The 56372-nt window shown below is 73.5% G+C and carries 53 protein-coding genes and 1 pseudogene (1 of these 54 only partly in view); 24 read left to right on the plus strand and 30 right to left on the minus strand.

Annotated elements, in window-relative coordinates; translation table 11 throughout:
- Together BLU82_RS01375 and BLU82_RS01380 are read left to right on the plus strand one after the other, a co-directional pair.
- Positions 1–463 carry the end of a hypothetical protein gene (locus BLU82_RS01375; protein ID WP_197682667.1) on the plus strand. It extends 896 nt beyond the left edge of the window, so only the last 463 of its 1359 coding nucleotides appear in the window; its start codon lies beyond the left edge, outside the window; its stop codon occupies positions 461–463.
- Positions 460–1344: a phosphotransferase family protein gene (locus BLU82_RS01380; RefSeq protein WP_092614578.1), complete on the plus strand. Its 885-nt coding sequence runs from the start codon at positions 460–462 to the stop codon at positions 1342–1344. The genes BLU82_RS01375 and BLU82_RS01380 overlap by 4 nt, the downstream gene beginning before the upstream one ends.
- Positions 1345–1352: 8 nt before the next feature.
- On the opposite strand, the gene BLU82_RS01385 is transcribed toward BLU82_RS01380, so the two are convergent.
- Entirely contained in the window at positions 1353–2000 is a 648-nt protein-coding gene (locus tag BLU82_RS01385; protein ID WP_092614581.1) for an ATP-dependent Clp protease proteolytic subunit, read from the minus strand.
- A gap of 86 nt (positions 2001–2086) precedes the next feature.
- On the opposite strand from BLU82_RS01385, the gene BLU82_RS01390 reads away from it, so the two are divergent.
- Positions 2087–2827 carry a DinB family protein gene (locus BLU82_RS01390; RefSeq protein ID WP_092625286.1) on the plus strand — a complete coding sequence of 247 codons (741 nt, stop codon included), beginning with the start codon at positions 2087–2089 and terminating at the stop codon, positions 2825–2827.
- Between the two features lie 19 nt (positions 2828–2846).
- Here the strand turns inward: BLU82_RS01390 and BLU82_RS01395 are convergent, their stop codons facing one another.
- The gene (locus BLU82_RS01395) at positions 2847–4703 is read right to left on the minus strand and encodes a hypothetical protein (RefSeq protein WP_092614584.1); all 1857 of its coding nucleotides are present in this window, start codon (positions 4701–4703) and stop codon (positions 2847–2849) included.
- A gap of 197 nt (positions 4704–4900) precedes the next feature.
- Here BLU82_RS01395 and BLU82_RS01400 point away from each other — a divergent pair, with 197 nt between their 5' ends.
- Entirely contained in the window at positions 4901–6151 is a 1251-nt protein-coding gene (locus tag BLU82_RS01400; RefSeq protein ID WP_092614588.1) for a hypothetical protein, read from the plus strand.
- On the opposite strand, the gene BLU82_RS01405 is transcribed toward BLU82_RS01400, so the two are convergent.
- From BLU82_RS01405 to BLU82_RS01415, 3 genes are all read right to left on the minus strand, one after another.
- A complete protein-coding gene (locus BLU82_RS01405) occupies positions 6148–7011 on the minus strand; it encodes a hypothetical protein (protein ID WP_092614592.1) in 864 nt (287 codons plus the stop codon). The genes BLU82_RS01400 and BLU82_RS01405 overlap by 4 nt on opposite strands.
- Positions 7011–7409, minus strand: coding sequence for a peptidase inhibitor family I36 protein (locus BLU82_RS01410; protein ID WP_092614595.1), 399 nt, complete (start codon positions 7407–7409; stop codon positions 7011–7013). The genes BLU82_RS01405 and BLU82_RS01410 overlap by 1 nt, the downstream gene beginning before the upstream one ends.
- A gap of 88 nt (positions 7410–7497) precedes the next feature.
- Positions 7498–8646, minus strand: coding sequence for an acetate/propionate family kinase (locus BLU82_RS01415; protein ID WP_092614599.1), 1149 nt, complete (start codon positions 8644–8646; stop codon positions 7498–7500).
- Between the two features lie 44 nt (positions 8647–8690).
- On the opposite strand from BLU82_RS01415, the gene BLU82_RS01420 reads away from it, so the two are divergent.
- Positions 8691–9656, plus strand: a complete 966-nt coding sequence (locus BLU82_RS01420; RefSeq protein ID WP_197682668.1) for an LLM class flavin-dependent oxidoreductase — start codon at positions 8691–8693, stop codon at positions 9654–9656.
- A 413-nt stretch (positions 9657–10069) separates the two neighbouring features.
- Here BLU82_RS01420 and pta read toward each other — a convergent pair whose 3' ends face one another.
- From pta to BLU82_RS01435, 3 genes are read right to left on the minus strand one after another with little or no spacing between them, the layout of a single operon-like run.
- Entirely contained in the window at positions 10070–12220 is a 2151-nt protein-coding gene (gene pta, locus BLU82_RS01425) for a phosphate acetyltransferase (RefSeq protein ID WP_092614603.1), read from the minus strand.
- Positions 12221–12273: 53 nt separating this feature from the next.
- Entirely contained in the window at positions 12274–12762 is a 489-nt protein-coding gene (locus tag BLU82_RS01430; protein ID WP_092614607.1) for a DUF421 domain-containing protein, read from the minus strand.
- Positions 12762–13283: a hypothetical protein gene (locus BLU82_RS01435; protein WP_092614610.1), complete on the minus strand. Its 522-nt coding sequence runs from the start codon at positions 13281–13283 to the stop codon at positions 12762–12764. Before BLU82_RS01435 ends, BLU82_RS01430 begins: the two co-directional genes overlap by 1 nt.
- A 63-nt stretch (positions 13284–13346) precedes the next feature.
- Between BLU82_RS01435 and BLU82_RS01440 the strand changes: the two genes are divergently transcribed.
- On the plus strand, positions 13347–14477 hold the full coding sequence (locus BLU82_RS01440; RefSeq protein ID WP_092614613.1) for an adenosine deaminase: 1131 nt from the start codon (positions 13347–13349) through the stop codon (positions 14475–14477).
- Here BLU82_RS01440 and BLU82_RS01445 read toward each other — a convergent pair.
- From BLU82_RS01445 to BLU82_RS01460, 4 genes are all read right to left on the minus strand, one after another.
- Positions 14458–14670, minus strand: coding sequence for a PspC domain-containing protein (locus BLU82_RS01445; protein WP_092614616.1), 213 nt, complete (start codon positions 14668–14670; stop codon positions 14458–14460). The two genes, BLU82_RS01440 and BLU82_RS01445, sit on opposite strands and share 20 nt — an antisense overlap.
- Before the next feature lie 71 nt (positions 14671–14741).
- Positions 14742–15344 carry a uridine kinase gene (locus BLU82_RS01450; RefSeq protein ID WP_092614620.1) on the minus strand — a complete coding sequence of 201 codons (603 nt, stop codon included), beginning with the start codon at positions 15342–15344 and terminating at the stop codon, positions 14742–14744.
- A gap of 25 nt (positions 15345–15369) precedes the next feature.
- Positions 15370–15945 (minus strand): dihydrofolate reductase family protein, encoded by a 576-nt coding sequence (locus tag BLU82_RS01455; RefSeq protein WP_092614623.1) that lies wholly within the window; start codon positions 15943–15945, stop codon positions 15370–15372.
- A 72-nt stretch (positions 15946–16017) separates the two neighbouring features.
- Complete coding sequence (locus tag BLU82_RS01460) at positions 16018–16626, minus strand: dihydrofolate reductase family protein (RefSeq protein WP_092614627.1); 609 nt, start codon at positions 16624–16626, stop codon at positions 16018–16020.
- Positions 16627–16834: 208 nt separating this feature from the next.
- On the opposite strand from BLU82_RS01460, the gene BLU82_RS01465 reads away from it, so the two are divergent.
- From BLU82_RS01465 to BLU82_RS01490, 6 genes are all read left to right on the plus strand, one after another.
- A complete protein-coding gene (locus BLU82_RS01465; RefSeq protein WP_092614630.1) occupies positions 16835–17146 on the plus strand; it encodes a metal-sensitive transcriptional regulator in 312 nt (103 codons plus the stop codon).
- Between the two features lie 42 nt (positions 17147–17188).
- Positions 17189–17398 (plus strand): heavy-metal-associated domain-containing protein, encoded by a 210-nt coding sequence (locus tag BLU82_RS01470; RefSeq protein WP_092614633.1) that lies wholly within the window; start codon positions 17189–17191, stop codon positions 17396–17398.
- Positions 17399–17422: 24 nt separating this feature from the next.
- Positions 17423–18346: a hypothetical protein gene (locus BLU82_RS01475; RefSeq protein WP_092614636.1), complete on the plus strand. Its 924-nt coding sequence runs from the start codon at positions 17423–17425 to the stop codon at positions 18344–18346.
- Positions 18343–20559: a cation-translocating P-type ATPase gene (locus BLU82_RS01480; protein ID WP_092614639.1), complete on the plus strand. Its 2217-nt coding sequence runs from the start codon at positions 18343–18345 to the stop codon at positions 20557–20559. Before BLU82_RS01475 ends, BLU82_RS01480 begins: the two co-directional genes overlap by 4 nt.
- A 149-nt stretch (positions 20560–20708) precedes the next feature.
- On the plus strand, positions 20709–21044 hold the full coding sequence (locus BLU82_RS01485) for a PadR family transcriptional regulator (protein ID WP_092614642.1): 336 nt from the start codon (positions 20709–20711) through the stop codon (positions 21042–21044).
- Positions 21041–22222 carry a hypothetical protein gene (locus BLU82_RS01490; protein ID WP_092614645.1) on the plus strand — a complete coding sequence of 394 codons (1182 nt, stop codon included), beginning with the start codon at positions 21041–21043 and terminating at the stop codon, positions 22220–22222. The genes BLU82_RS01485 and BLU82_RS01490 overlap by 4 nt, the downstream gene beginning before the upstream one ends.
- A gap of 4 nt (positions 22223–22226) precedes the next feature.
- Here the strand turns inward: BLU82_RS01490 and BLU82_RS01495 are convergent, their stop codons facing one another.
- Both BLU82_RS01495 and BLU82_RS01500 read right to left on the minus strand, forming a co-directional pair.
- Complete coding sequence (locus BLU82_RS01495) at positions 22227–23099, minus strand: aldehyde dehydrogenase family protein (protein WP_092614648.1); 873 nt, start codon at positions 23097–23099, stop codon at positions 22227–22229.
- On the minus strand, positions 23099–24541 hold the full coding sequence (locus tag BLU82_RS01500; protein WP_092614651.1) for an aldehyde dehydrogenase family protein: 1443 nt from the start codon (positions 24539–24541) through the stop codon (positions 23099–23101). The genes BLU82_RS01495 and BLU82_RS01500 overlap by 1 nt, the downstream gene beginning before the upstream one ends.
- Positions 24542–24692: 151 nt before the next feature.
- Between BLU82_RS01500 and BLU82_RS01505 the strand changes: the two genes are divergently transcribed.
- The gene (locus tag BLU82_RS01505; RefSeq protein ID WP_197682669.1) at positions 24693–26216 is read left to right on the plus strand and encodes a sialidase family protein; all 1524 of its coding nucleotides are present in this window, start codon (positions 24693–24695) and stop codon (positions 26214–26216) included.
- A gap of 7 nt (positions 26217–26223) precedes the next feature.
- On the opposite strand, the gene deoC is transcribed toward BLU82_RS01505, so the two are convergent.
- On the minus strand, positions 26224–27180 hold the full coding sequence (deoC, locus tag BLU82_RS01510) for a deoxyribose-phosphate aldolase (RefSeq protein ID WP_231947674.1): 957 nt from the start codon (positions 27178–27180) through the stop codon (positions 26224–26226).
- A gap of 85 nt (positions 27181–27265) precedes the next feature.
- Between deoC and hisD the strand changes: the two genes are divergently transcribed.
- Positions 27266–28585: a histidinol dehydrogenase gene (hisD, locus tag BLU82_RS01515; protein WP_092614658.1), complete on the plus strand. Its 1320-nt coding sequence runs from the start codon at positions 27266–27268 to the stop codon at positions 28583–28585.
- Between the two features lie 5 nt (positions 28586–28590).
- On the plus strand, positions 28591–29571 hold the full coding sequence (locus BLU82_RS01520) for a LacI family DNA-binding transcriptional regulator (protein ID WP_092614661.1): 981 nt from the start codon (positions 28591–28593) through the stop codon (positions 29569–29571).
- Positions 29572–29574: 3 nt separating this feature from the next.
- Here the strand turns inward: BLU82_RS01520 and BLU82_RS01525 are convergent, their stop codons facing one another.
- The 3 genes from BLU82_RS01525 to BLU82_RS01540 form a co-directional block, all read right to left on the minus strand.
- Positions 29575–30315, minus strand: coding sequence for a phosphotransferase family protein (locus BLU82_RS01525; protein WP_092625292.1), 741 nt, complete (start codon positions 30313–30315; stop codon positions 29575–29577).
- A 287-nt stretch (positions 30316–30602) separates the two neighbouring features.
- Entirely contained in the window at positions 30603–31196 is a 594-nt protein-coding gene (locus BLU82_RS01535) for a DUF1707 domain-containing protein (protein ID WP_092614669.1), read from the minus strand.
- Entirely contained in the window at positions 31193–32872 is a 1680-nt protein-coding gene (locus tag BLU82_RS01540) for a phospho-sugar mutase (RefSeq protein ID WP_092614672.1), read from the minus strand. The genes BLU82_RS01535 and BLU82_RS01540 overlap by 4 nt, the downstream gene beginning before the upstream one ends.
- A 65-nt stretch (positions 32873–32937) precedes the next feature.
- Here BLU82_RS01540 and BLU82_RS01545 point away from each other — a divergent pair, with 65 nt between their 5' ends.
- A complete protein-coding gene (locus BLU82_RS01545; protein WP_092614675.1) occupies positions 32938–36150 on the plus strand; it encodes a BTAD domain-containing putative transcriptional regulator in 3213 nt (1070 codons plus the stop codon).
- 3 nt (positions 36151–36153) lie between these two features.
- Here BLU82_RS01545 and BLU82_RS01550 read toward each other — a convergent pair whose 3' ends face one another.
- The 5 genes and pseudogenes from BLU82_RS01550 to lspA all read right to left on the minus strand — a co-directional run bounded on the left by BLU82_RS01550 (position 36154) and on the right by lspA (position 40052).
- Entirely contained in the window at positions 36154–36987 is an 834-nt protein-coding gene (locus tag BLU82_RS01550; protein ID WP_092614678.1) for an ABC transporter permease, read from the minus strand.
- Positions 36984–37949 carry an ATP-binding cassette domain-containing protein gene (locus tag BLU82_RS01555; protein WP_092614681.1) on the minus strand — a complete coding sequence of 322 codons (966 nt, stop codon included), beginning with the start codon at positions 37947–37949 and terminating at the stop codon, positions 36984–36986. The genes BLU82_RS01550 and BLU82_RS01555 overlap by 4 nt, the downstream gene beginning before the upstream one ends.
- A gap of 83 nt (positions 37950–38032) precedes the next feature.
- Complete coding sequence (locus BLU82_RS01560) at positions 38033–38845, minus strand: purine-nucleoside phosphorylase (protein ID WP_092614684.1); 813 nt, start codon at positions 38843–38845, stop codon at positions 38033–38035.
- A 66-nt stretch (positions 38846–38911) separates the two neighbouring features.
- Positions 38912–39316: pseudogene (locus BLU82_RS01565) on the minus strand (carbohydrate ABC transporter permease); the annotation flags it as partial.
- Between the two features lie 106 nt (positions 39317–39422).
- Positions 39423–40052, minus strand: coding sequence for a signal peptidase II (lspA, locus tag BLU82_RS01570; protein WP_092625294.1), 630 nt, complete (start codon positions 40050–40052; stop codon positions 39423–39425).
- Positions 40053–40134: 82 nt separating this feature from the next.
- On the opposite strand from lspA, the gene BLU82_RS01575 reads away from it, so the two are divergent.
- On the plus strand, positions 40135–41502 hold the full coding sequence (locus BLU82_RS01575; RefSeq protein WP_092614690.1) for an NAD(P)H-quinone dehydrogenase: 1368 nt from the start codon (positions 40135–40137) through the stop codon (positions 41500–41502).
- Here BLU82_RS01575 and BLU82_RS01580 read toward each other — a convergent pair.
- Entirely contained in the window at positions 41499–41972 is a 474-nt protein-coding gene (locus BLU82_RS01580) for an NUDIX domain-containing protein (RefSeq protein WP_092614693.1), read from the minus strand. The two genes, BLU82_RS01575 and BLU82_RS01580, sit on opposite strands and share 4 nt — an antisense overlap.
- Before the next feature lie 3 nt (positions 41973–41975).
- On the minus strand, positions 41976–43214 hold the full coding sequence (locus BLU82_RS34620; RefSeq protein ID WP_172885504.1) for a hypothetical protein: 1239 nt from the start codon (positions 43212–43214) through the stop codon (positions 41976–41978).
- A 100-nt stretch (positions 43215–43314) separates the two neighbouring features.
- On the opposite strand from BLU82_RS34620, the gene BLU82_RS01590 reads away from it, so the two are divergent.
- Positions 43315–44448, plus strand: a complete 1134-nt coding sequence (locus tag BLU82_RS01590) for a winged helix DNA-binding domain-containing protein (RefSeq protein WP_157740458.1) — start codon at positions 43315–43317, stop codon at positions 44446–44448.
- 4 nt (positions 44449–44452) lie between these two features.
- Here the strand turns inward: BLU82_RS01590 and BLU82_RS01595 are convergent, their stop codons facing one another.
- Both BLU82_RS01595 and BLU82_RS01600 read right to left on the minus strand, forming a co-directional pair.
- Complete coding sequence (locus tag BLU82_RS01595) at positions 44453–44848, minus strand: PPOX class F420-dependent oxidoreductase (protein WP_092614702.1); 396 nt, start codon at positions 44846–44848, stop codon at positions 44453–44455.
- Positions 44849–44932: 84 nt separating this feature from the next.
- Positions 44933–46699: a biotin carboxylase N-terminal domain-containing protein gene (locus BLU82_RS01600; protein ID WP_092625296.1), complete on the minus strand. Its 1767-nt coding sequence runs from the start codon at positions 46697–46699 to the stop codon at positions 44933–44935.
- Positions 46700–46883: 184 nt separating this feature from the next.
- Between BLU82_RS01600 and BLU82_RS01605 the strand changes: the two genes are divergently transcribed.
- The 4 genes from BLU82_RS01605 to BLU82_RS01620 all read left to right on the plus strand — a co-directional run bounded on the left by BLU82_RS01605 (position 46884) and on the right by BLU82_RS01620 (position 50786).
- Entirely contained in the window at positions 46884–47396 is a 513-nt protein-coding gene (locus BLU82_RS01605; protein WP_370246356.1) for a SigE family RNA polymerase sigma factor, read from the plus strand.
- A complete protein-coding gene (locus BLU82_RS01610; RefSeq protein WP_092614704.1) occupies positions 47393–48733 on the plus strand; it encodes a hypothetical protein in 1341 nt (446 codons plus the stop codon). Before BLU82_RS01605 ends, BLU82_RS01610 begins: the two co-directional genes overlap by 4 nt.
- Positions 48734–48804: 71 nt before the next feature.
- Positions 48805–49368, plus strand: coding sequence for a SigE family RNA polymerase sigma factor (locus BLU82_RS01615; protein WP_092614707.1), 564 nt, complete (start codon positions 48805–48807; stop codon positions 49366–49368).
- Positions 49365–50786, plus strand: a complete 1422-nt coding sequence (locus tag BLU82_RS01620) for a hypothetical protein (RefSeq protein WP_092614710.1) — start codon at positions 49365–49367, stop codon at positions 50784–50786. Before BLU82_RS01615 ends, BLU82_RS01620 begins: the two co-directional genes overlap by 4 nt.
- A 3-nt stretch (positions 50787–50789) precedes the next feature.
- Here BLU82_RS01620 and BLU82_RS01625 read toward each other — a convergent pair whose 3' ends face one another.
- Entirely contained in the window at positions 50790–51176 is a 387-nt protein-coding gene (locus BLU82_RS01625; RefSeq protein WP_197682671.1) for a MerR family DNA-binding transcriptional regulator, read from the minus strand.
- A gap of 76 nt (positions 51177–51252) precedes the next feature.
- On the opposite strand from BLU82_RS01625, the gene BLU82_RS01630 reads away from it, so the two are divergent.
- A complete protein-coding gene (locus tag BLU82_RS01630) occupies positions 51253–52419 on the plus strand; it encodes an acyl-CoA dehydrogenase family protein (RefSeq protein WP_092614713.1) in 1167 nt (388 codons plus the stop codon).
- A 19-nt stretch (positions 52420–52438) separates the two neighbouring features.
- Positions 52439–53968, plus strand: coding sequence for an acyl-CoA carboxylase subunit beta (locus tag BLU82_RS01635; RefSeq protein ID WP_092614717.1), 1530 nt, complete (start codon positions 52439–52441; stop codon positions 53966–53968).
- A 6-nt stretch (positions 53969–53974) separates the two neighbouring features.
- Here the strand turns inward: BLU82_RS01635 and BLU82_RS01640 are convergent, their stop codons facing one another.
- A complete protein-coding gene (locus BLU82_RS01640; RefSeq protein ID WP_231947676.1) occupies positions 53975–54661 on the minus strand; it encodes a nucleoside triphosphate pyrophosphatase in 687 nt (228 codons plus the stop codon).
- Between the two features lie 128 nt (positions 54662–54789).
- Positions 54790–56178 (minus strand): dicarboxylate/amino acid:cation symporter, encoded by a 1389-nt coding sequence (locus tag BLU82_RS01645; RefSeq protein ID WP_092614723.1) that lies wholly within the window; start codon positions 56176–56178, stop codon positions 54790–54792.
- Between the last annotated feature and the right edge of the window lie 194 nt (positions 56179–56372).

Raw genomic sequence — 56372 nt, forward strand, 5'->3', positions numbered from 1 at the left:
CGCGCTCGCCAAGCTCGGCCGCTACCAGGACACCCTGCGCGCCGTCGGGCAGGCCGACGAGGCGTTCGCCGGCACGGCGCCGGACGGCGACCCGCCGTGGATGGGCTACTACGACGCCGCGCAGCACGCCGGCGACACCGGGCACGCGCTGTTCGACCTGACGGTGCAGGGTCACGACACCGAGGCGGCGCCGCGCCTGCTGGCCGCCGTCGACGGCCACACCGCCGGCTACGTCCGCTCCCGGGCGATGTCGCAGACCAAGCTCGCGTCGCTGACGATGGCCGTCGGCGACCCCGGCGAGGCCGCCCGCATCGGGCTGGCCGCCGTCGACGACGCAGGGCGGCTGCACTCGCGCCGGGCCGCGATGGACCTCGCCGAACTGCGCACCTACGCCGCGCGGCACGCCGGCGTCCCCGAGGTGGCCGAGCTGCGACACCGGGTCACCACCGCTCTGGCGTCGTGACGGCCGACGACACCCACCGCGTTCTGCACCACGCCTGCCTCCGCGCCGGACTCGACCCGGCGCCGGCCGAGCTGATCCGGCGCGCCGAGAACGCCGTCTACCGGCTGCCCGGCGAGGTCGTCGCCCGCGTCGGACGGTCCGGCCAGGCCGCCGCGGCGGGCAAGGAGGTCCGCGTCGCGCACTGGCTGGAGGACGCGGGACTGGCCGCCGTCCGCGCCCTCCCCGGCGTCGACCAGCCGGTCGACGTCGACGGAGTGCCGGTGACGTTCTGGCGGGCGCTCCCGCCGCACCAGGAGGCCGCGGACCCGCAGCTGGCCGCCGTCCTGCGCCGGTTGCACGCGCTTGACCCGCCGGACGAGTTCGCGCTGCCGGAGCTGGCGCCGTTCGTGCGGATCCGGGACCGGATCGAGGCGGCGCCGACGGTGCCGGCGGCGGACCGCGCGTGGCTGCTCGGGTACCTCGCCGACCTCGAGGACCGACTGGCCGAGCTGCCCGAGGGCCTCGCCGCCGCCGTCGTCCACGGCGACGCGTGGACGGGGAACGTGGTGGCCGACGACGACGGCACCGTCTGGCTGCTGGACCTCGAGCGGTTCGCCGTCGGCCCGCCGGAGTGGGACCTGGTGTCGACGGCGGTCCGCCTGACGTCGTTCGGGACGCTCGACGCCGCCGGGTACGCGCGGTTCTGCGCCGCCTACGGCCACGACGTCACCGGCTGGGCCGGGTACGAGACGCTGCGCGACATCCGCGAGCTGCGCGCCTGCTCGTACATGCTGCAGCACGCATGGCGCGGCGACGCCGCCCGCGCCGAGGCCGAACGCCGGGTCGGCTGCCTGCGCGGACGGTGCGGCGACCGGCCGTGGCTGTGGCGGCGGGTGTTCTGAACCCGCGATCATAGCAGCCGGGTCAGCAGACCGTGGGCGAACGCGTCCTCGGCCGAGAGCACGCGCCCGGCGCGCAGGGCCGCACGGACGGCGTCGGTGTCGCGGCCGGTCGTGGCGGCGATCAGGTCGCACACGCGCTCGACCTGCCGTTCGTACTGGTCAGCCTCGACGGCGAGCTGCGCGGCGGTGCCCGCCGCCTCGGCGCGCGGCAGCGACAGCACCAGCGTGGCGCCGCGGTGCGCGGCACGGTCCTGGGCGGCGCAGAGGACCGCGACGACCGGTCCGCGCAGCGTCCCGTGGACCACCGCGTGCACCGGCGCGGCGAGCATGCTCACGGTGCCGGCCAGCGCGAGTGACGCGTCCAGCTCGCTGTCGCGGCAGGACAGGTGCAGTTCGACGGGTCGCGGGTCGCGCCGTCCGAGCAGCAGGAGTTGCGCCGCCGTGTGGTTGGCGAGCGCCGAGTCCAGCCGCCCGCCGGCGTGCACGATGCGCTCGTCCAACAGCCGGTCGACGATGTCGCGCTCGTACGGGGCCAGGTGCCACTCCTCCCAGCCAGGGAGGACCGGCTGCGCCGGCTGCCATGGCGTGCCGGGCCGGAACGGCGGCGGCACCTCGGGCGGAACGGGCGGCCAGACAGCCGCGGGGGTGCGGGACATGAGAACTCCTCCCACGAGGTGGTGCTCCTGCCAGCATGCACCTTTCCGGACCCGGATCGTCCGGAACCGGGGCTACGGTGCTGCGCATGGCCGAGTTCGAGGACGAGGACCTGAGCGGCGCCCGGTTCCAGCGGGTGACGCTCGCCGACGCGCGGTTGCGTGACGTCAACCTGTACCGGGCGGTGATGCGTGGCGTGGAGCTGGTCGATGCCGACATCAGCGGCGACATCACCGGTCTCAGGATCAACGGCGTCGAGGTCGCGCCGTTGGTCGAGGCCGAGCTGGACCGGCGCGATCCCGAGCGCGTCAAGATGCGGCCCACCGACCCGGACGGCTTCCGGGCGGCCCATGACCTGCTGGAGCGGCTCTGGGGCGAGACCGTAGCGCGGGCCCGGCGGCTGGATCCGGCGCTGCTGCACGAGTCGGTGGACGACGAGTGGTCGTTCATCCAGACGCTGCGGCACCTGGTGTTCGTCACGGACTCGTGGGTACGGCGGGCGATCCTCGGCGAGCCGGCGCCGTGGCATCCGCTGGCGCTGCCGTGGGACACGATGCCCGACTACCCAGGCGTCCCCTGGGACCGCGCCGCGCGCCCGTCGCTGGACGAGGTCCTGGACCTGGTCCGCGACCGGCGGGCGATCGTCCGCACGGTGCTCGCGGAGCTGACGGAGGGCCAGCTGGCCACGGACACGACGCCGGCCGACGGGCCGGGCTGGCCGCCGTCGCGCTCCTACCCCGTGCGCGACTGCCTGCTGACCCTGCTCAACGAGGAGTGGCAGCATCGCCTCTACGCCGAGCGCGACCTCGCGGTGCTGGAGACGCGCTGACGGCCGGCCGGGGACGGCGTCACGTGTCGTCGCTGAAGCTCCCTCCGAAGATGTCGGAGTTGCCGAACGTCGGCGGGCACTGGGTGTTCGGGCCCGGCCGCAGCGCGTCGGAATGGGCGTTGGGCAACTCCGCGGCCGCCGCCCGATCGGCCGGCCGGTCGCCGACGATGGGCTCGGTCCCGCCGCCCAGGACGTCCTCCACGAAGGCCTGCCGGTAGACGTTGATGGCCGCGCACACCGCGCCGTCGCGCATGTCGTTCCAGACCAGTGAGCCGTAGTCGCGAGTCGCCACGGCGTAGTTGTAGTCGCCGAGGAACTCCGACGTCAGAGCGTTCGCCGACGACGCGCGACCGTCGCCGACGGCGCCCCGCAGCAACGTCGTCCAGGCTCCGACAGCCCCGGTCGCCGGGTTGACGTCGGCGTGCCGCACGACTCCGAGCACACGCCGCGGCGACGTGGTGTCGGTACGCCACGGATCGAGCCAGGCGTTGTACACCAGCCAGGCGTCCGTCCCGTCCGGCGAGATCGCGATGGCCGGGAAGTTCGCCCGGTCGGCGCCGTCGTTCGCGTTCATCGGCGCGGAGTAGCTGTCGCCGCCGTTGGTGCTGCTGACGACGAAGGCGCGCTCCTGGTTCACGCCGACGCGGTCGTCGGACCAGGTGATGAGGATCTGGTCGGTGGCGTCGGCTCCGGACGGCGCGCCGTTGGCGATGTCGATGCTCGGGAACGTGTTCGTCCGCGCACCCGCGATCCCGTCGATGGTGAAGCGCCCCTGCGCCGGGTCGAACTGGCCGATGCCGGCCAGCGGCCGCACGATCGCGCGCGGCCGCTCGAAACTGGCACCGCCGTCGAAGGAGCGGGCCTGGAAGAACACGCCCTCCCGGGTCCGGACGTCCGTCCCGATCCAGACCACGTGGACCACGCCGGTGCTGTCGGTCCGGATCGCGCAACCCTGGCGCCCGCCGGTCTGCGGGTTGTTCGTGGCCGGGCTCAGCTGCCGGGTGCGCCACGTGTCGCCGCCGTCGGTCGAGCGGGCGAACAGCACGGGCTCCGCGCCACCCGCGCCGCGGAAGCCGACGTTGCAGACGTAGGCGTTGCCGAAGTGCGGGCTCGATTCCGCGTTGTCGGCCCAGACCTGCTCCTTGTCGCTGAACAGCGCCGAGTTCTGCCGGGTGACGACGACGGGATCCATCCAGGCGTCGTTGTCGCCCGCGATCGCGCCGGCGAGGTCGTCGGTGCGCGAGACGGCGATGGCGGCGGCGCCGCGGAAGCCCGGGTCGCCCGGGAACGGCGTGGCGATGTTCGTGTAGTACAGTCGCTGGCCGTTCGCCCAGGAGAAGTCGCCGTCAGCGCCGGGCACCGGGCCGAACGCCAGCTCCGGGTCGCCGTTGGAGACCATCCCGTTCTCGGCGTAGTTCGGCAGCGTGCCGATCGGCCCGTCGGGGTCGGGCACGCATCCCGTGTCGGTGGGCGGCGGCACGCCCGGAGCGAGGTCCGGCAGGCCGAGGCAGCTCGGCGTGACGCGGGCGGAGAAGCCGGTGTACGTCGGCTGCACCCAGGTACGGCCGGCGTCCGTGGAGAACTGGACGCCGGACAGGCCGACGCCGGGCGTGAACGGGCACGTGCGGTCGTCGCCGGCGTTGCACGCCTCCATGTCGATGTTGTCGTTCGCGCCGGCCGCCAGGATGTTCGGCTGGACCGGGTTGACGGCGAGGCCGGGCTCGTTCTGCTTGTTCTGCGAGAACAGCTGGTCGTTGCTTCCCACGGTGACTTCGGTGGAACCACCGGGTGTCAGCGGGGCCGCTGCGGCGATCCCTGCGACGAGGACGGTGCTGAGGGCCGCGGTGATCACCGCGGCGGGTCGCCTGATGCGCATGACGTCTCCTCGTGTGGCGGAAAGTCTGCGCGGCGCGCCGCATCAGGTGACCAGGCCCCCGAGGCGTCCGGTACCCCGGACGCGGTGGTCGCATCTGCACACTTCACCCGGCGGGCGACGGTGGCAAGAGGTGGTCGGAACCGGCGCCCGGGCCCATGGCACCATGACGGGGTGTCGTCGCGCCCGGAGGAGTGGCCATGGCCTCGAAGCTGACCGAGCAGGTGTCGACGGCGGCGGTGCTGGGCGGGCTGGCGGGCGCCGCGCTGGGGGCCGGACGAGGACGGCGGACGGCCGGGCTCGGCGCGCTGGCCGGCGCGGCCGTGCTCGCGGCGTCGGAGTACGTGGCCCGGCGGCGGCAGCGGCCGGACGAGATCCCCGCGCTGCCGCACCGCATCCTCGCCAGCGGCGCGGTCGCCGCGCCGCTGGGCTGGGCGGCCGGCGCCCTGACCCGGCAACCGGCCGCCCGGGTGGCGCTGGCGGCCGGCGGCGTGGCCGGTGGACTGGGCGTCCGGCCGCAGAAGGTCGCGCTCGGCCCGGCCGTCGGGCTGGCGGTGCGCCCCGTCGTCGCGAACCGCACGCCCGCGCAGGCCGCCGCCGTCACCGTCGTCGCGTACCGGCTGGCCGCGGCCGCGCTGTTCCGCGACCCGCAGGTGACGCTGCTGGCCGAGCGGGCCGCACCCGACGACCTGCCGTTCGTGGTGCCGCTGGCCGCGCAGGGCCGCTACGTCGGCACCGACTTCGTCCGCACCCTCGCCACCGAGCTGGACGGCGACTACACCCGCGACGCCGCGGACGTCGGCATCGTCGCGTCGCTGGACGAGCTGGTCGGCGGCGACTTCTATCCCACCGCGGTCGACCCGCTGGTGCGCGAGTTCTACGAGCACACGACCCGGTTCGCGCTCGACATCGAGCCCGAGTGGCGGTCCTGGGTGCGCCCGGGCTACCTGCTGTACCGGACGGCGCTCGCGCGGCCGCTCGGCCAGGCCAACGTGCCGATGAACCAGCGCCAGGCGCAACGCGGCGTCGTCAGCCGCATCGACACCGTCGACCAGCCCGACGGCACCCGGGTGCGCGGCTGGATCCGCTCCTACGCCGACGACGACGAACCGATCTACGTCGGCATCTACACGACCTACCGGCGCGGCGGGCGCGGCTACGTCAGCGTCGGCTTCCCGCTGCCCGGCGGCAGCTTCACCGCGACGCTGGAGCCGCGGCTGCGCCCGGGCGGCGGGCTGACGCTGTCCAGCCACGGCGCCCATGTCGACGCCGGGCACTATCTCACCGTCGTCGACCCCGACACCGGTGAGTTGACGACGCTCACGGTGCCGGGGTTCGGCGAGGAGCTGCAGGTGTGGTCCGACGCCGGCGACCTCCGCGCCGACCACGCGTTCTCGCTGTTCGGGCTGCCGTTCCTGGTGCTGCGCTACCGCATCCGCCGCAAGTCCTAGGGTCGAGCCGCCAGCACCGCTCGGGCACGGTCGAGCCGGTCGGCCCGCTCGGCGGCGACCCCGGCGAACACGTCCGGCTCGGCGTCGATCAGGACGGTCTGCAGCGCGGCGTCGACGGCGTGCCAGACTCCGACGACGTTCGTCTCCGCCTTGCAGGCGACGTCGTCGACGGCCACCGCGGCCTCGTCGGCGCCCGGCGCCGGGCCGGTGAACCGGGGGTCGTTCGGCGGGTCCCAGGGGGTGGTGTAATCGTGACCGCGATCGGCCATGCACGCGGACCAGTCGGCGAACGCCGTCCGCACCCGCGGGTCCTTCATGGCCAGCGTGACGCTGCGGACGTCGACGCGCTGGGCGGCCTCGGGGTTGCCGAGGTCGCCGCCGACGGCGGCCACCGCCTCGCCCGAGCAGCCGCCGTCCGCGGCCGGAGTGCCGTCGGCCTGCGGCGGTCCGAACAGCACGCGCTCCTGCTCCGCCGTCAGCTCCAGCTCCGGCTTCGCGCCGTCGTCGTCGCTCAGGTGGTAGCCGCTGGCCGCCGCGAGCTCCGGATCGGCCAGCCCGTAGCGCCGTTCGGTGTGCGTGACCGGCACGGACGGGACCAGGCTGGGCAGCTCCGGCGGCACGACGCCGGCCCGTGCGAAGCACCGGCCGAGCGCGGCGGTGTGCGCCTCGTCCAGCAGCCGCAGGTCGTCGTCGGACAACAGGTACTCCGTCACCGGCAGAGTGAGGCCGGTGGTGCCGGTGACGGCGGCGACCGTGACGTCCGGCGCCACCGGCGGTGCGCCGGCCAGCTTCACGGACGGCCCGCCCGGCGTCATCGCCAGGGCGAGCGGGACGAGCGCGGCCGCCGCCTGACGCAGCATCAGGGGAGGAACCGGAAGCTCGCGTTGTCGTTCCAGGTGTGGTACAGGTTGCGCCGGCCGCGCGGCGGCACGTCGTCGTACGGGCCGGTCCAGTTCTCGTTGTAGTACACGCGGGCTGTGACGTAGTCCCAGTTGATGGCGGAGGCTGCGTTGTTCTTCACCCGCTCGCCCGCGCCGCCCCCGGGCACACCGTAGTGGGGGTAGCGGATGTTCCCGAAGTCGCGGACGTTCCAGTAGAAGTCCTTGTACAGGCCGCTGTAGTTGCTGCCCCAGAAGAGGCAGAGCTCCTTCGACTGGCAGAGGTTGTCCTGGTCGGCGGCGGACGCGGGGGCGGCGACGGCGACGGTCGCGGCGGTGGCCGCGACGGCCGCCAGCGCGAGCATCTTGAGCTTCTTCAACGTGGATCCCTTTCCGAATTCATGGACAGGTCGTTCGACCGTCCACGAGCGTGCGGGGACGTTGCTTCATCGACGCTTCAGGACTGCTTCAGGACGCGGGCGCGGCCACCAGACCGGACGCCTGACGGGCGATCTCCAGCTCCTCGTCGGTGGGGACGACGAGGACGGTGACGTCGGCCTCGTCGGGCGAGATGACCTGGGCGCGGCTGCCGGTGAAGGAGTTGCGGACGTGGTCGACCTCGACGCCGAGGTGGCGCAGGCCGGCCAGCGAGTGCGACCGCACCCACGAGTCGTTCTCGCCGACACCGGCGGTGAAGACGATCGCGTGCGCCCGGCCCAGGACGGCGAGGTACGCGCCCACGTAGTGCCGGATGCGGTAGCAGTACAGCTCGCGCGCCAGCTGCGCCGCGGCGTCGCCGGCCTTGGCCTGCCGGTGCACCTCGCGCAGGTCGTTCGCGCCGGCGAGGCCGAGCAGCCCGCTGGACCGGTTGGCCAGCCGGTCGAGGTCGTCGACGGACAGGCCGGCCTCACGGTGCAGGTAGAACAGCGCTCCGGGGTCGATGTCGCCGGTGCGGGTGCCCATGACCAGGCCCTCCAGCGGCGTCAGCCCCATCGAGGTGTCGACGGAGCGGCCGCCGCGCACCGCCGTCGCCGACGCGCCGTTGCCGAGGTGCAGGACGACGAGGTTGGTGTCGTCGGGGTCGCGGTCCAGCAGCCGGGCCGCCGCGCGGCTGACGTAGGAGACGGACGTGCCGTGGAAGCCGTACCGGCGCACGCCGTACCGGGCGGCGAGCTCGCGCTCGAGGGCGTACGTGTAGGCGACCGGCGGCAGCGTCTGGTGGAACGCGGTGTCGAAGACGGCGACGTGCGGGACGTCGGGCAGCTCGCGCCGGGCCAGCCGCAGCGCCGTCAGCCCGGGCGGGTTGTGCAGCGGCGCCAGCGGCGACAGCTCGTCGATGACGCTTTCGACGTCGTCGTCGACGAGGGTGGGCTCGGCGAAGCGGTCGCCGCCGTGCACGATGCGGTGACCGACGGCGGCCAGGCCGAGCTCGGCCAGCGGCCCGCAGTCGCGCTCGAGCTCGGCGACGACCTGGCGCAGAGCGGCGGCGTGATCGGGCACGCCGTCGTCCTCGCCGATGCGCTCGACGATCCCTTTCGCCAGGCGCGCCGGTCCGTCCGGATCGATCAGCTGGTACTTGATGGACGACGATCCGCAGTTGAGCACGAGGACGGTCATCGGGGGAATCCGTTCCTGTCGGAGGGTGCCGTTATGGTGCGGCCATGACCAACCGCCTGCAGGTCGGAATGAGCTTCGACCGTACGTTCCCGCCCGCCTTCGTCACCGAGGCCGCCCGCGCGCTCGACGCCGGCGGCGCCCAGCAGCTCTGGGTCATCGAGGACTGCTTCTACACCGCCGGTCCCAGCCTGGCGGCCGCCGCGCTGACGGTCACCGAGCAGCTCACGGTGGGGGTGGGCATCCTGCCGGCGGTCGCGCGCACAGCGCCGATCACGGCCATGGAGATCGCGACGCTGTGCGGGCTGGGCCCCGGCCGGGTGCTGCCCGGCATCGGCCACGGGGTGCAGGAGTGGATGGCGCAGATGGGCGTGCGGCCGGTGTCGCCGCTCACCGCGCTGGAAGAGGTGCTCGTCGCGGTGCGGCGGCTGCTCGCGGGCGACGAGGTCACCAGCCACGGCCACTACGTCGACCTCGACGCCGTCCGGCTCGAGCATCCGCCGGCCGACCCGCCGCCGGTGCTGGCCGGGGTGTTCGGGCCCAAGTCGCTGGCGCTGGCCGGACGGGTCGCCGGCGGGCTGGTGCTGGCCGAGCCGGCCAGTCCGTCGTACGTGCGCTGGGCCATGGAGCAGGCCGGCCGCACGCCCGGCGACCCCGACTTCCACCTCGCGACGTTCGGCGTGCTGTGCGTCAAGAAGGACCGCGTCGAGGCCTACCGCACCATGGCGCCGTGGCTCGCGGGGCAGCTGCAGGAGCCGCGCACGCCGTACACGTCGCTGCCGTTCTTCGACGACCTCGCCGCCCGCTTCGCCGACAAGGGCGTCGACGGCCTGGCCACCATGCCGTCCGAGTGGTGGACCGAGCTGGCGCCGGTCGGCACCATGGACGACGCCGCCGAGCACCTGCGGGGCCTCGAAGAGGCCGGCGTCCAGAGCGTCGGCCTCTTCCCCCTCCGCGACGTCGAGGCGGCGCGCACCCAGCTGGCGGAGGTGGTCGAGCTGGCGCGGCGATGACGACGCAGCGGTCATGACATCCCCGCCCCGGACGCCGGTCGGGACTGTGGACCGGAGCGCGGTGGCGGCCTGGACTGTGGCAGCGGCTCGGGACTCGGCCCGGAGTGTGCCAGCGGTCCCGACCTGGCCTGTGGTGGCGGCTTTGGCAGCGGCTTCGGCCCGGAGCACGGCGGCGGCCCAGACCTCCGTCCGGCCTGCGGTGCCGGCCTCGGCCCGGACGGCGGCCTGGACTGCGGTGGCGGCCTCGGCCCGGACGGCGGCCTGGACTGCGGCGGCGGCTTGGGCCTCGGCCCGGAGCACGGCGGCGGCTCGGGCAGCGGCCGCGGCCCGGTCTGTGGTGGTGGCCTCGGCCTGGTCTGTGGCAGCGGCCTCGGCCCGTGTGGCAGCGGCCCGGACTGCGGCCGCGGCCATGGTCACGAGGCTGCCGCCTCTGGCTTCGGCCCCGTCTCTGGCTCCGGCTCCGCGGGCGGAACCGACTGCGCCTGGATCGCGGTGATCGCGATCGTGTTGACGATGTCGCGGACCAGTGCGCCGCGCGAGAGGTCGTTCACCGGCTTGCGCAAGCCTTGCAGCACCGGCCCGACGGCTACGGCGCCGGCGCTGCGCTGCACCGCCTTGTAGGTGTTGTTGCCGGTGTTGAGGTCGGGGAAGACGAACACCGTCGCCCGGCCGGCCACCTCGCTGCCGGGCAGCTTGGCACGGGCGACGCTGGCGTCGACGGCGGCGTCGTACTGGATCGGGCCCTCGACCTCGAGGTCGGGGCGGCGCTCGCGCACCAGCGACGTCGCCGTGCGGACCTTGTCGACGTCGGAGCCCGAGCCGGAGGAGCCGGTCGAGTACGAGAGCATCGCGACCCGCGGCGCCACGCCGAACTGCGCCGCCGTCTCGGCCGACGAGATCGCGATGTCGGCCAGCTGCTCGGCCGTGGGGTCGGGGTTGACGGCGCAGTCGCCGTAGACCAGCACGCGGTCGCGCAGGCACATGAAGAACACGCTCGACACGATCGACGTGCCGGGGAGCGTCTTGATGACCTCGAACGCCGGCCTGATGGTGTGCGCCGTGGTGTGCGCGGCGCCGGACACCATGCCGTCGGCGAGGCCGAGCTGCACCATCATCGTGCCGAAGTAGGAGACGTCGGCGACCTGGTCCCAGGCCGCCTCCTGGGTGACGCCGCGGTGCGCGCGCAGCCGCGAGTACTCGTGCGCGAACCGGCCGCGCAGCTCGCTCTCGCGCGGGTCGACGATGTCGGCGGCGCCGATGTCGACACCGACGCGGTCGGCCGCCGCCGCGACGTCGGCCGGCGGGCCGAGCAGCGTGAGGTCGGCGATGCCGCGGCGCAGGACGGTGTCGGCGGCGCGCAGGATGCGCTCCTCGGTGCCCTCGGGCAGCACGATGTGCCGCCGGCGGCCGAGCCGCGCAACTCCTGCGACGCCGGAAATCGGCTTGCCGCGGGCTCGATCGATCAGATCGTGCTCGAACATCAGCGGCGTGACGACGTCGCTGCGGGTGACGTCGAGGCGGTCGAGCAGGTCGCCGGCGTCGACGTGGCGATCGAAGAGGGCCAGCGCTGTCTGCACCTTGCGGGTGGCGTCGTAGGTCAACCGGCCGCGCACCGCCGCCAGCGCCGTCGCCGTCCCGAACGTGTCGCCCGGCGCGGTGACGATCGGCAGCCCGACGTCGAGGCCGTCCATCAGCCGGACGATCTGCGGCGGCAGCTCGAAGCCGCCGTTCAGCACGATGCCGGCCAGCGTCGGGAACGTCTTCGCCGCGTGCGCCGCCACCACGCCGAGCAGCACGTCGGTGCGGTCGGCGGGGGTGATGACGACGGCGTCGTCGAACAGGCGGTCGAGCACGTGCGGCAGCGTCATGCCGGCGACGACCAGCCCGCCGACCTCGCGGCCCAGCCGCGACGCGTCGCCGCGGAACAGCTCGCCGCCGGACGCGGCGACGAGGTCGGCCATCGTCGGCGCCGACAGCAGCGGCTCCTCGGGCAGCGCCCACGCCGGGCCGAGCTCGCCCAGCGCCGCGCAGGCGTCGTCGAGCGCGCCCGGCGGCACCCGGTTGGCGATCAGCGCGGCCAGCGTGCCGTAGTTCGCGGCCAGCTCCGCGGTGGCGAGCTCGGCGACGGCGCGAAGGTCGGCCGGCGAGCGGTCGTGGCCGTTGAGCACCAGCACGACCGGCGCGCCGAGGTTCGCCGCCACCCGCGCGTTGAAGGAGAACTCCGTTGGGCTCTCGACGTCGGTGTAGTCGCTGCCGACGATGACGACCGCCTCGCACTGCGCGGCGACCGTGCGGTACCGGCCGAGGATCGTGCTCATCGCGGCGTCTGGGTCGGCGTGCACGTCCTCGTAGGTGACGCCCGCGCACACGTCGTACGGCAGGTCGACGCCGTCGTGCTCGAGCAACAGTTCCAGGACGTAGTCGGGCTGGGCGCCGGACCGGACCACCGGGCGGAACACCCCGACCCGGCCCAGCCGGCGGGTGAGCGCCTCCAGCGCGCCGAGCGCGACCGTCGACTTCCCGGTCTCGCCCGTCACCGATGCCACGTAGACGCTGCGAGCCACCCCGTGAGGCTATATCGCCACGGTGCACCTCGTGCGGCGTCCGCCCCGGCGAGTCACATCGCCTCTGCGCCCCGTTTCGGCGGCTCGTCGTTCCCGCCCGCGTCCGACCGGGTGAAGACGGAGAACGTGCCGTCGGTCTCCAGCACCATGAGGTCGACGTCGCCGAGGTCGCGGATGCCGTGCTCGCGCGCGGCCTCGAGCACGTCGTCGATCGGCAGCCGCTCGTAGCGCAGCACCTCGTCGTCGACGTGGCCGTCCTTGATGACGACCGTCGGCTCGCCCTCGAACACCTTCCGTGAGCGCTTGAACCGCCAGCTCAGCCAGGACAGCAGGATCGACAGCAGGGCGAACGTGGCGACCGCCAGCGTGCCGCCGGTGAGCGAGAGATCCTCCTGCAGGACGGTCTGGCTGATGAGGTCGCCCAACGTGACCAGCAGGATGAGGTCGAACGCGGACAGCTGCGTGACCTGCCGCTTCCCCGACACCCGGAGCACCAGCCACAGGATCACGAAGACGACGGCGGCGCGGATGACGATGTCCATCAGGGGAGCACCGTCATCCGGAACTCCGCCTCGGCCACCACGACGCCCTGGTCGAGGACGGCGACGGTGTGCCGCCGCGAGTTGGGTAGCTGGCCGGGTGCCGTCCGCGCGTCGAGCAAGACGTGCAGGACGTCGCCGTCGGGCGGGGCGAACTCGTACACCACGTGGTCCGGTCCGGCCGTCTCGCCGTCGGGGTTGGGGTACCAGTCGTTGAAGTCGGCGCGGTCCAGCAGGTCCTTGCTGATCGACAGCGTGACCGGCCCGCCGAAGCCGCCGTCGTGCCGGACGGTGATCTCCAGCGGCTGGGGGATGCTCGGACGGGTGATCTGCGCGTGCCGGACGGTGAGCTCGTAGCCGCCGCCGGCCACGGACGTGACGGCGGCCCGTGGTCCGAGCAGCCCCGCCAGCGCGGCCGCCACGAGCGCGCACAGCGCCACGATGCCCACGCGGCGCAGGTTCCGGCCGCGGCGCGACGCGGAGGCGTCCCGGCTGGTCGGCAGGGTGGCCAGGTGCTGGGTCACATCCACCGTTCTACCGGGGGCGCCACCGGCGCCGTGGGTGCCGCGCCGGGGTAGCGTCGGAGCATGCGACCGACCGACGCCGAGATCCTGGCCGCACCGAAGGTGCTGCTGCACGACCACCTCGACGGCGGGCTGCGGCCGGCCACCGTCCTCGAGCTGGCGGGGGAGGCCGGGCACGAGCTGCCGGCCGCCGACGAGCACAGCCTGCGGCAGTGGTTCACCGACGCCGCCGACTCGCTGTCGCTGGAGCGGTACCTGGCGACGTTCGAGCACACGGTCGCGGTCATGCAGACCCACGACGCGCTGGTGCGGGTGGCCGCCGAGTGCGCCGAGGACCTCGCCGCAGACGGCGTCGTCTACGCCGAGGTGCGGTATGCGCCCGAGCAGCACCTGAAGGGCGGCCTGTCGTTGGCGGAGGTCGTCGCGGCGGTCGAGCAGGGGTTCCGGCTGGGCGAGACGCGGGCGGCCGCGGCGGGCCGGCCCATCCGGGTCGCGACGCTGCTGACGGCCATGCGGCACGCCGCGCGGTCCCGCGAGATCGCCGAGCTTGCGGTCGCGAACCGCGAGGCCGGCGTCGTCGGCTTCGACATCGCCGGCGCCGAGGCCGGCTTCCCGCCCACCCGCCACCTCGACGCGTTCGAGTACCTGCGTCGCGAGAACGCGCACTTCACCATCCACGCCGGCGAGGCGTTCGGGCTGCCGTCGATCTGGGAGGCGCTGCAGTGGTGCGGGGCCGATCGCCTGGGCCACGGCGTGCGCATCATCGACGACGTCGCGGTAGCGGCCGACGGCTCGGTGACGCTGGGGCGGCTGGCGGCGTACGTCCGCGACAAGCGGATCCCGCTGGAGCTGTGCCCGTCGTCGAACATCCAGACCGGGGCCGCGGGCTCGATCGCCGAGCACCCGTTCGGCCTGCTCGCGCGGCTGCGCTTCCGGGTCACCGTCAACACCGACAACCGGCTGATGAGCGGGACGTCGATGTCCCGCGAGTTCGCGCTGCTGGCCGACGCCTTCGGCTACGACCTGCCCGACTTCGAGTGGTTCACGGTCAATGCGCTGAAGAGTGCGTTCATCCCGTTCGACCAGCGGCTGGCGCTGATCAACGACGTCGTCAAGCCCGGGTACGCCGCGCTGGGCGCCCAGCGGGCGTTCGACCGCGTGCGGTCGGCGGGGGTCAGTCCTCGTTCGGCATGATGATCCAGAGCGCCAGGTAGGCGAGCACCTGCGGGCCGGGCAGCAGGCAGGACAGCAGGAAGAGGATGCGCACGGTGCGCGTCTTCATGCCGAACCGCCGGGCCAGGCCGGCGCAGACGCCGCCGATCATGCGGTTGCCGGTCGGGCGGACCAGGCCGCCCCGGGCCTCAGAGAAGTAGCTGCTTGTGCTCATACCTCAACGGTAGGTCCGCGGGCGCCGCAAAGACGTCCGTCTCGCGGATGGTCCGACCCGGAGGCCGCAGGTCAGGGCTTCCCGGAGGGCGCGCCGGCGGCGCCCCTGAGCGCGTCCCGCACCTGCTGCGCGTCGGCCGGCCGGGCGCCGAGGGCGCACTGCCGTTCGACGATCGCCCGCTCGGTGCGCATCAGCTCGCGGCCGCGGCGCAGCAACGTCAGCGGCGGCTTGCGGCGCTCGGCGAGGTCGCGGGCGAGCCGGCGCACGAAGTTCTTCCACGGCTTGCGGCGCAGCACGATGGCGTCGGCCAGGATGCCCCGCGACCGGCACTCGTCCACGATGTCGGCCGCGAACAGCCCTTCGGCGACGAACACCGGCGCCGTGCCGACGGTGAACGGCTCGGTGCCGACGGTGCGGTCGTGCGCGATGTCGTACACCGGGATCTGCGCGCTGCCGGTGCGGCTGAGCTGGACCAGCGTGTCGACGGCGCGCTCGGCGTCCCAGGCGCGGGGATCGTCCCAGTCGACGATGCCCAGCTCCGGGTGGCGCGGCATGCCGGGGTCGTCGCCGTCGCGGTAGAAGTGGTCGAGGTTCAGCACCGGCAGCCCGCTCTCGCGGGCCAGCCGGGACTTGCCGCTGCCCGACGGGCCGGCGAGAAGGACGACACGGTGCACGGGCGAACAGTCTGTCACGCGCCCGTCAGTGCAGCGTGGGCCGGTAGACCAGCTCCTGGGTGCGGCCGTCGAGTGTGCGGGTCTCGATCAGCTCGAGGTCGAAGTCGGCCGCTCCCTGGAAGATCGGGTCGGCTCCGGACCGCCCGGTGATGACCGGGAAGAGCGTCACCTGGACGCGGTCGACCAGCCCCGCCGCCAGCAGCGCCCGGTTCATCGACAGGCTGCCGTGCGAGCGCAACGGCACCGCCGACTCCTCCTTGAGCCGGGCGACGACGTCGACGGCGTCGCCGCTCGCCACGGTCGCGTCCGGCCAGTCGAGCGGTGCGCGCAGCGTGGACGAGACGACGGTCGCGGGCAGGTTCCGCATGCGGGTGACCCAGGGGTCGCGGACGTCGTCGCCCTCGGAGCTCTCGGCCAGCATCTGCGCGAACGCGCGATAGGTGGTGGCGCCGAAGACCATGCGCTGCTCCTCGTCGTACAGCGAGAGGCGGTGCTCGAGCAGCTCCGGGCCCTGTTTGCCCCAGTAGCCGGTCCAGTCGCCGGTGGCGGCGCCGAAGCCGTCGAGACTGGAGAAGACGTCGAAGGTGTAGGTGGCGGTCATGGTGCCCTCCTCTGATCGATGGGTCGCTCATACCCGCAACGAACGGGTTGGGCCCGTTTCGACATCGCGCGGTCAGAGGGCCACCGGTGCGTACGTCGCCCGCCCGGCCGGCCGGTAGACCTGAGCGACGACGCCCTTCGGGAAGGCTCGCGACCCGGCCAGGTCGAGCGCGTGGTCCGGGCCGGCGTCGGGGAACAGCCTGGTGCCCTCGCCGACGACGACCGGGAAGACGAGCAGCTCCAACTCGTCGACGAGGTCGTTCTCGAGCAGCCAGCGCACCAGGGCGATGCTGCCGTGCACCTGCAGCTCCCCGCCTGGCGCGGCCTTCAGCTCGCGGACGGCGTCGGCTCCGGCGACGACGGTGGCCGGCGTCCAGCCCGGGTCGGTGAGCGTGGTCGAGGCCACGTACTTGGGCCGGGTGTTGAAGACCTGCCCGATGGTGCTGTTCGCCATCTCCTCGATCGCGCCCCAGGTGCTGGCGAAGAACTCGTAGGTCCGCCGGCCGAACAGGAACGCGTCGGCGCTCTGGCAGCGCTGTTCGACGTAGGCCGTCGCCTCGTCGTCGAACAGCGGCATGGCCCAGCCGCCGCGGACGAACCCGGGGTCGAGATCGGGGTGTGCACCGCCGTTGCCCTGCGCCACGCCGTCGACCGTGACCTGCATGATGGCCGTCAATTTCATGATCGTGTCCTGTCCTTTCGTGCGCACCCGGCGTGGTGCCGGACGCCGTCCGCGCCGAGCGAACCACACGGGCGGCGTCGCCTCGGCGTCACTTCGCTGTCACGCGAGTGGACATACCCTAGGGGGGTAGTGTATGAATGTGTCAGGCGTCGATACGTCACCTGGGTACCGTGTAGGGGAACGATCGGCGTCGACGCGAGGAGGACACATGACCGAGGCACTGGACGAGGGCCACGCCCCCCATGGCTACATCCACCGCAAGGACGACTACCTCAAGCGGCTCACCCGCATCGAGGGTCAGGCGCGGGGGCTGCAGCGCATGGTGGACGAGGAGAAGTACTGCATCGACATCCTCACGCAGGTCTCGGCCATGACGAAGGCACTCGAGTCGGTCGCGCTCGGCCTGCTGGAGGAGCACCTGGCCCACTGCGTCGTCGAGGCGGCCCGTCAGGGCGGCGCCGAGGCCGACGCGAAGGTCAAGGAGGCCTCCGACGCCATCGCCCGGCTCGTCCGGTCCTGACTCGCGCGTCCACGCACCACCGTTCCGAGGGAAGGCATCGCCATGACCACTTCTACCTACACCGTCGTCGGCATGACCTGTGACCACTGCGCCGGGTCGGTCCGCGAAGAGCTCGGCCGGCTCGACGGCGTCAGCCAGGTCGACGTCGATCTCGCCACCGGCAACGTCGACGTCACCAGCGCGGCGCCGCTCGGCGACGACGACGTCAAGGCCGCGGTAGAAGAGGCCGGCTATCAGCTCGCCGGGTCCTGATCCCCTGTCCACGGAGGTAGTGCCATGAACGCGCCGGCCAAGCTCGGCGTCTACGCGCTGTGCCTTGCCGGCGCGTTCGGTCTCGCGGCCGCGGTCGGCGGCGTCGTCGGTCCCATCGGCGACGACGACACCGCGCCCGCGGCGGCCGAGTCCGAAGAGTCCGGCATGGCCGGGCACGGAGACGAAGCGGGCGAGGAGGAAGAGGGCCACACCGAGTCGGCCGAGGGCGCCGACCACCTGCCCGGTGGCCTGATGTCGTCGGAGAACGGCTACACGTTCGCGCTGGTGGCCGACACCCTGCCGGCCGGCCCCGCCCAGCCGCTCCAGTTCACCATCGACGGGCCCGACGGCCCAGTCACCGAGTACGACGTCGAGCACGAGCAGGAACTGCACCTCATCGCCGTCCGCCGCGACCTCACCGGCTACCAGCACGTCCACCCGGTCCGGGCCGACGACGGCACCTGGAGCGTCCCGCTCGACCTCACGTCCGGCGAGTGGAAGTTGTTCGCCGACTTCTCCACCGAGGGCGAGGCCCTGACGCTCGGAACCGACCTGTCCGTCCCGGGCGACTACCAGCCGGCGGCGCTGCCACCGGCCAGCACGACCGCGCAGGTCGACGGCTACACCGTCACGCTCGACGGCCACATGGACACCGGGGTCGAGTCGAAGCTGACGCTGTCCGTCAGCCGCGACGGCGTCCCCGTCACCGACCTCGAGCCGTACCTCGGCGCCTACGGCCACCTGGTGGCGCTGCGCGACGGCGACCTCGCCTACCTGCACGTCCACCCCGAGGGCGAGCCCGGCGACGGCGTCACACCGTCCGGACCGGACGTCTCGTTCTTCGCCACCGCCGCGTCCGCGGCCGACTACCGCCTGTTCTTCGACTTCGAACACGACGGTGTCGTCCGTACCGCGGAGTTCACGATCGCCGCGGAGGATCACCCATGAGCACCGTCGACCTCGACATCGGTGGCATGACCTGCGCCTCGTGCGCCATGCGGGTCGAGAAGAAGCTGAACAAGCTCGAGGGCGTCACGGCCACCGTCAACTACGCCACGGAGAAGGCCCGAGTCAGCTACGACGGCGACATCGCCACCGCGGAGCTGATCGAGGCGGTCGAGTCCGCCGGGTACACCGCGCGGCTGCCGCAGCCCGAGTCGTCCGTCGCCGAGGTGGCGGAGGCCGACCCGGTGCGTCCGCTGCGCGACCGGCTGATCCTGTCCGCCGTGCTCAGCGTGCCGGTCATCCTGCTGGCCATGGTGCCGGCCTGGCAGTTCGACTACTGGCAGTGGCTGTCGCTGACGCTGGCCGCTCCGATCGTGCTGGGCGCCGGGCTGCCGTTCCACAAGGCGGCCTGGACCAACCTGCGGCACGGCACCGCCACCATGGACACCCTCATCTCCATGGGCACGCTGGCCGCGCTGAGCTGGTCGGTGTACGCGCTGTTCTGGGGCACGGCCGGCATGCCGGGCATGACGCACCCGTTCGAGTTCACCATCTCGCGCGGTGGCGGCGCCGGCGACATCTACCTCGAGGTCGCGGCCGGTGTCACCACGTTCATCCTGGCCGGGCGCTATTTCGAGGCCCGGTCGAAGCGGCGGGCCGGTGCGGCGCTGCGGGCGCTGCTCGAGCTGGGCGCCAAGGAGGTCTCCGTCCTGCGCGACGGCGTCGAGCAGCGCATCCCGGCGGCCGACCTCGCCGTCGGCGACCTGTTCGTGGTCCGGCCGGGTGAGAAGATCGCCACCGACGGCGTCGTCACCGAGGGCGCCTCGGCCGTCGACCGGTCGATGCTCACCGGCGAGTCCGTCCCGGTCGAGGTCGGTGCGGGCGACGAGGTCGCCGGCGCCACCGTCAACGCGCACGGCCGGCTGGTCGTGCGGGCCACCCGGGTCGGCGCCGACACCCAGCTCGCGCAGCTGGCCAAGCTGGTCGAGGACGCGCAGAACGGCAAGGCCGAGGTCCAGCGCCTGGCCGACCGCGTCTCCGGCATCTTCGTGCCGATCGTCATCGGGCTGGCCGTCGCCACGCTGGGCTTCTGGCTGGGCACCGGCGGCGGGGCCGCAACGGCGTTCGCCGCCGGGGTGGCCGTGCTGATCATCGCCTGCCCGTGCGCGCTGGGCCTGGCCACGCCGACGGCGCTGCTGGTCGGCACCGGCCGCGGGGCGCAGCTGGGCATCATCATCAAGGGCCCGCAGGTGCTGGAGTCGACCCGCCGCGTCGACACCGTCGTGCTCGACAAGACCGGCACGGTCACCACCGGCACCATGACGCTGGTCGACGTCGTGCCCGCCGACGACGAGTCCGCCGACGAGCTGCTGCGGCTGGCCGGAGCGCTGGAGGACGCGTCGGAGCACCCCATCGCGAAGGCCATCGCCGACGGCGCCCGCTCGAAGGGCGGCGCGCTGCCGGCCGTCGAGGACTTCCGCAACGTCGAGGGCCTCGGCGTCCAGGGTGTCGTCGACGGGCACGGGGTGCTGGCCGGGCGGCCGCGGCTGCTCGCCGAGTGGTCCGTCCACCTGCCGCCGTCGCTGGAGGTGGCGATGGAGCGGGCCGAGGCCGCGGGCCGCACCGCCGTGGCCGTCGCGTGGGACGGCGCCGCCCGCGGCGTGCTGGTGGTCGCCGACGCCGTCAAGCCGACGTCCGCCGACGCGATCGCCCGGCTGCGTGGTCTGGGGCTGACCCCGATCCTGCTGACCGGCGACAACGAGGCGACCGCCCGTACGGTGGCCCGCGAGGTCGGCATCGACGAGGTGGTCGCGGAGGTGCTGCCGGCCGACAAGGTCGACGTCGTGAAGCGGCTGCAGAGCGAGGGCAAGGTCGTCGCGATGGTCGGCGACGGTGTCAACGACGCCGCCGCGCTGGCTCAGGCCGACCTCGGCCTGGCGATGGGCACCGGCACCGACGTCGCCATCGAGGCGTCCGATCTCACGCTGGTCCGCGGCGACCTCAACGCGGCGGCTGACGCCATCCGGCTGGCCCGGCGCACGCTCTCGACCATCAAGGGCAATCTGTTCTGGGCCTTCGGCTACAACGTCGCGGCGCTGCCGCTGGCCGCGGCCGGACTGCTCAACCCGATGCTGGCGGGCGCCGCCATGGCGTTCTCGTCGGTCTTCGTGGTGTCGAACAGCCTCCGGCTGCGCCGGTTCAAGGCAGCGGCCTGACGTCGGCCGACGTTTCGCCCTGGGTGGCGCGGCTCGCGGAATCACCGCGGTCGCGCCGCCCTCGTCGTTTCGCCCTGGCGCGGCGGAGCGCTCACCGACGACGGCGTGTCGCGTGACGCGCGGTACTGCGTCATGCAGAATAGTCCGCCATGGACACCAGTCAGCTGCTCAAGGGTGTGCTCGACCTCGCCGTGCTCGCCGTCCTGCGCGAGGACGACGGCTACGGCTATGACGTCGTGCGGCGGCTGCGCGCCGCCGGGCTGACCGAGGTCGGCGACGCCTCGGTGTACGGGACGCTCCGGCGGCTCTACCACGCCGGCGCGCTGACCACGTACGTCGTGCCCTCCGAGGAGGGCCCGCACCGCAAGTACTACAGCCTCAACGGCACCGGCCGCGACCTGCTGCGACGCTCGGCCAAGACGTGGCGCGAGTTCGCCGGGGTGCTGACGGAGCTGGTCCACCACGCCACCAAGGAGGCAGCGTGAGCACCACCCGGGCCACCGCCCACCCGGCCGTCGCGACGTACGTCGCCGCGGTCCGCGACGAGCTCGGTGACCTGCCGGCCGACGAGCTCGCGGAGATCGCCGAGGACGTCCGCGACCACCTCGGCCACGTCGCGGCCGAGTACGGCGACGACGTCAGCGTCGGCGTGCTGATCGACCGCCTGGGCGCGCCGGCGGCGTACGCGGCCGAGCTGCGCGCCGCGGCCGGGCTGCCGCAGCCCGAGCCGGAGCCGAGCGGCGAGCGGACCGGCTTCGTCCGGCGGCTCCTCCGGTTCATGGTCGCGTTCTTCGGCTGGAGCGCCGTCGGTCTGGGGGCGGCGGCGTTCGTGGACACGCTCTTCGGGCTCAGCGGCGCCCCGGCGTTCCTCGGCGTCCCGGCGATCGTCGCCGCCGTGCTCGCCGTGGCGACGGCGCTGCTGCTGGTGACCGGGCGCCCGGATCCGGTCGCCGAACTGCGGCAGGTGCCGACCTCGGTGCTGCTGGCACAGGTGGAGGAGTGGGTGCGCGGCATGCCGTGGGGGCGGCCTGCCATCGAACTGCTGACCTCGCTGCGTCCGGCCTGGTGGATCGCCCGGGCCGGAGCGGTCGCGGTGATCGCGTACGCCGTCTTCCGCAGCGCGCCGTTCAGCGCGGCGGTGTTCCTGCTCGCGGTCGTCGGGTCGGTGTGGCTGGGCCGGCGGACGGCGACCGGCGAGGTTCGCGGGACGCGGCTGCTCGCCGTCCAGCTCGCCAACGCCGGCCTGGCGATCGGCGGCCTGGCCGTGGCCGGAGCCGTGGCCACGAATGCCTCGTGGGACGGCGTGCAGTACGTCGACGGCGGCTACGACTACCCGGGCCCGGGCTTCTACGACCACAACGGCGCGCAGATCACCAACATCTTCCCGTACGGCGCCGACGGCGCCCTGCTCGAGAACGTCCGGCTCTACGACCAGGACGGCAACCCGGTCGACCTCGGCTGGCAGGAGGACTGCTACGACGGCGCCTACGACGAGCAGTCGTTCAGCGCCGCCAACCCCTGGGGCGACCACGTCTTCCCGCGGCTGACGGTCGAGGTGACGCCGGACGGACGGTGCGGGCAGCCGGTCCTGGACGCGCCGTTCGGCCCGCAACTGCCCGGCACGGTGACGGCGCCGCCGGCCGACCCCGACGCGCTGAAGTGACCGGTCAGACGCCGACCGGGTGCCAGACGGTCTTCGTCTCGAGGTAGGCGGTGATGCGCTCGAGGCCGGGCTCGGCGATCCAGTCGGGCTCGGCCTGCGGCGCGCGCACCACCCGCTTGAGGTTGTCGGCCGCGGCCAGCTCGAGCGCGCTCGCCCGTTCGGCGTCGCCCGCGGCGCCGGCGAGGTCGACGGCGTTGACGTCCATGTGCGCGGCCAGGACGGGCGCGGTGTCGGCGAGGGCGCCGGTGAGGACGTTGACGACGCCGCCCGGGACGTCGGACGTCGCCAGCACCTCGGACAGCGTGATGGCCGGCAGCGGGCGCTCCGCCGACGCCGTCAGCACCGCCGTGTTGCCGCCGACGATGACCGGTGCCAGCACCGAGACGAGGCCCAGCAGCGACGAGCGCTGCGGCGCCAGCACGGCGGCGACGCCGGTGGGCTCGGGCACGGAGAAGTCGAAGTACGGCCCGGCGACCGGGTTGCTCGACCCGACCACCTGGGCGATCTTGTCGGCCCACCCGGCGTACCAGACCCAGCGGTCGATGGCTTCGTCGACGAGCGACACGGCCTTCGCGCGGGCCACGCCCTCGCCGGCGGCGACCTCGTCGACGAACTGGGCGTGCCGGCCCTCCATGACCTCGGCGACGCGGTACAGCACCTGGCCGCGGTTGTACGCCGTGGCACCGGACCACCCGCCGAAGGCCTTGCGGGCGGCGACGACGGCGTCGCGGGCGTCCTTGCGCGAGGCCCAGGCGGCGTTGGCCAGGAACGTGCCCTTGGCGTCCACCACCTCGTAGGACCGGCCGGACTCCGAACGGGGGAACTTGCCGCCGACGTAGAGCTTGTAGGTCTTCTTCACAGCCAGACGCTCGGCCATCAGTGCTCGCCCTTCAGGTACGCCAGCAGACCGTGGCGGCCGCCCTCGCGGCCGTAGCCCGACTCCTTATAGCCGCCGAACGGCGACGTGGGGTCGAACCGGTTGAACGTGTTGGCCCAGACGACGCCGGCCCGCAGCTGCTGCGCCATGGACAGGATGCGCGAGCCCTTCTCCGTCCACACGCCCGCGGACAGCCCGAACGGCGTGTTGTTGGCCTTCTCGACCGCCTCGGCCGGGGTGCGGAACGTCAGCACCGACAGGACCGGGCCGAAGATCTCCTCGCGGGCGATGCGGTGTGCCTGGGTGACGCCGGTGAACAGCGTCGGCGGGAACCAGAAGCCGCGCTCGGGCAGCTCGCACTCGGGCGACCAGCGCTCGGCGCCTTCGGCCTCGCCGACCTCGGACAGCTCGCGGATGCGCGCCAGCTGCTCGGCGGAGTTGATGGCGCCGATGTCGGTGTTCTTGTCGAGCGGGTCGCCGACGCGCAGCGTGCCCAGCCGCCGCTTCAGCCGGCCCAGGACGTCGTCGTACACCGACTCCTGCACCAGCAGCCGCGAGCCCGCGCAGCACACGTGGCCCTGGTTGAAGAAGATGCCGTTGACGATCCCTTCGACCGCCTGGTCGATGGGGGCGTCGTCGAACACGATGTTCGCGGCCTTGCCGCCCAGCTCGAGCGTCGCCTTCTTGGCGGTGCCGGCGACGCTGCGGGCGATCTGCTTGCCGACCTCGGTGGACCCGGTGAACGCGACCTTGTCGACGCCGGGGTGCTCGACCAGCGCGCGGCCGGTGTCGCCGGCGCCGGTGAGGATGTTGACGACGCCCGGCGGGAGGTCGGCCTGCTGGCAGATCTCGGCGAACAGCAGCGCCGTCAGCGGGGTGGTCTCGGCCGGCTTGAGCACGACCGTGTTGCCGGCGGCCAGCGCGGGCGCGATCTTCCACGACAGCATGAGCAGCGGGAAGTTCCACGGGATGACCTGCGCGGCGACGCCGTACGGCTTCGGGTCGGGCCCGGCGCCGGCCCACGCCAGCTTGTCGGCCCACCCGGCGTAGTAGAAGAAGTGCGCCGCGACCAGCGGGATGTCGACGTCGCGGGACTCGCGGATCGGCTTGCCGTTGTCGATGGACTCGAGGACGGCCAGCTCGCGGGCCCGCTCCTGGATGATGCGGGCGATGCGGAACAGGTACTTGCCGCGGTCGCGCCCGGACAGCTTCGACCACGTGCGCTCGTAGGCGCGGCGGGCGGCCTGGACCGCCTTGTCGACGTCCTCGGCGCCGGCCGACGCGATCTCGGCCAGCACCTCCTCGGTGGCCGGGTTGACCGACTTGAACGTCGAGCCGTCGATGGGTTCGGCGAACTCGCCGTTCACGAACAGGCCGTACGAACTGCGGATGTCGACGATGGCCCGCGACTCCGGAGCCGGCGCGTACTCGAACTTCGTCATGGTGATCAGTCCATGGTCACTTGGTCGGCCTGCACGGTACCCAGCGTAGGCGCTCCGGACCGCCGCCGTTTGTCCGTACCGGTGCTTGCGCGGGTCCGTGAGCGGTGCCAGCGTCGAGAGGCGTGTGAATCGACCTCGGGGGGCGATCATCATGCCCAGTCGGCGAGCCGTCACGTTCATCGCGGGGACCGGACTCATCGTGGCCGGCGCGATCCCGGCGATCGCCGGGCCGCTGGTCACCGGGCCGCTGGTCCAGGTGTCGGGGACGAGCCCGTTCCTCGGCTGCACCGCGGACGGCATCGACGAGCAGTCCGGGACGGTGTACCTCAACAGCGAGGTCGAGCCGTGGCTGGACGTGAACCCGGCCGACGCCGGCAACGTCGTCGGCATCTGGCAGGCCGACCGCTGGGACAACGGCGGCGCCCGCGGACTGGTCGCGGGGGTCAGCCAGGACGGCGGCGGCACCTGGCAGCAGGTGGTCATCCCGGACATCACGCTGTGCTCCGGCGGCACGTACGACCGCGCGACCGATCCGTGGGTCTCGTTCGGCCCGGACGGTCGGCTGCACCAGCTGGCGCTGTCGTTCAACGACGTAGCACCGCCGTTCGAGCCGCGCGACTTCGACCACGCGCTGCTGGCCAGCTACTCCGACGACGGCGGGCTGACGTGGAGCGACCCGGTCGAGGTGATCCGCGACCTGGACGCGAACGTCTTCAACGACAAGCAGACCATCACCGCCGACCCCACCGACCCGGACCTCGTGTACGCCGTCTGGGACCGGCTGGTCTTCCCCGGCAGCGAGCGCGCCAGCGTGATCGCCGGCTTCGTCACCCAGGCGTTCTCCGGGCCGGCCTGGTTCGCCCGCAGCACGGACGGCGGAGTGACGTGGGAGGCGCCGAAGGAGATCTACGACCCGGGCATGCGCGACCAGACCATCGGCAACCAGATCGTCGTGCAGCCCGACGGCACGCTGGTGAACGTCTTCAACGAGATCCGCAACGACAACCGCGGCGGCCGGCGCGGCAACAACGTCGCCGTCATGATCTCCGAGGACCAGGGCGTCACGTGGTCCGAACGGATCTTCATCAGCCGGCTGGGCACCATCGAGATCACCGACCCGGACACCGGCGACCCCGTCCGCACCGGCGACATCATCCCCGACATCGCGGTGAACCGTGAGACCGGCGCGCTGTACGCCGTCTGGCAGGATGCCCGGTTCAGCGGCGGCCAGTTCGACAGCATCGCCTTCTCGCAGTCTCTCGACGGCGGGCTGACCTGGTCCGAGCCGATCGAGGTGAACGCGACGCCCGGCACCGTGCCCGCCGGCAACCAGCAGGCGTTCACGGCGTCGGTGCAGGTGGCGGACGACGGGACGATCGGCGTGACGTACTACGACTTCCGCAACAACACGCCGTCGGCCACGACGCTGCCCACCGACTACTGGCTGGTGCACTGCCACCCGGCGACGCCGGCGAGCTGCGCCGACGAGGCGAACTGGGGTGCCGAGGTCCGGCTCACGAACGCGCCGTTCGACATGCGGCTGGCGCCGTTCGCGCTCGGGTTCTTCACCGGTGACTACGAGGGTCTGTCGAACATCGGGACGGACTTCGCGGCGTTCTTCTCGCAGTCGCACGGCACCGACCCGGCCAGCACGTTCTTCCGGGCCGCCGGGTGAGCGGAGGTCAGTCGAGGGTGAAGTAGTCGGGGCCCGCGTAGCGGCCGGTGGCGAGCTTCTGCCGCTGCATGAGCAGGTCGTTGAGCAGGCTGGACGCGCCGAGCCGGAACCAGTCGGGGTCGAGCCAGTCGTCGCCCGCGGTCTCGTTGACCAGGACCAGGTACTTGATGGCGTCCTTGCTGGTGCGGATGCCGCCGGCCGGCTTCACCCCGACCTGGCGGCCGGTGGCCTCGCGGAAGTCGCGGACCGCCTCGAGCATGACCAGCGTGACGGGCAGCGTGGCGGCCGGCGCGACCTTGCCGGTGCTGGTCTTGATGAAGTCGCCGCCGGCCAGCATGGCCAGCCACGACGCCCTTCTGACGTTGTCGTAGGTCGCGAGCTCACCGGTCTCGAGGATGACCTTGAGGTGGGCGTCGCCGGCGGCCTGCTTGACCGCGACGATCTCGTCGAACACCGCGCCGTAGCGGCCGGCCAGGAACGCGCCGCGGTCGATGACCATGTCGACCTCGTCGGCGCCGGCCGCGACCGCGTCGCGGGTGTCGGCCTCCTTGACCGCCAGGCTGGTGCGCCCGGACGGGAACCCGGTGGCGACGCTGGCCACCTTCACCGTCCTCCGGGCCCCGCCGAGCGCTTCCACCGCCGTGGCGACGAGGTCGGGGTAGACGCAGATGGCGGCGACCTGGGGGACCGTGCGGTCGGACGGGTCGGGGCGCAGCGCCTTGGCGCACAGCGCCCGCACCTTGCCCGGGGTGTCCTGGCCCTCCAGCGTGGTGAGATCGATCATCGAGATGGCGAGGTCGATGGCGTACTGCTTGGCCGTGGTCTTGATGGACCGCGTGGCCAGCGTGGCCGCCCGGGCCTCGGCGCCGGTCTGGTCGACCCCCGGCAGGCCGTGCAGGAAGCGGCGCAACGACGCCTCGGAGGAGGCGATGTCGGACAGGCGCGCGTCGTCGAGCAGGGTCACGCCTTCGAGTCTAGGCCGCTCGTCCGTCCTTCGAGATCCGGCCGGGTCTGGCCTCCTGCCGGGCGGCGGGTGTATACGTATACACATGCTGACGCTCAAGGATCGTTCCGCCGCCGTGGACCGCAGCGCCGAGGCCGCCGCCGTCACCGCCACCGTCGCGAGCATGCTGGCCGAGATCGAGGCCGGGGGCGACGCCGCCGTCCGGAAGTACTCCGAGCAACTGGACTCCTGGTCGCCGTCGTCGTTCCGGCTGACCGGCGAGGAGATCGAGCGGATCGTCGCGACGGTGCCGGAGCAGGCGCTGGCGGACATCCGGTTCGCGCAGGCACAGGTGCGCGGGTTCGCCGAACGGCAGCTGGCGTCGATGCACGAGTTCGAGGTCGAGACGCTGCCGGGCGTGCGCCTCGGGCAGAAGCACCTGCCGATCGCGTCCGTCGGCGCCTACATCCCGGGCGGGCGCTACCCGCTGACCGCGTCGGCGCACATGACGATCGTGACGGCGAAGGTGGCCGGCGTGCCGCGGGTGGCGGCCTGCACGCCGCCGATCCGCGGCGAGATCCCCGCTGCGACGATCGCGGCGATGTCGCTGGCCGGCGCGGACGAGATCTACCTGCTCGGCGGCGTCCAGGCCATCGGCACGCTGGCGCTGGGCACCGAGACCGTCCCGCCGGTCGACCTCATCGCCGGGCCGGGCAACGCCTACGTCGCCGAGGCGAAGAAGCAGCTCTACGGCCGCGTCGGGCTGGACCTGTTCGCCGGGCCGACGGAGATCCTGGTGCTCGCCGACGAGACCGCCGACCCGTTCACCGTCGCCGTCGACCTGTTGTCGCAGGCCGAGCACGGGCCGGACTCGCCCGCCGTCCTCATCACGACCAGCGAGGAACTGGCCCAGGCGGCGATGGCACACGTCGAGGAGATCCTGCCCGGCATGCCGACGAAGGACATGGCCGAGCCGGCCTGGCGCAATCACGGCGAGGTGCACGTCGCCGCCTCGCTGGACGAGGCGTACGCGCTGGTCGACGAGCGTGCGTTCGAGCACGTCGAGGTGCTGACGGCGGACCCGCGGGCGGCGCTGGACCGGCTGCACAACTACGGCAGCCTGTTCCTCGGGTCGCTGACGACGGTGTCGTACGGCGACAAGGTCATCGGCACCAACCACGTGCTGCCGACGCGCGGCGCGGCCCGCTACACCGGCGGACTGTGGGTCGGGAAGTACCTCAAGACCGTCACGTACCAGGAGATCACCGACCCGGCGTCCAGCGCGCTGCTCGGCGAGGTGTGCGGTCGCGCGTCGCGGGTCGAGCTGTTCGAGGGGCACGCCCGCTCCGGCGACATCCGTTTCGCCGCGCACACCGGCGGGTCCTTGCCGTGGACCGACCACGCGTTCGGGGCCGTGCGAGACTGACCGGCATGGCCTCTGGACGTCCTCCCACCAGCGTCGACGTCGCGCGAGCGGCGGGCACATCGCAGGCGACGGTGTCGCGGGCGCTCAACGGCGGGCGGGTCGCGGCGGCCACCCGCGACCGCATCCTGGCCATCAGCCGCGAGCTCGGCTACACCCCCAATGCGGCGGCGCGGTCGATGGTGACCAGCCGGACCGGCCTGGTCGGCGTCGTCGTGTCTGACCTCACCAACCCGTTCTACCCGGAGTTCCTGGACGAGATCGCCGCCTGCCTCGGCGCCCGGCGCCAGCACATGGTGCTGCAGAACGCCGGCGACTCGGTGGAACTGCTGCTGCAGCAACGCGTCGACGGCATCGTGTTCACCGCCGCGGTCGAGGGGTCCGCGGCGGTGGCCGACCTGGTGGCGCGCCGGTTCCCGGTGGTGCTGGCCAACCGGGTCGTCGACGCCGCCTGCGACACCGTCGAGGGCGACCACCCGGCCGGCGCCGCCGCCGTCGTCGACCACCTGGCCGGGCTGGGGCACCGGCGCATCGCGGTGCTGGCCGGGCTGCCCGGCGCGAGCACGTCGGCGCGGCGGCTGGCCGGGATCCGCTCGCGGCTGTCGTCGCTCGGCCTGCCGGTGGCGGACGTCGTCGAGACCGGGTTCGACTACGCCCGCGCCGTGGCGGCGGCGACGTCGCTGCTGACCGGGTCGTCGCCGCCCACCGCGATCGTCGGGCTGAACGACCAGGTCGCGTTCGCCGCCCTCAACGCGGCCGCCGCGCTGGGCGTCGCGGTGCCGGCCCAGCTGTCCGTCGCCGGCTTCGACGACGTCCGCCAGGCGTCGTGGCCGACGATCGGGCTGACGACGGTGCGCCAGCCGCAGGCCGCGATGGCCGCCCGCTCCGTCGCGCTGCTGAACGAGCGCATCGACGACCCCGCGCTGCCGCCGCGGCACGAGGTGCTGCCGGCCGAGCTCGTCGTGCGCACGACGACCGGGCCGGCGTAGGTCTCACCCTGCGGCGGCGCGCAGCACGTCGATCTCGCCGCCCGGCATCGCCGGGTCGAAGCCGTGTTCGAACAGCCAGCGGATGTTCAGCAGGCTGCGCAGCGACCACCACGCGCGGATCACGTCGAAGTCGACGTCCGTGCCGTAGCCCGCGACGACGTCGTCGAGGTGTTCCTCGTGGCCGAGCGTCAGAGTGGCGAGGTCGAACATGGGGTCGCCCCGGCCCGCCTCGGACCAGTCGAGCACGCCGGTGACCTCGTCGCCGTCGACGAACACGTGCGTGAGCTGGAAGTCGCCGTGCGAGAACACCGGCGTCCACGGCCGGAACGCGGCCTCGGCGACCTCGCGGTTGCGCCTGACCAGGTCGGCGGGGAGGACGCCGTTCGCGACCAGCCACTCGCACTCGTCGTCGAGGCCGGTCGCGTCGCGCTCGGGACCCCGGCCCGGCCACGGCGGCAGCGGCGCCTCGTGCAGCCTCCGCGCGGCGGCGCCGGCCGCGGCCCACGCCGCCGACGAGGCGGGCGACGGTTCGCCGAGGACGCCGAGCGCTGTTCCGGGGAGCGCGGCGAGGGCGAGCACGGGCGGCTCGTGCCACAGGACCCGTGGTGTGGGGACGGGCGCGAGGGCCATCGCCTCGACCTCGACCTCGAGCCGGGCCGGATCGGCGTCGACCTTCAGGAACACGTCGCCCACCCGCAACGTCGTCCGCTCCCGATGCGCGACGACGACCTCGACCTCCTGCACGCCGGCCATTCTCGAAGGCCGCTCGCCGGCGTCGCAACGGGTTTTGCCGCGTGCGCCGGTCTTTGCAGGTTCGCTGGTTGGCTGGTACGCCGACCCCTCCCGGCCCGGGTGGGGCCCACCCTACGGGCGGGCACCGACACACTCGCCGACGCAGCCGACGCAGCCGACGCAGCCGACGCAGCCGACGCAGCCGACGCAGCCGACGCAGCCGACGCCGCCGACGCCGCCGACGCGGGCGACGGGGCGGGGCGGCTGTTGTGGGGGGCGGCCGGGTGGGGCGCGGGTGGCTAGGAGCCGGACGGGTCGACGCGGAGGCTGCCGCCGTACATGGTGCCGGTGACGGTGATGACGTGGGTCACCACGCCCGGCGCGGCCCGCCGGGCGGCGTGGTCGCGGACCCGGCTGCCGGTCGCGGCGAGGTCGCTGAGGTCCACCGCCACACCCGGCGGCACGGTCAGCCGCACGCGCGAACCGGACGTCGAGAGGCGCAGCGTGCTCCGCCCGCCCTCCGGCAGCAGCGCCTGGGTGTAGTCCAGCCGCGCCGAGCCGCCGATCAGGCCGAGCTCGACGACCGGCGGCACCGTCCAGGCGCCCTCGCGGCGGAACCGCTGGCCGGCGGCCTGCCACCGGACCACGTCGTCGGCCGGGACGAGCGTGGTGTCGGGGACCGCCGGCGGCGCGGGAGCCGCCACCGGGAGGTCCTCCGTCAACGGCTCCAGGTCGGCGAAGGTCCGCGCACGGAGCGCCCGCTCGACCCGTTCCTCCAGTTCGGACGTGTCCAGCCGCCCGTCGGCCGCCGCGTCGCGGAGGAGCTCGACCATCCGGTCGCGGTCGGCGTGCGAGACGCGCAGCAGGCGGCGGTCGGGCTCGTCGGTGCTCATGACGGCAGCCCGAGCGCCGAGCCGAGGTCGGTGCGGACGGCGGCCAGCCGGTCGCGGGCGGTCGTCCGCGCCGCCGGCACGTCTCCGTCAGCGACCGGGACCACGACCTCGAGGTAGCACTTGAGCTTCGGCTCGGTGCCGCTCGGCCGGACGACGACGCGGGTGGAGTCGGCGGTGACGTAGCGCAGGCCGTCGGTCGGCGGCAGCCCGCCGTCGCCGGCCAGCAGGTCGTCTGCCGTGACGACGGGGGACCCGGCCAGCGACGAGGGCGGCGCCGAGCGCAGCCGGGCCATCGCGGCGGCGATCAGCGACAGGTCCTCGACGCGGACGGAGAGCTGGTCGGTCGCGTGCAGGCCATGCGCCACCGCGAGGTCGTCGAGCACGTCCCACAGCGTCCGTCCCGCCGCGGACGTCGACGCGGCCAGCTCGGCCACCAGCACGGCCGCCGATATGCCGTCCTTGTCGCGCACCGACTCGGGGTCGACGCAGTAGCCGAGCGCCTCCTCGTAGCCGTACGTCAGGCCGGGCACCCGCGAGATCCACTTGAAGCCGGTCAGCGTCTCGGCGTGCGGCAGCCCGTGCGCCGCGGCGATGCGCCCGAGCAGCCGCGACGACACGATCGAGTTGGCCAGCACACCCGTGCGCCCTCGCGCCGCGAGGTGTTCGCCGAGCAGCGCGCCGACCTCGTCGCCGTGCAGCATGGCCCAGCCGTCGCCGGAACGCGCGGGCAAGGCGACGGCGCACCGGTCGGCGTCCGGGTCGTTCGCGATGACGATGTCCGCCTCGACGCGCTGCGCCAGCGCCAGCGCGAGGTCGATGGCGCCCGGCTCCTCCGGGTTGGGGAACGCGACGGTGGGGAAGTCGGGGTCGGGCTCGGCCTGCTCGGCGACGGTGTGCAGATCGGTGAAGCCGGCCCGGATCAGCGCCTCGCCGGCGGTGACGCCGCCGACCCCGTGCAGCGACGTGTGGACGATGCGCAGGTCGCGCGGCCCGCCCGGCGCGGCCACCCCGGCGGCGGAGGCGAGGTAGGCCGTCACGACGTCCTCGCCGATCTCGGCCCAGCCGTCCGGCGCCCGCGGCACCGACGCGACGGACGTGACGGCGTCGATGTGTGCGGCGATCTCGGCGTCGGCCGGCGCGACCAGCTGCGAGCCGCCGTCGGGACCACCGAGGTACACCTTGTAGCCGTTGTCCTGGGGCGGGTTGTGGCTGGCCGTCACCATGACCCCGGCGTCGGCGGACAGCCGCCGCACCGAGAACGCCAGCACCGGTGTCGGCAGTAGCCGCGGCAGTACCAGCGCCTCGATGCCGGCCGCGGTCAGCACGGCGGCGGTGTCGGTGGCGAAGTCGAAGGAGCGGTACCGGGCGTCGTAGCCGATGACGACGCGGTGCCGGGCGCCGTTCACCGGGGTGCGGGCCGCCAGCAGGTACGCGGCCAGCCCCGCGGCGGCGCGGATGACGACGGCGCGGTTCATGCGGTTCGGGCCCGCGCCGATGGCGCCGCGCAGCCCGGCCGTGCCGAACTGGAGGATGCCGGTGAACCGGTCGGCGAGGTCCGCGGTCGCGGCGTCGTCGCCGGTCGCGGCGGCGTCGAGCACCGTCTGCAGCTCCGCCCGGGTGGCCGGGTCGGGGTCGTCGGCCAGCCAGGCGCGGGCCTGCTCGAGCACGTCGGTCATCGCGAACCTTCCCTTCTCACGGGGCGGCGCCGTGCGCCGGTCCGTGTTCAGGAGATCCTAGGAGCATGCAGGTCTCCATCCTCGGACCGGTGCGCGTCGGCGCCGCCGGTGAGATCCCGGGCGCGGGCGTGCGCGCGCTGCTCGCGCGGCTGGCCCTGGCGCCGGGCCGGGTCGTCGGGGTCGAGACCATCGTCGACGACCTGTGGGCCGGGCCGCCCGCCAACCCGGCCAACGCCGTGCAGGCGGCGGCGTCGCGGCTGCGCAAGGCGCTGAACGGGCACCCGGTGACGGTCGAGGCGGCGGCCGGCGGGTACCGGCTCGCGGTCGGCCGCGACGACGTCGACGCCGCCGTGGCCGACGCGCTGCTGGCCGGTGCGACGGCGGCGCTGCGCGACGGCGATCCCGCGGCGGCGGCCGCGGCGTCCGGCCAGGCCCTGGGCCTGTGGCGGGGCGAGCCGCTGGCCGACGTCGGCGACGCGCCGTTCGCGCCGGCCGAGGCGGTCCGGCTGGCCACGCTGCGGCTGGACCTGCGCCGCACCCGCATCGAGGCCGACCTGCGCCGGGGCGCCCACGCCGACCTCCCGGCCGAGCTGGCCGCGCTGGTCGACGACCACCCGCTGGACGAGGCGCTGCTCGGCCAGCTGATGCGGGCGCTGGTCGCGACCGGACGACCGGCCGAGGCGCTGGCCGCGTACGAGGACGGCCGGGAGCGCATGGCCGAGGCGTTCGGCGCCGACCCCGGCCCGCAGCTGCGCGACGTCCACCTGGCGGTGCTGACGCACGACCGCGCGGCGCTGCGGCTCGGCCCGTCGCCGCTGATCGCGACGGCCGCACCCGGCCCGCCCGGCCCGCCCGGCGGGCCGGAGCTGGCCGGGCCCGGCCGCCCCCGGCTGCGCCGCTCCGCGACCCCGCTGCTCGGCCGCGACGACGAGCTGGCCCGGGTCGAGGCGCTGCTCGACGACGCCCGGCTGGTCACGCTGCTGGGCCCGGGCGGCGTCGGCAAGACCCGGTTCGCCACCGAGCTGGGGCTGCGGCGGCAGGACCGCACCGGCCGCCCGGTGCACCTCGTCGAGCTGGCCGGTCTGCGCGACGACGCCGACGTGCTGCCCGCCGTGCTGGCCGCGGTCGGCCTGCGCGAGGTCAGCCTGGTCGACCGCGCCGGGTACCCGCTGTCGCGGACGCCGATCGAGCGGCTGCGCGACCTGCTGGCCGACAGCGACGCGCTGATCGTCGTCGACAACTGCGAGCACCTGGTCGACGCCGTCGCGCAGGTCGTGCACGAGATCGTGACGGCGTCGGCGGAGGTCCGCGTGCTGGCCACCAGCCGCACCCCGCTCGCCGTCGACGGCGAGGTCGTGCACCCGCTGCCCGCGCTGGCGCTGCCGCCCGACGGCGCCGGCCCGCTCGACTACCCGGCGGTGCGGCTGTTCCACGACCGCGCCCGGGCGGCCCGCCCGTCCGCCCGGCTGGACCCCGATGTCGTCACGGAGATCTGCCGGCACCTCGACGGCCTGCCGCTGGCCATCGAGCTGGCCGCGGCGAAGGTGCGATCGATGTCGGTGGAGCAGCTGGCCGCCCGCCTCGACGACCGGTTCGGGCTGCTGGTCGGTGGCCCGCGGTCGGCTCCGGAGCGGCACCGCACGCTGCTCGCCGTGGTCCGGTGGAGCTGGGAGCTGCTGGACCCCGCCGAGCAGGCGGTGCTGCGCCGCCTGGCCGTGCTGCCCGTCGGCGCCGACGCCGTCACCGCGGCCGCCGTCTGCGGGTTCGGCGACGTCGACGCCGACGCCGTCGAGGCCGCCCTGGCCGGGCTGGCCGACCAATCGCTGCTGGTCGTCGACGAGTCCGGCGGCGCGGTGCGGTTCCGGCTGCTCGAGACCGTCCGCGAGTTCGCCGACGCCGAGCTCGACGCGGCCGGCGAACGCGCCGCGACGATGGCCCGGCTGGTCGCCTGGGCCGCCGGCCTCGCGCTGCGGGCCGAGCCGAACCTGCGCGGCCGCGGCCAGGTGACGTGGTTCGGCGTGCTGGCCGCCGAGCACGACAACCTGGTCGCCGGGCTGCGCGCCGCCATCGACACCGGCGACACCCGGTCGGCGTACACCATCGCGGTGACGATGTGCTGGTACTGGGCCGCGCTGGGCCTGCACTTCGAGGTGGCCGGCTGGGGCGAGCAGCTGATCGCGCTGGACGGGCCGGCCGACCCCAGCACCGCCGCGGTCCTGTACGCCATCATGATCCCGAACTCGCTGGTCGCCGGGCCGACGCGCATGGGGGTGCGGTACATCAGGCGGCTGCGCCGCCTCGTCCGCGGCGACGCCGGGCTGAGCCCGCTGGCGCGGGCCTTCGGCGAGCTCGTGCTCGCCGCGATGAACGGCCGCCCGGCCGCGCTGCAGCGGGCGTCCGCGAGCGTCGAGGCGGCGGGCGACCCGTGGGCGCGGTCCATGGCGGCGCTGTTCTTCAGCATCCTGGCCGACAACGAGGGCGAACGGGGCGAGTCGCGCCGGCTGGCGCAGGAGGCGCGGACCGGCTTCGCGGCGGTCGGCGACCGGTGGGGCGTGGCGATGACCTCGATGACCCTCGGGCTGACGGAGGCCGCCGACGGCGACGGCGCCACCGCCATCGAGCTGCTGGACGAGGCCGTGCGCAGCTTCGACATCCTCGGCATCCGCGAGGACGGCCGCCAGGTGCAGCTGCTGCGCGCGATCGTGCTCGTCCGCTCCGGTCAGGTCTCGCGCGGCGTCGCCGAGCTGACCGCGTTGCAGGAGCGCTACCCGCACGACCCCGAGGTCGTCACCATGGCCGAGGCCGGGCTGGCCGAGGCCGCGGCGCGCATGGGCGACGCCGTGTCCATGCTGGCGCACTACGACGTCGCGGTCGCGGCGGCGCGGTCGGAGGAGATCGGCGGGCCGCCGCAGCTGCGGGTCATGGCGCTGGCCGGCGCGGCACTGGCCCGGCTGCGGGTCGGCCGCGACGACGTCGACGACCTGCTCACCGACGCGTACCGGCTGGCGGTCGCCGACGGCGACCGGCCGGTCATCGGCGTGGTCGCGGTCGCCTACGGCCGGCTGGCCCTCGTCCGCGGCGACGGCGGCCGCGGGGCCCGGCTGATCGCGCTCGGCCGCCGCGTCGGCGCCGTCGAGCTGCTGGGCGACGTCCGCCACCCGGCGTTCGCCGAGCTCCCCGAACCCGACGAGCAGCTGCTGGCGGCCGAGCGCGAGCGCGTCCACGACCTCCCCGGCGTCGCCGTCGTGCGGGAGATCGGGACGCTGCTCCGCCCGTGAGGGTCAGGCCTTGCGGCGGTAGGCCCGGACGGTGAGCGGCGCGAACACCGCGACCAGGGCCGCGCAGCCGATCAGCGACCACCCGATCGCGCCCGCCTCCGGAGCGCCGGCCATCAGCCCGCGCACCGCGGTGACCAGGTGCGACACCGGGTTGACGTCGACCCACGCGCGCAGCCAGCCGGGCATCGTCGACGGGTCGACGAACACGTTGCTGGCGAACGTCAGCGGGAACATCGCCAGCATGCTGACGCCCTGCACCGCGCCGGCCGAGCGCATGACCAGCCCGAGGAAGGCGAAGATCCAGCTCAGCGAGAACGCGAACACCAGCACCAGCAGCACGGCGGCGACCACGTCGAGCGCGGTGCCGTCCGGCCGGAAGCCCATCGCCATGCCGACGCCGAGGCAGACGACCGCCGCCACGACGTAGCGGATGCTGTCGGCCAGCAGCGCGCCGACCAGCGCGGCCGGCCGCCAGATCGGCAGCGAGCGGAACCGGTCGAAGATGCCCTTGCCGATGTCGGTGTTCAGCGAGATGCCGGTGTACAGCGACGCCATCACGACGGTCTGCACGAGGATGCCGGGCAGCACGAACTGCAGGTACTGCTGCGTGCTGCCGGAGACGGCGCCGCCGAACAGGTAGACGAACATCACGATGAAGATCACCGGCTGGAACGTCACGTCGAACAGCTGCTCCGGGATGCGCCGGATCTTCAGCACACTGCGCCAGCCCAGCGTCAGGCTGGCCGACAGCGCGCTCGGCGGCTGCGGGCGCTCCACCCGGGCGGCGACGCTGCTGGCCGGCCGCTCGACGGCACGGGTTTCGGTGGTGGTGGTCATGCGGCGGTCCTCTCGGTGTCGTCGTCGGCGCTGTGGCCGGTCAGGGTGAGGAAGACCTCGTCCAGGCTGGGGCGCTGCACGCCGATCTCGTCGATGCGGACGCCCTCTGCGCGCAGCCGGATCATCAGGTCGGCGACGAGGTCCGGGTCGGCGACCGGGGCGGTGATGACGCCGGCCTCGGGTGTGCGGTGCGGCGTGGTGTCCAGGGTCTGCGCCACCAGCCGCTCGGCGAGGTCGCGCTGCGTCTCGTCGGCCAGCCGCAGGTGCAGCGAGCTGCGGCCCACGGACGCCTTGAGGTCGGCGCTGGTGCCCTCGGCGATGACGGTGCCGCGGTCGATGACGGCGATGCGGTCGGCCAGCTGGTCGGCCTCGTCGAGGTACTGCGTGGTGAGCAGCACCGTCGTGCCGCCGGCGACGAGGTCGCGGACGATGTCCCAGACCTGCCCGCGGCTGCGCGGGTCCAGGCCGGTGGTCGGCTCGTCCAGGAACAGCACGTCCGGCGTGACGACGATGCTGGCCGCGAGGTCGATGCGCCGGCGCATGCCGCCGGAGAAGTGCTTGACCGGCCGGTTCGCGGCGTCGGTGAGGTCGAAGCTCTCCAGCAGCTCGGCCGCCCGCCGCTTCGACTGGGTGCGGCTCAGGCCGACCAGCCGCGACTGCAGCACCAGGTTCTCGGTGCCGGTGAGGTCCTCGTCGACCGACGCGTACTGGCCGGTCAGGCCGATGAACCTGCGCACCTCGTCGGCGTCGTCGACGACGTCGCGGCCCAGCACCCGCGCGCTGCCGCCGTCGGGGCGCAGCAGGGTGGTGAGCATGCGGACGGTGGTGGTCTTCCCGGCGCCGTTCGGCCCGAGGACCCCGTACACGGTGCCGGCGCGGACGGCGAGGTCGACGCCGTCGACGGCGCGGTTCTCGCCGAACGTCTTGACCAGGCCGTGCGCCTCGATGGCCAAAGTGCTCATGCGTCCTCCTGAGTTCGTTCTGCTCAGGATTCAGCGTCGGGGGAGCGGCTGACCGGCCGCTGACAGAGCGCTGACGGGCCCCGTCAGAGCTTGGCGACCACCGCCGCGAGCAGCGCGCTGATGCGCGGGCCGGCGGCCTGACCTGCCTCGATGACCTCGGCGTGGCTCAGCGGCGTCGTGCTGATGCCGGCGGCGGGGTTGGTGACCAGCGAGATGCCGAGCACCTCGAGGCCGGCCTCGCGGGCGGCGATGGCCTCGAGCGCCGTCGACATGCCGACGAGGTCGCCGCCGAGGCGCTGCGCCATGCGGACCTCGGCCGGGGTCTCGTAGTGCGGGCCGCGGAACTGCACGTAGACGCCGTCGGGCAGGCTGGGGTCGACCTCGCGGGCGACGGCGCGCAGCCGCCGTGCGTAGAGGTCGGTGAGGTCGACGAAGTTCGCCCCCTCGATGGGCGACTCCGCCGTCAGGTTGAGGTGGTCGCTGATCAGCACCGGTGTGCCGGCCGGCCACTCCTCGCGCAGCCCGCCGCAGCCGTTCGTCAGCACCAGCGTGCGTGCGCCCGCCGCGGCGGCCGTGCGCACCCCGTGCACCACGGCGCGCACGCCGCGGCCCTCGTAGAGGTGGGTGCGGGCGCCGAGGACGAGCGCGTGCCGGCCGGTGTCGCCGATGCGGACGGAGCGCAGCGTGCCCACGTGCCCCTCGACGGCCGGCTTCGCGAACCCCGGGACGTCCGTGCTGGGGATGGTCGCCACGGTCTCGCCGACGAGGTCGGCCGCGCCGCCCCACCCGGACCCCAGCACCAGCGCGATGTCGTGCCGCTGCACCCCGGTGGCGGCGGCGATGTGCTCGGCCGCGGCCCGTGCGGCGGCCCGCGGATCGTCCAGCAGCTCGGTCACCGGCCGACTGTACCTCGCGGCGCCCGCCTCGCCTCCATGCCCGACGAGGCGAGGCGGGCGTCCGTTTCAGCCTTTCACGCTGCCCGCCGTCAGGCCGGCGACGATGCGGCGCTGGAAGGCGAGCGCCACCAGCACCATGGGGATCACGACGACGACGCAGGCGGCGGTGATGGTGCCGATCGGGCGCTGGAACTCCACCTGGCCGGTGAACGCGGCGATCGCCACCGGCACCGTCTGCGCGATCTCCGGATTCCGCGGCGCGAACGTGCTGGCCAGCAGGAACTCGTTCCAGGCGGCGACGAAGACGATGATGGCGGCGGCGAACACGCCGGGCGCCGCCAGCGGGAGCACCACCTTGTAGAACGCCTGGAACGGTGTCGCGCCGTCGACCCGGGCCGCCTCCTCCAGCTCCTTCGGGATCGCCGCGTAGAACGTCGTCAGGATGAAGATGGTCAGCGGCAGCTGGAACGCCGTGTCCTCATCCGTTCCGCCTCCTCGCGGGCACGATGTCGTGCCTGTGCCCGTGCCCAGCGTTGGAACGCTCAAACGGGCGGAGCGGGAATCACGGACGGATCGGTCAGGCGCCGGCCTTCGGCGCGGGGTCGCGGCGGACGCCGTCGATGCTGACTCCGCGCCAGGTCAGGATCGCGATGAGGACGGCCGCCACCGTGATGGCGATGTCGGCGACGTTGCCCACGAACAGGCCGCCGTAGTCGATGAAGTCGACGACGTGCCCCTCGGGGAAGCCCGGATCGCGGAACAGCCGGTCGATGAGGTTGCCGAACGCGCCGCCCAGCAGCAGGCCGAGCGCGATGGCCCACGCCGTCGAGCCGAGCTTCGCCGACGCCCGGATGACCGCCGCGATCACCACGACCACGAGCAGCGTGAGCAGCCACGTCAGCCCGGTCGCGATCGAGAACGCCGCGCCCGAGTTGTACAGCAGCCGCAGCTGCAGCAGGTCGCCGACGATCTCGATCGGCTCGCGGCCGGCCAGCTCGCGCTCGGCCCACCACTTCGTCAGCTGGTCGACCGCCGTCAGCACGACGGTGATGGCGGCGAGCCGGCCGATCAGCCGCCAGTTCGTCGACGCGGGCGGCTGCTCGGGCGGCGCGGGCTGGCCGGGCTGGCCGGGCTGGCCGGGCTGCTCGGGCGATGGGTCGCCGGGCGCGGAATCGTCGCCGGCCGCGGGGTCGGGTGTGGTCGGCACGGTGTAAGGGTGCCATGCCGGTGCGCCGCGCCCCAGCACCGGGCGGACGACAGGGCGTCGCGCTGTACGGGACAATGGCCGGGTGACACGTGTGGCGATTCTCGGTGGCGGACCCGGCGGCTACGAGGCGGCGCTGGTGGCGGTGCAGCTCGGAGCGGAGGTCACGCTGGTCGACCGCGACGGCCTGGGCGGCTCGGCCGTCCTCACCGACTGCGTGCCCAGCAAGACCCTCATCGCGACCGCCGAGGTGGTCAGCGACGCCGCCGAGTCGGCGGAGCTGGGCGTCGAGCTGGGCCACGACTCCGTCGGCGTCGACCTGCGGCGAGTCAACCAGCGGGTGCTGGCGCTGGCCAAGGCGCAGTCGGCCGACACCACGGCCGCGGTCGAGAAGGCCGGCGTGCAGATCCTGCGCGGCAGCGGGCGGCTGGCTCCCGGCGACCGCGTCGTCGTCGACGACGGCGCCCACGAGTTCGTCGCCGACGTCGCGCTGCTGGCCACCGGCGCGCGGCCGCGCATCCTGCCCGAGGCTGAGCCCGACGGCGAGCGCATCCTCACCTGGGAGCAGGTCTACGACCTCGACGAGCTCCCCGAACACCTGATCGTGGTCGGGTCCGGCGTCACCGGCGCCGAGTTCGCCAGCGCCTACAACGCGCTCGGCTCCGACGTCACGCTGGTGTCGTCGCGCGACCGCGTCCTTCCCGGCGAGGACGCCGACGCCGCATACGTCCTGGAAGAGGTGTTCGCGCGGCGCGGGCTGAACGTGCTGTCGCGGTCGCGGGCGGCGTCGGTGCGGCGCGACGGCTCGGGGGTCGTCGTCACGTTGACCGACGGTCGCGCGGTGCGCGGCTCGCACTGCCTCATGGCGGTCGGGTCGGTGCCGAACGTCGAAGGGCTCGGGCTGTCCGAGTGCGGCGTCGCGCTCGACGACCGCGGCTTCGTCAAGGTCGACCGCGTCTCCCGCACGTCCGCGCGCGGCGTGTACGCGGCCGGCGACGTCACCGGCGTCAACATGCTCGCGTCGGTGGCCGCCATGCAGGGGCGCACGGCCATGTGGCACGCCCTCGGCGACGCCGTGTCGCCGCTGAACCTCAAGACCGTCGCCGCGAACGTCTTCACCGACCCCGAGATCGCCACCGTCGGCTGGTCCCAGGCCGCCGTCGACGCCGGCGAGATCGGCGCGGTCGCCGTCAAGCTGCCGCTGGCCACCAACGCGCGGGCGAAGATGCTGGGCATTCGCGACGGTTTCGTGAAGCTGTTCTGCCGGCCCGGCACCGGCATCATCGTCGGCGGGGTGGTGGTGGCGCCGCGGGCCAGCGAGCTGATCCACCCCATCTCACTGGCCGTCGAGGCGGCACTCACCGTCGACCAGATGGCCCGCGCCTTCACCGTCTACCCGTCGCTGTCCGGCTCGGTGGCCGAGGCGGCGCGGCAGTTGCACCGCCGCGACTAGTTCCTCACGAAGTACGGCGCGGGGTCGTCCTTCAGCGCCTGCAGCAGCCGCTGCTGCTGGTCGTCGGGCAGCGGCGGCAGGTCGTCCGGCGCGAACCACCCGACCGCCAGCGACTCGTCGTCGTTGACCCGCGCCTCGCCGCCGACCGGGCGGCACCGGAACGCGATGTCGAGGAACTGGACGCGGTCGCCGTTCGGGTAGGCCGCCGGCGCACCGGCGACCACGCTGCTGATGCGCTCGACCTCGATGCGCACCCCGGTCTCCTCCCACGCCTCCCGCACGACGGCGACGGCGGGCTGCTCGCCGGGCTCGAGGATGCCGCTGATCAGCGACCACTGCCCGGTGTCGGAGCGCTGGTGCAGCAGCACCCGCCCCTCCCCGTCGACGATCACCGCCGTGACGCCGCTCAGCCACAGCAGTTCATGGCCGACGCGCTCGCGCAGCGTCAGGATGAACTCAGGAGTCGGCACGGGTCAGAAGTCGCCGCCGCCGAAGTCTCCGCCACCGAAGTCGCCGCCGCCCCAGTCACCGCCACCGAAGTCGCCGCCGCCCCAGTCACCGCCGCCGCCGTCCCCGCCACCGCCGCCGTCGATGTAGACGGGGTTGGACAGGGCCGAACCCAGCATGGTGCCCATGAGCATGCCGGGAAGCAGACCACCGAAGTAGCCGCCGGCCCAGCCGCCGTACGCGGGACCGGCGTCGTAGTACGGACGCCGCTCGCCGTCGCCGACCGGGACCATGCGCGTCTCGGGGTCGGCACCGGCCTTGACCCGCATGGCATCGGCCGCGCAGGCCGGTACTGTCCGCGGCGCACCGCCCATGGGGGCCCACTCGACGTCCTCGACGGACGGGCCGTGGCCGGGATCGAAGAAGCAGGGCAGCCGGCGCTCCGGGAGCGGTGCGCCCTTGACCCGAGCGTCGACGCAGGCCAGCAGCCAGCGGCCCTCTTCGAGGGCGGTGGTGACGGGCTTGAGATCGGTGGGCCGCTCGGCGCGGTCGGCGAAGGTCTTGGCGTTCTCGTAGAGGTCGAGGGCGCGGCCGTACTCGTTGCGCGCCTCGATCGGGACCTTGGAATCGTGGCGGAGGTCGAGGTCGAGCTCGGACAGCCGCTCGCCGTACTTGGTGATGTCCTCTTCGAGGGCGCCGCGGACCTGCTCGAGCTGGGCGCGTTCCTTGCTGCGCTTGTTGCGGCGGTACAGGAGGAAGCCACCGCCGCCGGCGGCCGCCAGGATCGCGAGGGGGAGCAGACCACCCCCGCCGCTGTCGCCGGACCCGGTGCCGCCGCCACCGCCTCCGCCGCCGGCGCCCGAGCCGCCGTCGGCGATCACTCGCTCGGCCGACTCGATGAAGTTCGTGATGCCGGTGCCGAGGTCGTCGCCTCCATCGCTGAGCGCGGAGCTGGCCGCCTGGGCGACGTTGTTGTCGATCTCCGTCGAGCCGGCGCTGAGGTTGGTGTCGCCGAAGATCACCAGGTACGTGCCGTCGCCGAGAGTGCCGCTGAGCGTGCGCGCGGCGCCGGAATCGGCGGCGTCGGCCGGTAGCACGGCGACGTAGAACGGCGTGTCGGCGCCGTTGATCGCGTCGCGCACCGAGGACTCCGCGCCGCCGTCGAACGTGAACCCCTCGGCGTTGAGTTCGTCGACCGCGGCCGGGTCGACGTAGAGCGGGTCATCACGGAGGTTGGCGGCGACGTCGTCCAAGCTGCTCGACATACACCCATCATCCACGGTCTGGCGGGTTGTGCCACGAGCAGGTCCGGCCGAGTCGATCAGCCGGGCCGACGTTGTCGGGGCCGGGTGGTTCGATGGACCCGTGGAGAAGCTCACCTGGAACCAGGTGCTGGCCCGCCGGCTGCGGCGCCTGCACGTCACCGACCCGTCCGCAGGTCTCGTCGACACCGCGGGCCGGTTGGTGGGGCTGCACGCGCAGGTGGCGTCGTCCGCCGAGCTCATCGCTGCCGTCCGCACGCCGGGCTACGCGCTGGGCGACACCGCCACGGCGCTGTGGACCGACCGCACATTGGTGAAGACGTGGGGCATGCGCGGCACGCTGCACCTGTTCCCGTCGCACGAGCTGCCGCTGCTGGTGGCGGCCTGGGCGCAGCGGCAGTGGCCCAACGTCAACGCCGCCTGGGAGCGCTACCACGGCGTCAACCTCGCCGTGCTGCAGCAGGTCACCGAGATCATCGGTCAGGTGCTGCCCGGCCGGGTGCTCACCCGCGAGGAGCTGCTGGCCGAGATCGCCCGCGAGGTCCGCGCCCCCGGCATCGCCGACGCGGTGCGGTCGGGGTGGGGCCAGATGTTCAAGCCGGCCGCGGCGGGCGGCCTGCTCTGCTCGGGGCCCGAGCGCGACCGCAACGTCACCTTCACCAGCCCGCGCACCTGGCTGCCCGACGTCTCGTGGGACGACCAGCCCGACCAGCACACCGCCCTGAGCACGCTCATCGAGCGGTTCCTCGACGTCTACGGCCCGGCCACCCACGTCGACTTCAGCCGCTGGTGGGGCATCGACGCCGCGAAGGCGCGGCGGGTCTTCAAGGAGCACGCCGACGTCATGGTCGAGGCCGAGGTCGACGGCGTCGCGTGCTGGTCCACGCCGGCGGCGCTGGCCGACCTCCACGAGCACGAGGGGGACGGAGCGAGCACCGGCGTCCACCTGCTGCCCGGCTTCGACCCGTACGTCATCGCGCCCATCGGGCACCGCGCGCACACCGTGCCCGACGGCTTCATCGACCGCGTGTCGCGCGCCGCCGGCTGGATCTCGCCGGTCGTGCTGGTCGACGGCGTCGTGCGCGGCGTCTGGAGCCACGAGCTGAAGAACGGCGCGCTGACCATCACGGTCGAGTCGTTCGCCCAGGTCAGCGCCGCCACGAAGAAGGCGGCGACGGCCGCGGCCCGGCGCTACGGAGAGCTGTTCGACGCCGAGCCGCGGCTCGCCTGGGGGTGAGGCGTCAGGCGGCCTCTTCGTGCACCCGGTCGACGGCGACGCGCACCGTCACCCGCTGCTCGCCCTCCTTGCGGAAGGGGTAGCTGTCGGCGTCGAGGTACTTCTTCGCCAGCCGGTCGATCACGTCGTCGCCGTCATCGGTGGTGAGGGTGGCGCGGCCGGTGACGCTGGCCCACCGCCACGCGTTGTCCGGGTCCAGCACGCTCACCGAGACGACGTCGTTCTCGCGCAGCCGCCGCTCCTTCACCCGGCCGGCGGCGGTGTTGAAGACGACGCCGTCGCCGTCGACGTCTACCCAGACGATCGAGTTGTGCGGGCGGCCGTCGCCGTCGAGGACGGTGGCCCAGGCCGGGATCGGGCGGGAGAACAGCTCACGGGCGGTGTCCGACAGTGCGGGCATATGGTGCATCCCTTCAGAAAAGGTTGACGTGTCAAGTGTTGCCACCTTCCACAACACCGGACGCACCCGCGACACTTCCCGGAATCAGCCCTCGATCGTGCAGATGACGGCGCCGTTCGCGATGGTGGCGCCGACCTCGGCGGACAGCCCGGTGACCGTGCCGGCCTTGTGCGCCGTGATGGGCTGCTCCATCTTCATCGCCTCCATGACGACCACGACGTCACCCTCGGCGACCGTCTGACCGTCCTCGGCGACCACCTTGATGATGGTCCCCTGCATCGGCGACGTCAGCGCGTCGCCGCCGGCCGCGGCCGCACCGGCCCGCCCGGACGAGCGCCGCACCGGCCGCCGGGCCGCCCCGGCCCCGGCGCCGACCAGGGCGGACGAGCCCAGCCCGGCCGGCAGCACGACCTCCAGCCGCTTCCCGCCGATCTCGACGGTGATCCGCTCGCGCGCGGCGTCGCCCTCCGGCGCGGCCGCGGCGGCGAACGGCGCGAACGGGTTGTCCCACGACGTCTCGATCCAGCGGGTGTGCACGGCGAACGGTTCGTCGTCGGCGGCGGGGACGAAGGCGGGGTCGTCGAGGACGGCGCGGTGGAATGGGATGACCGTGGCCAGGCCGCCGACCTCGAACTCGGCCAGCGCCCGCCGCGCCCGTTCGACCGCCTGACGTCGCGAGGCGCCGGTGACGACCAGCTTGGCCAGCAGCGAGTCGAAGTTCTGCCCGACGACGCTGCCCGCCTCGACGCCGGCGTCGACGCGCACACCCGGCCCGGACGGCGGCCGGAACGTCGTGACGGCGCCCGGCGTGGGCAGGAAGTTGCGCCCGGGGTCCTCGCCGTTGATGCGGAACTCGATCGAGTGGCCGCGCACGACCGGGTCGTCGTAGCCCAGCTCCGCGCCCTCGGCGATGCGGAACATCTCGCGGACGAGGTCGAGGCCGGTGACCTCCTCGGTGACCGGGTGCTCGACCTGCAGCCGGGTGTTGACCTCGAGGAACGAGATCGTGCCGTCGACACCGACCAGGAACTCGCAGGTGCCGGCGCCGATGTAGCCGGCCTCGCGCAGGATGGCCTTTGACGCGCGGTACAGCTCGGCGTTCTGCTCGTCGGTGAGGAACGGCGCGGGCGCCTCCTCGACCAGCTTCTGGTGCCGCCGCTGCAGCGAGCAGTCGCGGGTCGAGACGACCACGACGTTGCCGTGGCGGTCGGCCAGGCACTGGGTCTCGACGTGGCGCGGGCGGTCGAGGTAGCGCTCGACGAAGCACTCGCCGCGGCCGAACGCCGCGACGGCCTCGCGCACCGCGGACTCGTACAGCTCGGGGATCTCGTCCAGCGTGCGGGCCACCTTGAGGCCGCGCCCGCCGCCGCCGAAGGCGGCCTTGATGGCGACCGGCAGCCCGTGCTCCTCGGCGAACGCGACCACCTCGGCGGCGCCGCTGACCGGGTCGGAGCTGCCGGCGACGAGCGGCGCGCCGGCCCGCGCGGCGATGTGCCGGGCGCTGACCTTGTCGCCCAGCGCGGTGATGGCGGCCGGTGGCGGGCCGATCCAGACCAGCCCGGCGTCGAGGACGGCCTGCGCGAACCCGGCGTTCTCGGCGAGGAAGCCGTAGCCGGGGTGGACGGCGTCGGCGCCGGAGCGCGCGGCGACGCCGAGCAGCTTCGCGATGTCGAGGTAGGTCTCGGCGGCGGTCTCGCCGCCGAGCGCGTACGCCTCGTCGGCGAGCCGGGCGTGCGGCGCGTCGCGGTCGCCGTCGGCGTAGACGGCCACGCTGGTGAGGCCGCCGTCGCGGCAGGCGCGGATGACCCGCACCGCGATCTCGCCCCGGTTGGCCACGAGAACCTTGCTGATCCGGCGGTACTCCACGCTGGCTCCCTCCCAGAACTGGTGGCGAGTCTAGGGCGTCGCGTTCCCGGGCAACCCGCGCGGCCGGTCCTGCGTGTTCACGGCAATGACGCGATATGGGCAGAGCGGGGTCGTGATGCTAATACAGTCCCCTGACGGGGAAACCGCACCGGCCGTGGGCGCGACGGTGATGGCGGGCCGCATCGAGCCGGACGAGGCGACGATGGATTTCGAGGAGTTCGCCCGGGCCAGCCTGCCCGGTCTGCTGCGCTATGGGCACGCGCTGACGGGGTCGCCGCACGACGCGGCCGACCTCGTGCAGACGGCGCTGGAGAAGGCCGGCGCCCGATGGTCGAAGATCATCCGGCACGACACCGACCCGGTCGCCTACGTGCGGCGATCGATGGCCAACGCGCACGTGAGCCGCTGGCGGCGGAGACGGCGCGAAGTGCTGGTCGACGAGTTCCCGGACCAGGGCGTGGCCCTGCCGGACCGCCTCGACGGCGAGCCGCTCTGGCACGCGCTGGCCGAACTGCCGCCGCGGCAGCGGGCCGTGGTGGTGCTGCGTTACTACGAGGACCTGTCCGAGGCGGAGATCGCCGCGGCCCTGGGCATCACCGCGGGCACGGTGAAGAGCCAGGCGAGCAAGGCACTGACGAAGTTGAGGGCGAGCATGTCCTCGGTGGAGGGACGAGACCGATGAACGACTTCGACGACGATCTGCGCCGCCTGCTGGGCGACGACCGGCTCGCGCTGACACCGCGCGCCGACGCCGTCGACCGCATCGTCAAGGGCGCCCGGCGCCGCCGTGCCACCCGCGTGGCCGCGACCGCGGCCGGCAGCGTGGGCCTGGTGGCCGCACTGACGGTGGGATCGTTCGCGGTGGCCGGCCAGTTCACGGGCGCGCCGGAGCCTGTCCAGCCGGCCGAGACCCCGTCCGTCCCCACCGACGACCCGACGCCCGCTCCCAGCGAGACCCCGACGGACGCCGCGCCGGTGGTGGTCTACCCGAACGAGGGCATCGACGGCTTCACCGTCGGCACGAAGCTGGCCGACCTCGAGGGCATCGACGGCGTCGAGATCACCCGGTATGCGCCCGAGGACGGCTACAGCGAGCTCTGCTACGGCGAGTACCGCAGCCCGAGCGCGCACGGGTACATCTCGACGCGCGGGACGTTCGGCTCGGTCCCGGAGGACCTGGACCCGTACTACGAGGTGTCCACCATGCACTTCGACGTGCCGGTGGTGACGCCGGAGGGCATCACCGCCGGCTCGTCCGAGGCCGAGGTGCTCGCCGCCTACCCGGGCGCCGCCCAGTTCGGCATGGCCGACCGGTACCGCGCCGAGTTCCAGGGCGAGCAGAACATCGTCCGCGCCTGGGAGTTCCCCGCGGTCGGCGGCGTGGTCACCGAGGTCGTGATGGACGGTCTCCCGACCTGCGACCGGGTGCCGGTCCTCGACCCGCCCACCGGCGGCGACGAGGGCGGCACCGAGCCGGCCGACCCGCCCACCAGCACCGAGCCGGCCGACGACCCCACCGAGACGCCCGGTGACACCGACACGCCCGGTGGCGGCACTGAGGCCGGGTGGCGGGTCGACGGCGACGACGTCCTGTCCCCGATCCGGCTCGGCATGACGCTGGCGGAGCTGCAGGCGGTCGAGGGCGTGCAGATCAGCTCCGACGGGGGCGGCGACGGGATCTGCTACGGCAGCTTCACGCTGGGCACCCAGACCGGCGCGATCTCGGTGCGGCGCGATTTCGGCAGCGACGACCCGCCGGCGCCGGCCGAATCGGACGACGACTACCGCGTCACGTACTTCTCGACCAGCGACCCGGCCGCGACGACGCCGCTCGGCGTCGGCCCGGGCTCGACCTTCGAGCAGGTGCGCGAGGCCTACCCGGACGTCGTCACCGGCGACACCTTCGACGCCTACGTGCCCGACGCGGGGAACCCGGCGGTGCGCTGGCTGTTCGTGTCCGGCGACGGCGAGACGGTCGCGAGCCTGGGCCTCGACGCCGGCCAGAACTGCTGGGGCTGAGCGAGGCAACCGGACGGCCCGTCCGCGCGTGTTCAAGGTCAACGAGGCAGGGACGGCGAAGCGGGGTCGTGATGTTCATTCAGTCCCCAGGCGGGGAGGCCGCACCGGCCGTGGGCGCGACGGTGGTGGGCCGCTCGGAGACGGGCGAGGCGACGGTGGAGTTCGAGGACTTCGTCCGGGCGAGTCTGCCCGGGCTGCTGCGGTACGGGCACGCGCTGACGGGGTCGCCGCACGACGGCGCCGACCTCGTGCAGACGGTGCTCGAGAAGGTGGGGTCGCGCTGGGGGAAGCTCATGCGCCAGGACGTCGACCCGCTCGCCTACGTGCGCCGGTCGATGGCCAACGCGCACGTGAGCCGCTGGAGGCGGCGCCGGCGTGAGGTGCTGGTCGACGAGTTCCCGGAGCGTGCGGTCATGCCGGCCGACCGCCTCGACGGCGAACCGGTGTGGCAGGCGCTGGCCCAGTTGCCGCCGCGGCAGCGGGCGGTGCTGGTGCTGCGGTACTACGAGGACCTCTCCGAGGCGCAGATCGCGGCGGCGCTCGGTATCTCCGCGGGCACGGTGAAGAGCCAGGCGAGCAAGGCGCTGGCGAAGTTGAGGGCGAGTCTGTCCTCGGTGGAGGGAAGCGACCGATGAACGAGTTCGACGACGAGTTGCGCCGGATCTTCGGCGACGACCGCCTCGCGGTGCCGCCCGGCTCGGACGCGGTCGGGCGCATCGTCCGCGGCGCCCGCCGGCGGCGCACCGTGCGCCTGGTCGCGTCCACCGCGGGCTCGGTCGGCCTGGTGGCGGCGGTCGCGTTCGGCTCGATGGCCGTCACCGGGCAGTTCACCGCGTCGCCCACGTACGAGCCGCAGCCGGCCGAGTCGCCGGAGGTCAGGCCCGCGCCCGCGCTGACGCCCGACCCCGAGGCGCCGCCCAAGGCGGCGGCCGGCCCGTCCGGCGACACCACCGGCGACGAGACCGGCGAGGCGAGCGACCCGTTCACGGCCGACCCAGAGACCGAACAGCCCACCGGCGACCCCGGCGGCGAGGCGCCCGGCGACGTCTCCGAGCCGGTCGACGTCAGCGGGTTGCCGCTGTTCGACCCGGCCGCTCCGTTCGACGGCGTCCAGGTGCGCATGACGCTGGCCGAGCTGGCCGGCGTCCCCGGGATCGAGATCACCCGGCTGAGCAGCGACCCCCGCAGTATCTCACCGGCCGCCTGCTACGGCTCGTTCCGGACCGCGACGTCGCACGGCTACATCTCGCTGCGCGGTGCGTGGGGGAGCCCGCCGGACGACCCGGCCGAACTGTACGCCGCGTACGAGGTCGCGACCGTGATCACGGATGTCGCCGTCCGCACGCCGGAGGGCCTCGGCGTGGGCAGCACCATCGACGACCTGTTGACCCTGTACCCGGACGCGTACGCGGCGTACCCGGGCGCGGGCCCCGGCGAGCCGGACAGCTACGACGTCGGGGTCCCCGGTCTCGGCGGCCTCGCTTCGCACCTGCGGATCCAGGTCACCGACGGCGTCGTCAGCCAGATCGACCACGACGGTGTCCACAACTGCGGCGACGACCCGCGGCCGGTGGACGAGCCGGCGCCGGCCGACTTCGACGTGCCCGGGGCGGACGTGTTCGGGCCGGTCCGGCTCGGCATGACGCTGTCCGAGCTGCGCGCGGTCGCCGGCGTCGAGCTGACCGAGTGGGAGGGTTACGAGAGCAAGCCGTACTGCTACGGGCAGTTCCGGATCGGCGAGGTGAGCGGGCTGGTCTCCGTGCGCCGGGACGTCACGTCCGGCGACCTGCCGGCACCGGCGGCCGCCGAGGACGACTTCATCGTCACGGCCATCGGGTCGACGGCGGCCGGGACGGTGACACCGGCCGGCGTCGGCGTCGGGTCGACGCTGGACCAGATCGCCGCCGCTCAGCCCGGGTTCACCACCGACGACCCGATGTCGGCCCTTCCGGCGGCGCCGGCCACGCAGGGCGTGCGCTGGACGTTCGAGCTGTGGGACGCCGACGTCGTGCAGCGGCTCGGGCTCGACGCGGGGCACAGCTGCATCGGGTGAGCGTCATCCGGTGAGGCGGTCGAGGTCGGCGCGGCAGCGGCGCTCCAGTTCGGCGAGCTCGGACAGGGTGGCGTCGATGTCGCGCCGGCGCTGCTCCAGCTCTGCACGCCGGTGCTCGACCTGGTCGAGCAGGTAGCGCAGCTGGCCGACCTCGCCGGGCTCGGCGTCGTACATGCCGATGATCGTCTTGATCTCGTCCAGCGGGAAGCCCAGTCGCTTGCCGCGCAACACCAGGCCCAGCCGCACGCGGTCGCCGTCGGCGAAGATGCGGCGGGTGCCGTTGCGGGCCGGGGTGAGCAGGCCCTGCTCCTCGTAGAACCGGATCGTCCGCAGCGTGACGCCGAACTCGTCGGCCAGCTCCGCGATGCTCCACGTCCGCTCGCTGTCCACCACAGTCTCCTCGCTTCAACCCCTGGCCGGGACCTTCAACTTACGTTAACGTAAACGTCAAGCACTGGAGGTGCACATGTTCGAGCTGTCCGCGGACCACGAGGAGTTCCGTGCGGTCGTCCGCGACTTCGCTCGCGAGCGCATCGCACCGTACGCGGCCGAGTGGGACCGCAAGCACGAGTTCCCGGTCGGCGTCGTGCGGGCGATGGGCGAGCTCGGGCTGTTCGGTCTCACCGCCCCCGAGGAGTACGGCGGCGCGGGCGCCGGCCTCACCAGCCTGTGCGTCGCGATCGAGGAGCTCGGGCGGGTCGACCAGTCGATGGGCATCACGCTCGAGGCGGCCGTCGGTCTGGGCATCACCCCGATCCTGGCGTACGGCACCGACGAGCAGAAGGCCCGGTGGCTGCCCGACCTCGTCGCCGGGCGGGCGCTGGCCGCGTTCGGCCTCACCGAGCCCGGCGCCGGGTCCGACGCCGGCGCCACGGCCACCCGCGCGGTGCTCGACGGAGACGAGTGGGTCATCGACGGCGCCAAGCAGTTCATCACCAACTCCGGCAGCGAGCTGACCAGCTGCGTCACCATCACCGCACGCACCGGCGAGCGGCCCGACGGCAGCGCGGAGATCTCCACGATCATCGTCCCGGCGGGCACGCCCGGGTTCGTCGTCGAGCCCGCCTACGACAAGCTCGGCTGGCACGCGTCCGACACCCATCCGCTGACCTTCGACGGCGCCCGGGTGCCGGTCGATCACCTGCTCGGCGAGCGCGGCCAGGGGTTCAGCCAGTTCCTGGCCACGCTCGACGACGGCCGCATCGCCATCGCCGCGCTCGCCGTCGGCTGCATCCAGGCCATGCTCGACGCGTCGCTCGGCTACGCGCACGAGCGCACGTCGTTCGGCGTCCCGATCGGCGCCAAGCAGGCCGTCGCGTTCCAGCTCGCCGACCTCCACGTCATGGCGCAGGCCGCGCGGCTGCTGACCTACCGCGCCGCCGCACTGCGCGACGCCGGCGCCCCCGCCGAGCAGGTCAAGCAGGCGGCGGCGTCGGCCAAGCTGTACGCCACGGAGTCCGCCGTCACCGCCACCCGGGTCGCCACGCAGGTGCACGGCGGCTACGGGTTCATGGAGGAGTACCCGGTGACCCGGTTCTACCGCGACGCGAAGATCCTCGAGATCGGCGAGGGGACCAGCGAGATCCAGCGGCTCGTGCTGGCGCGCGGCCTGGGGCTGCCGGTTCAGGCATGATCGGGGTGTGACAGAGGCCATGGGGCACGACCACTACGCCGAGGTCGACGCGGCCCGCAAGGCCACCGAGGTCCCGTCCGACGCCGGCGCCGCCAAGCTGGCCCAGCAGGGCAAGCTCTACGTCCGCGACCGCATCGACCTGCTGTTCGACGCCGGCACCTTCGTCGAGGACGGCCAGCTGGCCAACGCGCTGTCGACCGGCCTGCCCGCCGACGGCGTCGTCACCGGTCGCGGGCTGGTCGAGGGCCGCCCGGCGCTGGTCGTCGCGAACGACCCGACGGTCAAGGCCGGCTCGTGGGGCGCCCGCACCGTCGAGAAGATCGTCCGCGTCACCGAGACCGCGCTGCGCGACGAGCTGCCGGTGTTCTGGTTCATCGACTCCGCCGGCGCCCGCATCACCGACCAGGTCGACCTCTTCCCCGGCCGCCGCGGCGCCGGGCGCATCTTCCACAACCAGGTGGCGCTGTCCGGCCGGGTCCCGCAGATCTGCTGCCTGTTCGGGCCGAGCGCGGCCGGCGGCGCCTACATCCCGTCGTTCTGCGACATCGTCGTCATGGTCGAGGGCAACGCGTCGATGTACCTCGGCTCGCCGCGCATGGCCGAGATGGTCGTCGGCGAGAAGGTCACGCTCGAGGAGATGGGCGGCGCCCGCATGCACGCGACGGTGTCGGGCTGTGGCGACAACCTCGCCGCCGACGACGCCGAGGCGATCGAGCAGGCCAAGGCGTTCTTCTCCTACCTGCCCGGCTCGTGGCGGCAGCCGCCGCCGTCGTACGCCGCCGGCGGGGCCGTCCGCGAGTTCACCCGCGACCTCGTCCCGGCCGAGGAATCCGTCGGCTACGACATCCACGACGTCATCGACGCGATCATCGACGAAGACTCGTTCTTCGAGGTCAAGCCGCTGTTCGCGGCCGAGTTGGTGACCGGTTTCGGGCTGCTCGAGGGCCAGCCGGTCGGGGTGGTCGCGAACCAGCCCGCGGTCAAGGGCGGCGTGCTGTTCACCGACTCCGCCGACAAGGCCGCCCGGTTCATCTGGCTGTGCGACGCCTTCAACGTGCCGCTGATCTACCTGGCCGACGTCCCCGGCTTCATGATCGGCTCGTCGGTGGAGCGCGAGGGGATCATCCGGCACGGCGCCAAGATGATCACCGCGGTCGCCGAGGCCACCGTGCCGACGGTGTCGGTGATCGTGCGCAAGGCGTACGGCGCGGGGTTGTACGCGATGTGCGGGCCGGGGTTCGGGCCGGACGCCTGCCTCGCGCTGCCGACGGCGAAGATCGCGGTGATGGGCCCGGAGGCGGCGATCAACGCGGTGTACTTCAACAAGATCGCCGCCATCGAGGACGAGGCGGAGCGCGCCTCGTACGTCGCGGGGCTGCGGCTGGAGTACGAGGCCGACATCGACATCCTGCGGCTGGCGTCCGACCTCGTCATCGACGCCATCGTGGCCCCCGAGGAGCTACGCGGCCAGCTGGTGGCGCGGCTGGCGGCCGCGGCCGGCAAGGACCGCCGGTTCACCGAACGCCGCCATGGCGTGCCCCCGGTCTGAGCGGACTCAGTCGCGGGTGGCGGCCCGGCGGGCGCGGCGGCGGACCGGCTCGTGGTCGGGGTCGGTGCGCCACAGCTCGGTGATCGAGATGCCGAGCCGGCCCAGCAGGGTGCGCAGCAGCGGCAGCGACAGCCCCACGACAGAGTGGTGGTCGCCGTCGATGGCGGTGACGAACGGGCCGCCGAGGCCGTCGATGGTGAACGCGCCGGCCACCCGCAGCGGCTCGCCGGTGGCGACGTAGGCGCGGATCTCGGCGTCGGAGAGGTCGGCGAAGTGGACCGTGGTGCTGGCGGTGTCGCCGATGGCCCGGCCGGTGCCGCCGTCGCCGGGTTCGCGCAGGTCGATCAGCCAGTGGCCGGTGTGCAGCACGCCTGACCGGCCGCGCATGCGCTGCCAGCGGCGCACGGCGTCGACCGGGCCGTCGGGCTTGCCGTGGATCTCGCCGTCGAGCTCGAGCACGGAGTCGCAGCCGAGCACGACCATGCCGGTGAACGTCTTGCCGGCGACCTGCTCGGCCTTGGCGCGACCGAGCAGCAGCGGCACGTCGTGCGGCGGGACGGGGCCGCGCGCACGGGCCTCGGCCAGCACGGCGTCCTCGTCGACGCCGGAGACCTGGACGACGGGTTCGATGCCGGCCGAGCGCAGGGTGGCCAGCCGGGCGGGGGACTGGGAAGCGAGCAGCAGGCGCACCACGGACCTCACGTTACCGAAAATGATCATCGGCGGTCGATGCCTGAAACAGGTTCGACCGCCGACGATCATCGGGTGATCATGGTCACGGAGAGGTTAACCCGTCGTACGTCACCCTGTCTCGGTATCGCTCAGGCCGTCGCCAGTTCGGCCGGCCGCTCCTCACCGCCGTCGGCGAACACGTCGCCGCGCCGGTCGGAGTTGTAGATCTCCAGGTCCAGCAGGCCCTCGCGCTTGGCGACGATGGTCGGGACCAGCGCCTGCCCGGCGACGTTGACCGCCGTGCGGCCCATGTCGAGGATCGGGTCGACGGCGAGCAGCAGGCCCACGCCGGCCAGCGGCAGCCCCAGCGTCGACAGCGTCAGCGTGAGCATGACGGTCGCGCCGGTCGTGCCGGCGGTCGCGGCCGAGCCGACGACGGAGACCAGCACGATCAGCAGGTAGTCCGACACCGAGAGGTCCAGGCCGAAGAACTGCGCCACGAAGATCGCGGCGATCGCCGGGTAGATCGCGGCGCAACCGTCCATCTTCGTCGTCGAGCCGAACGGCACGGCGAACGACGCGTAGGACCGCGAGACGCCGAGGTTACGCTCGGTGACCTGCTCCGTCACCGGCAGCGTGCCGATCGACGAGCGGGACACGAAGCCCAGCTGGATGGCCGGCCAGGCGCCGGAGAAGAACTTGACCGGGTTCAGGCCGTGCGCCCGCAGCAGGATCGGGTAGACGACGAACAGCACGAGCGCCAGGCCGACGTAGATGGCCACCGTGAACCGGCCGAGCGAGCCGATGGCGTCCCAGCCGTAGTCGGCGACGGCGTACCCGAGCAGGCCGATGGTGCCGATCGGGGCCAGCCGGATGATCCACCAGAGCACCTTCTGCACGATCGACAGCGCCGCCCGGTTGAACGCCAGGAACGGCTCGGCCTTCTCGCCCAGCTTCAGCGCGGCGATGCCGATGGCCGCCGACACGACGACGAACTGCAGCACGTTGAAGCTCAGGCTCGTCGCCGCGGCGCCGCTCTCCGGGTCGATCGACGTGTTCGCCGTCAGGGCGAGGAAGTTGGTCGGCACCAGGCTGGTGAGGAACGCCCACCAGTCGCCGGTGCGGCCCGGCTCGGCCGCCTGGTCCTGGGTGACGGACGTGTGCTCGCCCGGCTGCAGGATCAGGCCGAGCGCGATGCCGATGCCGACCGCGATCAACGCGGTGATCGCGAACCACAGCAGCGTCTGACCGGCCAGCCGGGCCGCGTTGGTGACGTTGCGCAGGTTCGCGATGCTCGCGACGATCGCGGTGAAGATCAGCGGGATGACGGCGGCCCGCAGCAGGTCGACGAACAGCCCGCCGACGGTGTCGAGGGTGCTGGTCAGCCAGTTCGGGTTGCCGTCGGCGGCCGGGCCCAGCTCGCGGGCCACCAACCCGAGGACGACGCCCAGGGCCAGGCCGAGGAGGACCTGGACGGAGAACGAGGGCAGACGCAGCCGGCGGGGGGCGGGCGCGCCTACGGTCGCGGTTTCGGACATGCGAAGACCTTCCGGAACGGAGGAGGGGACGGGGTGAGGCGGGAACCGCGCGCGGGCAGGCGGCAGCGCCGGCGGGGGACAGGGCTCCGCCCGGGCGCGCGCGGATGCAGCGGGTGCTAGGCCGGACAGGCAGAGCTGGCCTGACGTCGCAGATCGACGTGCAGGCGCTGAGTGAGACCCCAGATGTTCACCAT

It is taken from the genome of Jiangella sp. DSM 45060, assembly GCF_900105175.1.
Taxonomy (GTDB): Bacteria; Actinomycetota; Actinomycetes; order Jiangellales; family Jiangellaceae; genus Jiangella.

Coding starts and splice junctions, on each gene's coding strand:
- BLU82_RS01385 (WP_092614581.1), bottom strand. CDS start 2,000: ATGTCCCGCACCCCCGCGGCTGTCTGGCCGCCCGTTCCGCCCGAGGTG.
- BLU82_RS01390 (WP_092625286.1), top strand. CDS start 2,087: ATGGCCGAGTTCGAGGACGAGGACCTGAGCGGCGCCCGGTTCCAGCGG.
- BLU82_RS01395 (WP_092614584.1), bottom strand. CDS start 4,703: ATGCGCATCAGGCGACCCGCCGCGGTGATCACCGCGGCCCTCAGCACC.
- BLU82_RS01400 (WP_092614588.1), top strand. CDS start 4,901: ATGGCCTCGAAGCTGACCGAGCAGGTGTCGACGGCGGCGGTGCTGGGC.
- BLU82_RS01405 (WP_092614592.1), bottom strand. CDS start 7,011: ATGCTGCGTCAGGCGGCGGCCGCGCTCGTCCCGCTCGCCCTGGCGATG.
- BLU82_RS01415 (WP_092614599.1), bottom strand. CDS start 8,646: ATGACCGTCCTCGTGCTCAACTGCGGATCGTCGTCCATCAAGTACCAG.
- BLU82_RS01420 (WP_197682668.1), top strand. CDS start 8,691: ATGACCAACCGCCTGCAGGTCGGAATGAGCTTCGACCGTACGTTCCCG.
- BLU82_RS01430 (WP_092614607.1), bottom strand. CDS start 12,762: ATGGACATCGTCATCCGCGCCGCCGTCGTCTTCGTGATCCTGTGGCTG.
- BLU82_RS01440 (WP_092614613.1), top strand. CDS start 13,347: ATGCGACCGACCGACGCCGAGATCCTGGCCGCACCGAAGGTGCTGCTG.
- BLU82_RS01445 (WP_092614616.1), bottom strand. CDS start 14,670: ATGAGCACAAGCAGCTACTTCTCTGAGGCCCGGGGCGGCCTGGTCCGC.
- BLU82_RS01455 (WP_092614623.1), bottom strand. CDS start 15,945: ATGACCGCCACCTACACCTTCGACGTCTTCTCCAGTCTCGACGGCTTC.
- BLU82_RS01460 (WP_092614627.1), bottom strand. CDS start 16,626: ATGAAATTGACGGCCATCATGCAGGTCACGGTCGACGGCGTGGCGCAG.
- BLU82_RS01465 (WP_092614630.1), top strand. CDS start 16,835: ATGACCGAGGCACTGGACGAGGGCCACGCCCCCCATGGCTACATCCAC.
- BLU82_RS01470 (WP_092614633.1), top strand. CDS start 17,189: ATGACCACTTCTACCTACACCGTCGTCGGCATGACCTGTGACCACTGC.
- BLU82_RS01475 (WP_092614636.1), top strand. CDS start 17,423: ATGAACGCGCCGGCCAAGCTCGGCGTCTACGCGCTGTGCCTTGCCGGC.
- BLU82_RS01480 (WP_092614639.1), top strand. CDS start 18,343: ATGAGCACCGTCGACCTCGACATCGGTGGCATGACCTGCGCCTCGTGC.
- BLU82_RS01485 (WP_092614642.1), top strand. CDS start 20,709: ATGGACACCAGTCAGCTGCTCAAGGGTGTGCTCGACCTCGCCGTGCTC.
- BLU82_RS01495 (WP_092614648.1), bottom strand. CDS start 23,099: ATGGCCGAGCGTCTGGCTGTGAAGAAGACCTACAAGCTCTACGTCGGC.
- BLU82_RS01500 (WP_092614651.1), bottom strand. CDS start 24,541: ATGACGAAGTTCGAGTACGCGCCGGCTCCGGAGTCGCGGGCCATCGTC.
- BLU82_RS01505 (WP_197682669.1), top strand. CDS start 24,693: ATGCCCAGTCGGCGAGCCGTCACGTTCATCGCGGGGACCGGACTCATC.
- hisD (WP_092614658.1), top strand. CDS start 27,266: ATGCTGACGCTCAAGGATCGTTCCGCCGCCGTGGACCGCAGCGCCGAG.
- BLU82_RS01520 (WP_092614661.1), top strand. CDS start 28,591: ATGGCCTCTGGACGTCCTCCCACCAGCGTCGACGTCGCGCGAGCGGCG.
- BLU82_RS01535 (WP_092614669.1), bottom strand. CDS start 31,196: ATGAGCACCGACGAGCCCGACCGCCGCCTGCTGCGCGTCTCGCACGCC.
- BLU82_RS01540 (WP_092614672.1), bottom strand. CDS start 32,872: ATGACCGACGTGCTCGAGCAGGCCCGCGCCTGGCTGGCCGACGACCCC.
- BLU82_RS01545 (WP_092614675.1), top strand. CDS start 32,938: ATGCAGGTCTCCATCCTCGGACCGGTGCGCGTCGGCGCCGCCGGTGAG.
- BLU82_RS01550 (WP_092614678.1), bottom strand. CDS start 36,987: ATGACCACCACCACCGAAACCCGTGCCGTCGAGCGGCCGGCCAGCAGC.
- BLU82_RS01555 (WP_092614681.1), bottom strand. CDS start 37,949: ATGAGCACTTTGGCCATCGAGGCGCACGGCCTGGTCAAGACGTTCGGC.
- BLU82_RS34620 (WP_172885504.1), bottom strand. CDS start 43,214: ATGTCGAGCAGCTTGGACGACGTCGCCGCCAACCTCCGTGATGACCCG.
- BLU82_RS01595 (WP_092614702.1), bottom strand. CDS start 44,848: ATGCCCGCACTGTCGGACACCGCCCGTGAGCTGTTCTCCCGCCCGATC.
- BLU82_RS01605 (WP_370246356.1), top strand. CDS start 46,884: ATGGCGGGCCGCATCGAGCCGGACGAGGCGACGATGGATTTCGAGGAG.
- BLU82_RS01610 (WP_092614704.1), top strand. CDS start 47,393: ATGAACGACTTCGACGACGATCTGCGCCGCCTGCTGGGCGACGACCGG.
- BLU82_RS01615 (WP_092614707.1), top strand. CDS start 48,805: ATGTTCATTCAGTCCCCAGGCGGGGAGGCCGCACCGGCCGTGGGCGCG.
- BLU82_RS01620 (WP_092614710.1), top strand. CDS start 49,365: ATGAACGAGTTCGACGACGAGTTGCGCCGGATCTTCGGCGACGACCGC.
- BLU82_RS01630 (WP_092614713.1), top strand. CDS start 51,253: ATGTTCGAGCTGTCCGCGGACCACGAGGAGTTCCGTGCGGTCGTCCGC.
- BLU82_RS01635 (WP_092614717.1), top strand. CDS start 52,439: ATGGGGCACGACCACTACGCCGAGGTCGACGCGGCCCGCAAGGCCACC.
- BLU82_RS01645 (WP_092614723.1), bottom strand. CDS start 56,178: ATGTCCGAAACCGCGACCGTAGGCGCGCCCGCCCCCCGCCGGCTGCGT.